We start from the raw sequence: 54226 nt of genomic DNA on the forward strand, positions 1-54226 counted from the left end.
CGCGCGCGGCGCCCGACGGCTACACGCTGCTGATGCAGTACTCGGGCTACCACGTCGGCAACCCGTCGCTGTACCCGAACCTCAAGTGGAGCCCGACCAAGGACTTCGTGCCCGTGGCGATGGTGATGCGCGCCCCGCACGTCGTCGCGGTGAGCGGCAAGCTGCCCGTGAACTCGATGAAGGAGCTCATCGAATACGGCAAGAAGAAGGAGGGCGGCCTGTTCTTCGCCTCGTCGGGCAACGGCTCGATCCAGCACATCGCGGGCGAGCTGCTGGCGCGCCAGGCGAAGGAGCCGATGACGCACGTGCCCTACAAGGGTTCGGGTCCGGCCATCAACGACCTGATCTCGGGCAATGTCGACATGTTCATCACCACGCCGCCCTCGGTCATCGGCCACTTCGCGAGCGGGCGCATCAAGGCGCTGGCGTACACCGGCAGCAAGCGGCATGCGTCGATGCCCAATGTGCCCACCTCGGCCGAGGCGGGGCTGCCGGGCTACGAGGTGGAGTCGTGGTTCGCGGTGTTCGCGCCGGCGAAGACGCCACCCGAGGTGGTGGCGAAGCTCAGCGCGGAGATCAGGAAGATCGTCGAGAGCGAGTCGTTCCGCAAGAAGGTGGACGACCAGGGCGCCTTCGCGACCTACATGGACCCGCCCACGCTGGCGAAATTCGTCGACCAGGAACTGGCGGCCTGGTCGAAGGTGATCAAGTCGGCGGACATCAAGCCCGACTGAGCACGCCCGCATGCAAGCACGCGTGCATGCGAACGAGCGAGGCGGCGCTACAGCCTGACGTTGATGATCGACAGGATGATGGCCGAGAGCGTGAGCGCCACCGGCAGCTTCTGCACCGCGAGCGCATGGGCCTTTGCGACAGAGGCTTGCGTTTGCAGCAACAGGCTCTTTTCGGAATGAAGGGGTGTGGACATTTTCGGACTCCTGGGTGATTGCGGGCTTCGTGCCCTGCATGGCTTCAACGATAGACCTCCCAGTGCGCGCCGGCGGCTCCGGTTCGACGACACGGCGTTTCCGTTTCTGCAACGATCGGCGGGCGATCAGCTGGAACTTCTGGCGGCCTGCGCTGTCGCGCCCGACCGTTGCGCGCCCAGTGCGCAGCGCCTTGCGCGCCGCGCTGCAAATGACGCGGCGCAGATTGCAGGCTTCAGCCCGCGATCAGCTTCTGCACCAGCTCCGCGGTGGTGGCCGCCGCGTACTTGCGCATCAGCCGCGCCCGGTGCAGCTCGACCGTGCGGTGGCTGATGCCGAGCGCCTTGCCGATCTCCTTCGAGGTGAGCCCGCGCATCACCTGCGCGGCCACCTCGCGCTCGCGCGGCGTGAGCTCGGCCTTGACGGCTCGGCGCGAGCCCAGATCCTCGAAGGTCCAGATGCCGGCCTCGTGCGGCGCCGCGCGGTTCAGCGCGTGGCCGGTGACGTGGCACCAGAAGGTCTCGCCCGCAATGGCGCCGTGCAGGCCGCCCAGGCGTCTCATCATGCGGTTGTCGGCGTAGTTGCCGCTGGCGTTCAGGAAGGGCTCCATGCGCTTGCCGATGCGCTCGAACTCGGCCACGCTGGGGTAGAGGATGCTGAATGAATGCCCCACCAGCGCCGGGGGCGTTGCGCCGAAAATTTCGCACACCCGCAGGTTGCAGGCGACGATGGTGCGGTTGCTCGAAACCACCATGCCGACGGGCGCGTGCTCAAAAGCCAGCCGGTAATCGATCTCGGGCATCGGGGGTCACCATTACGAAATACTACGTATGCGGGTACGTAGTATCGTTCAGGGCTTTCCCACCCACTCTCCATTCATCCATCAAGGAGCCCGAGTGAACAAGATCTATCCCTCCGCCGACGCGGCACTCAAGGGAGTCGTGGCCGACGGGCAGATGCTCGCGGTCGGCGGCTTCGGCCTTTGCGGCATTCCCGAAGCGCTGATCGACGCGCTGAAGGACTCCGGCGTGCAGAACCTGACCGTCGTGTCGAACAACGCGGGCGTCGACGGTTTCGGCCTCGGCAAGCTGCTGGAAACGCGCCAGATCAAGAAGATGGTCGCGTCCTACGTCGGCGAGAACAAGGAGTTCGAGCGCCAGTACCTGGCGGGCGAACTGGCGCTGGAGTTCACGCCCCAGGGCACGCTGGCCGAGAAGCTGCGCGCCGGCGGCGCGGGCATTCCGGCCTTCTTCACCAAGACCGGCGTGGGCACGCAAGTGGCCGAAGGCAAGGAACTGCGCGAGTTCAACGGCGAAACCTACGTGATGGAGCATTCGCTGGTGCCCGACGTGGCGCTGGTGAAGGCCGACGTGGCCGACAAGTCGGGCAACCTGCGCTTCCGCCTGACGGCGCGCAACTTCAACCCGGCCGCCGCCATGGCCGGCAAGGTCTGCATCGTCGAGGTCGAGAAGATCGTCGAAGTGGGCGAACTGGCCCCCGACGACATCCACCTGCCGGGCATCTACGTGCACCGCATCGTGCTCAACGCCAGCCCCGAGAAGCGCATCGAGAAGCGCACCGTGAGCGCCGCCGCGCCGGTGGACGCCGCTGCCGCCAAGGTCGAGGCCCAGGCCGTGATCGCGCAGGCCGCCGCCGGCACCGAGGTGCCCGTGCCCACCGTGCCCGCCAACAAGAAAGAAGGAGCCTGAGATGCCCTGGACCCAAGACCAGATGGCGGCCCGTGCCGCCCAAGAACTCGAAGACGGCTTCTACGTGAACCTGGGCATCGGCATTCCGACGCTGGTGGCCAACCACACCGGCACCAAGGAAGTGTGGCTGCAGAGCGAGAACGGCATGCTGGGCATCGGCCCGTTCCCGACCGAAGACAACGTCGACGCCGACCTGATCAACGCCGGCAAGCAGACCGTCACCACGCTGCCCGGCTCGGCCATCTTCGGCAGCCATGACAGCTTCGCGATGATCCGCGGCGGCAAGATCAACCTGTCGATCCTGGGCGCCATGCAGGTGAGCGCCAAGGGCGACCTCGCCAACTGGATGATCCCCGGCAAGATGGTCAAGGGCATGGGCGGCGCCATGGACCTGGTGGCCGGCGTGAAGCGCGTGATCGTGCTCATGGAACACGTGGCCAAGAAGAAAGACGGCACCGAAGACCTGAAGATCCTCGAGGCCTGCACCCTGCCGCTGACCGGCGTGGGCGTGGTCGACCGCATCATCACCGACCTGGCCGTGATGGACGTCGTGCCCGAAGGCCTGAAGGTCGTCGAGCTGGCGCCGGGCGTGAGCTTCGACACGCTGCAGGGCAAGACGGGTGCCAAGCTGATCCCCTAAGGCGCGCGAGCGCAGCCGCGATCGAAGCAGGGCCGCGAAAGCGGGCCCTGCTTTTTTTGCTTCTGGCGGCGCTTGAGAACCGAGATGAATGCAGGCGAAAGCGCGCGTCGAATTGCATCGACTTGCGTAACGGAACGTTAGGATATGGGGCGGAAATTCTTCCAATCGGCCTGCAAGTGCCGAAAGAACCATGGAGAGAGGTAAATGAAAAGATCGATCATCGGTGCGCTGGCTGCGGCGGCACTTCTTGCGGGCTGTGCGATGCCTCCGAAGGAAGTGCCCATCCAAGCGGAGTTCGACCTGAAGGAGCACGCCCCTTATGCGGCGACGGGGCCGAACATGGTCACGGGACAGGCGTTCCTGCGGCAGCAGGGCGGCGGAACCGTCACCTGCGCCGGTTCGCGTGCCGTGCTGTTCCCGGCCACATCGTTCTTCAAGGAGATAGCTTCCATCACCGCGCGGGGACAAGTGCCGAAGTACGCGGGGGACAACAAGGTTTTGCGCGAGTACGCCGCCCTTGCTCGCAACACGCGCTGCGATGCCCAGGGGAACTTCGATTTCCCCAAGGTGCCGGCAGGCAAGTACCTGCTGATCTCCGAGGTTGTCTGGACCATCCGCTATGAGCGCCAAGGCGGGACGCTGTCCAGAGAAGTCGAAGTGGTCGATGGCGGCCAGAACCGCTTCCTGCTGTCCGACGCCGATCGGTAAGTGCATGGCTGTTGTCAAGCTGGCCGACGGCACCTACCGTGTCGACGATCGCATCTTTCCTGACGCCGACGAGGCCATCGCTTACGACGGCCTGCGTAACGCCGGCACCGAATCTCCCGTCGAGGTGCCCGAGGACTCGCCGCAGCCGGTGGTTGTCGCCGCGCGCTCCGGTTTTTCGCTGTGGTGGCTGGTCCTCATCATTCCCGCGGGGCTCTTCTTGCTGGTGTTCGCGATCGGCGCCTTGTCGGGGCCACCCTCCGAGCGGCAGATAGAGCGCCTCGCGATCGAGCTTTGCTGGAAGGAACATTCCAGCAAAGCGCAGGACCCGGGGACTCAGCAATTCATCGCAGGCTCCTGCAAGATGATGGAGAGCGAGTTCCGGGCCAAGTACGGCGTCGATCCCTGAACTTCACGGGGTCGGCGGCGTTGCGTGCAAGGGTGCATTGCAGAGCAGGGAAGGCACGCCGTCAGGCACAAGCTGATTCCCGTAAGGCATGCCGCGCAACGACGACCAAGGCAGGGCTGCGCGAGCGGGCCCTGCCTTTTTGCTTCTGGACGTTCTGGAGATGTGAAATGAATGCGAGCGAAGTCCTGGGCGGTATCTGGCGGCAGGCGGGCCTGCCCGAAGAAGCCCTGCCGTTTGCGCGGCTCACGGGCGCCGACCCCGTGCTGCCCTCGTCCTTCGCGGTCGGCGCCGCAGCGCAGAGCACCATCGCGGCTGCCGCGCTCGCGGCCTGCGAGCTGGCGCACGCGCGCGGCGTGCCGAGGCAGGACGTGTCGGTCGACATGCTGCACGCGGCGCTCGAATGCACGGGCTGGTTCAGCCTCGACGGGCACGTGGCCGACATCTGGGACAAGTTCTCGGGCCTCTACCCATGCGCCGACGGCTGGGTGCGCGTGCACGCGAACTTCGCGCATCACCGCGACGGCGCGCTGCGGCTGATGAAGCTCGACCCCGCGACCGCCACGCGCGCCGATGCCGAAGCGGCCATGGCCACGTGGAAGGCGCGCGATTTCGAAGACGCCGCTGCCGCACAAGGCCTCGTCGTCACCGCATTGCGCAGTTTCGACGAATGGGATGCCACGCCCCAGGCGCAGGCCCTGGCCACGCAGCCACTGTTCACCATCGAGCGCATCGGCGACGCGGCGCCGTTGCCGCTGCCGGCGCTGAATGAAGACCAGCGCCCCTTGAGCGGCGTGCGCGTGCTCGACCTCACGCGCATCCTGGCCGGCCCGGTCGGCGGCAAGGCGCTCGCGGCCTACGGGGCCGACGTGATGCTCATCAACTCGCCGAAGCTGCCCAACATCGAAGCCATCGCGGACACCAGCCGCGGCAAGCTCAGCGCGCACGCCGATCTGCGCACCGACGAAGGCCGCGCCACGCTGCACGAGCTCATCGCCGATGCGCATGTGTTCGTGCAGGGCTACCGGCCCGGCGGCATGGCCGCGCTGGGCTTCGGGCCGCGCGAGGTCAGCGCGCTGCGCCCGGGCATCGTCTGCGTGTCGCTCACGGCCTATGGCACGCAGGGGCCCTGGGCGCAACGCCGCGGCTTCGACTCGCTCGTGCAGACCGCCACGGGCTTCAACGACGCGGAAGGCAAGGCGGCCGGCGACGGCAAGCCGCGCGCCTTGCCGATGCAGATCCTCGACGAGGCCACGGGCTACCTCATGGCCTTCGGCGCGGCCGCCGCCCTGTGGCGTCAGCAGCGCGAGGGCGGCAGCTGGCATGTTCAGGTATCGCTTGCGCAGACGGGGCGCTGGCTGCGCTCGCTGGGCCGCGTGGCCGATGGGCTGGCCATTGCGAAGCCATCGTCCACACGGTATGTCGAGACTTCGAAGTCGGGCTTTGGCGAGCTGGCCGCGCTGCGCCACAGCGCGCAGCTGTCCCGTACGCCGGCCGCCTATGCGCGCCCCTCCGTGCCGCCGGGCACCGATGCGCCCGTTTGGCCTGTTTGACGCACTGTGGCCAGGCAATGAGAAACTGGGCCCCATGGCCTACCTCGACAACGACAACCTGCAAGCCCTTTTTCTCGATGACGCCGCGCTGGCCGCGCGTCACCTGCAACGCAATCGCTGCGGCGCGCTGAACATCACGAGCGGGCGCGTCGTCGCCTGCGACGCGCTGGTGCAGCCCGAGCGCGCGCCGTTCGCCGTGAACGTGCAGGTGCGCGGGCGCTTCGACGTGGAGCTGCTGCACGACAAGGGCCGCAATGCGCTGGCCGTGCTGTGGCTGCGGGACCGTGCCAGCCTCGCGGCTGGCGATCTGACATGGGCGTTGGCCCTGCGCGAAGGCGAATCCCCCGAAGCGCTGGGCGACGGCGAATTCTTCGGCTACCCGGTCGATGCCGGCGTCGGCTGCTTCATGGACGCTGACACGCCCGCCGCCATGGCCGAGCGCGACGCGAAAGAGTCCGCCGGCCCCGACTACGTGAGCTACTTCGACAACGTGATCGACGCCGAGATGGGCGACGACCGCAGCGTCGACCACTACCCGCTAGGGGCAGGCTCCGCGAACAACGTCGTCATCTTCAGCGCGGGCTGGGGCGACGGCACCTATCCGAGCTTCTGGGCCTTCGACGCGGCCGGCGAGCCTGTCGCGCTGGTCACCGACTTCATGACGATCAAGGGCGGCGACGCGCGCGACGAAGACGACAAGCGCGGCGATGCGTACAAGGCCAGCCTGTCGCCGGAAAAACTCGCGGCGCTCGAAGCCTTGGGCGCGGCAGCCACGGGCGGCGATGCGGCCGCCATCGCGCCCTTGCTCGCCGCGGGGCTCGCGGGCACGAACGAGATCGTGCCTTCGCTCGGCGAGACGGCGATCATGAGCGCGATCCGCACCAACCACCTCGACGCCTTGCGCGCGCTGCTCGCATCGACGCCGGGCCTGCCGATGCCGCCCAGGTTCTACAGCATCGACAAGGACCAGAGCTACTTCGACTACGCGCGGCGACTGAAGAAGCCGCGTGTCGAAGGAATGATCGAATTGCTGGAGCAGGCCGCAGCGCCCGAGCCGCGCAAGGGCTTGCTCAAGCGCTTGTTCTCTTGAGCCGCCAGGCGCCCAGCGCAGCGCGCACCCTGTCGCCCCGGCCGTCCAGGCCGCCCGGGCGCTCCACACGCTCTACAGGCTGGTCGGTGTGGCTACCTGTCGCCGAGCGGTGAGTCACCGCGCAGCCCACTTTTTTGCGCGTCAGAGTCCGTAGATGGCGACCGTGACCCAGAACGCGGCAAAGAGCGCGGTCGCACCCACGAGCAGCATCGCGACCGTGAAGGCCAGGAGCCACAGCCCGCGTTCGAACGCGCGGACCGCATGAGGCACGCGGTGCCGGTAGATCAGCACGGCCCACAGCAGCAGCGCCATTGCAACGGCAGCCACGATATCTCCCGAAACAGGGAGCACGCCGTGCCGCTCCAACGCAGTCAGCAACACGTTCAAGGCCGGGATCGACGCGGCCCACGCCAGTACATGCACGCCCAGGCGTGAGCCGGTGTTCATCGGATTGCCTCGCCCTTGAAGAAGTGACCAGGCATCGGATTTTCCCAGCCTGGTGTCTGAAATCCGGGTGTCGATACGGATGGCACATGACCCATGACGCTGTCCAGGAGGCCGGCGACATAGGAGCTGCTGTTGTATTCGCCGGGCCGCATGCGCGATCCTCCGATGTTTTTGGGTGCCGAGCAGGGTGCAGCGTAGCTTGCGAATTTCTGCGAACGAACAATGATCCGCTGCGCAAACTCGCGTCTGCTCATGCCGGCTGGCGGCTCAAGGGGAATTCGCACGCGCACGCCGCTCGGGGTGGCGTTGTCATACCGATTGGTCTTGATGAGCGCCATGTTGCGCAGGCCTGCTTCCCACATGGTGGGCTGGCCGTCGAGCACGGTGATGCCGCTGTATGCGTCGTCGATGAGGATGGAAAAGTGAAGGTCGGGTGGGTCTGGCCAACTGACGTAGCCGACCGGGCCCGCTGCAATTCGTCCGTACAGAGTGATGGTTGGTTCAGCGTGCTGTGCCTGCGCAACCGTGGTTGACGCGGTACTCACAGGCGATGAGTCGGTGGATTTGGATTGGCCTGACGCGGCGTCGAATTCTCGAACTTTCATTTCCTCTCCCTTTACGGACCGTTGTGGTATCCGAGAGATGGTGTGCCGAACAGCGTCACCGCTCTGTCGGCGCCCTGTTACGCCGGAAACAAATGCGCGCACAAGCGCACGGTGACTGGAAAAAACTACGGGGCAATTCCACCGCCGCCAACCAGTGCGAAACTTGGGCGCATGCCGACAACGAACAGATACGAAGGAAGGCCGCTGCTGCGGCTGGTGGATTGCCTGGTGCTCGACGCCATCGACCAGCTCGACGACCAGAAACGGGCCACGCTCGAGGCGCTGGAGCCCCGGCTCGCGCAGACTTTCAGCGCCAGCGGCACCTGGCAGGAAATCGTCAGCAGCCAGATGGGTTTTGCCGACGACGTGCCCGACAAGATCCGGCACTTCTGGCGCCGCTACCTCGACCATGCGGACACGGAGAACCATCGCGTGGACCCGCAGGCCTTCGTGGTCGACTTCGTGGCGCAGAACTTTCCGGACATCGCGCCGCCGCGGCGTTGAGGCGCGACCTCAGGCCGGGGGCAACAGCAACAGTTGCTGCTGCGCCTGCGCCGTGTTGCGCAAAAACTCCCACACCGCCTGCATCCGCACCAGGTGCTTGGTCTCCGCCGGCATCGACATCCAGAAGGTGCGCGTGAAGTTCGCCTGCCCCGGCAGCACCGGCTTCAGCGCGCCGTCGTTCTCCGCCACGAAGGCCGGCAGCACCGCGATGCCCGCTCCGGCCACCACCGCGCTGTGCTGCGCGAGCACGCTGGTGCTGCGCAGCGCGAAGGCGTCGGGGCGGTGCAGTTCGTCCAGGTACTGCAGCTCCTTGCTGAAGAGCAGGTCGTCCACGTAGCTGATGAAGGTGTGGCCGCGCAGGTCTTCGCGGGTCTTGATGGGCTTGTGCGCGGCCAGGTACTTCTTCGATGCATAGAGGCGCAAGGTGTAGTCGGTGAGCTTGCTGACCACCACCGGCCCGCGCGCGGGGCGCTCGAGCGAGATGACGATGTCGGCCTCGCGCCGCGACAGGTGCACCAGCCGCGGCATGGCGAGCAGGTCGATGGTGAGCTTGGGGTGCTGCACGGCGAACAGCGCCAGCTGCGGCGCCAGCACCACCGTGCCGAAGCCCTCGGTCGCGCCGATGCGCACCAGCCCCGACAGCCCTTCCTGCGAAGCCGGCGCCGTGCTCTCCACGGCCTGGAACGCGCTTTCCATCGCCTCGACCTGCGGCTGCAGCCGCCGGCCCGCCTCGGTGAGCCGGTGGCCGCCCGATTCGCGCGAGAAGAGCGGGGCGCCGACTTCTTTTTCAAGCGCCTGGATGCGCCGCGCCACCGTGGTGTGGTCGACCTCGAGCCGGCGCGCCGCGCTCATCAGCGTGCCCGAGCGGGCCAGTTCCAGAAAGTACCGCAGGTTGTCCCAGTCCATGTGTGCCCTTGTGTGGCCGGATCGCCGCGCCATCGAGGAGGGGGCTTTGCATTTTTGCAAAGCGGCCGCGCATATTTGTCTATTGTCATGGCAAATCTGCAAAGCTAGGATGCGTGGCCGAACCGGTTCAACCGGCACCCGTATTCACTGGAGACAAACCCTCATGGACGCCACCACCACCCCCTCGACGCAAGTCGCCACCGTCAAGCTGCTGATCGGCGGCAAGCTGGTCGAATCCAAGACCACCGAATGGCGCGACGTCGTCAACCCGGCCACGCAGCAGGTGCTGGCCCGCGTGCCCTTCGCCACCCCGGCCGAACTGGACGCCGCCGTCGCCTCCGCCAAGGAAGCCTTCAAGACCTGGCGCAAGACGCCCATCGGTGCGCGCGCGCGCATCTTCCTGAAGCTGCAGCAGCTCATTCGCGAGAACATGGGCGAGCTCGCCGCGATCCTCACGGCCGAGCAGGGCAAGACGCTGCCGGATGCGGAGGGCGACGTGTTCCGCGGCCTCGAAGTGGTCGAGCACGCCTCGAACATCGGCAACCTGCAGCTCGGCGAGCTGGCCAACAACGTGGCCAACGGCGTGGACACCTACACGCTGCTGCAGCCGCTGGGCGTGTGCGCCGGCATCACGCCGTTCAACTTCCCCGCGATGATCCCGCTGTGGATGTTCCCGATGGCCATCGTCACCGGCAACACCTTCGTGCTGAAGCCCTCCGAGCAAGACCCGATGGTCACCATGCGCCTGTGCGAACTGGCGCTCGAAGCCGGCATTCCGCCCGGCGTGCTGAACGTGGTGCACGGCGGCGAAGCCATCGTCAACGGCATCTGCGACCACAAGGACATCAAGGCGATCAGCTTCGTCGGCTCCACCAAGGTCGGCACGCACGTCTACAACCGCGCCACGCTGGCCGGCAAGCGCGCGCAATGCATGATGGGCGCGAAGAACCACGCCATCGTGATGCCCGACGCGAACAAGGAGCAGACGCTCAACGCACTGGCCGGCGCGAGCTTCGGCGCAGCCGGCCAACGCTGCATGGCGGTGTCGGTGGCGGTGCTGGTGGGCGATGCGCGCAACTGGGTGCCCGAGCTCATCGAGAAGGCCAGGACGCTGAAGATAGGCGCCGGCACCGAGAAGGGCGTGGACGTGGGCCCGCTGGTGTCGTGCGCAGCGTACGACCGCGTGAACAGCCTCATCGAACGCGGCGAGGCCGACGGTGCCAAGCTGGTGCTCGACGGCCGCAAGCCCACCGTGCCCGGCTTCGAGAAAGGCAACTTCGTCGGCCCGACGATCTTCACCGGCGTGAAGCCCGGCATGACGATCTATGACCAGGAAGTGTTCGGCCCGGTGCTGTGCGTGGCCGATGCCGAGACCATCGACGAAGCCATCGAGCTGATCAACAGCAACCCGAACGGCAACGGCACGGCCATCTTCACGCAGTCGGGCGCCGCGGCGCGCCGCTTCCAGGAAGACATCGACGTCGGCCAGGTCGGCATCAACGTGCCGATTCCGGTGCCGGTTCCGATGTTCTCGTTCACCGGTTCGCGCGCGTCGAAACTCGGCGACCTGGGCCCGTACGGCAAGCAGGTCATCATGTTCTACACGCAGACCAAGACCGTCACGGCGCGCTGGTTCGACGACAGCACCGTCTCGCACGGCGTGAACACCACCATCAGCCTCAAATGAGGCGAGGGCTTCGCATCGCGGCCTGGGGCGCGGTGGCGACGGTCGCGTTGCTCGCCGGCAGGGCGCAGGCCGCTGCCGACGCCGGCGCGACCGACTGCAACCCCAACGGGAACCAGCAGGAAATGAACGAGTGCGCGGCGCGCGATTTTCGTGCGGCCGACGCCACGCTCAACATCCGGTACGGCGAGGTGATGAAGACGCTCTCGCCGCAGATGCGCGTCGCGCTGCGCAACGAACAGCGGGCCTGGCTCAAGGGCCGGGACCCCGCCTGCAAGCGTGCGGCGAAGGCGAACGAGGGTGGCTCCATCTGGCCGCTGGTGTTCAGCTCCTGCCTGGAAAAATCAACCCGCAAACGAAGCGCTGAACTGGATCGCTGGAAGGGTCGCGAGCAATGAATTTCGAACTTTCCGAAGAGCAGAACGCCTTCGCGCAGAGTGCGCGCAGCTTTGCGCAGGCCGAGTTCGCGCCGCACGCGGCGCAGTGGGACGCCGAGGCCATCTTCCCGAAAGAGGCCATCGCCAAGGCCGGCGAGCTGGGCTTCTGCGGCCTGTACGCGCCCGAGCGCATCGGCGGCCTCGGCCTGCCGCGGCTCGACGCGGCGCTGGTGTTCGAGGAGATGGCCGCGGTCGACCCCTCGACCACGGCCTTCATCACCATCCACAACATGGCGACGTGGATGCTCGGCACCTGGGCGAGCGACGCGGTGGCCGCGCAGTGGGGCGAAGACCTGACGAGCGGACGCAAGCTGGCGTCGTACTGCCTCACGGAGCCGGGCGCAGGGTCTGACGCCGGCTCGCTGAAGACGCGCGCCGAACTGCAGGGCGCCGAGTACGTCATCAACGGCGGCAAGGCCTTCATCTCGGGCGCGGGCGCGACCGACGTGCTGGTGCTGATGGCGCGCACGGGCGGCGCGGGCGCGAGCGGCATCTCTGCCTTCGCGGTGCCGGCCGACGCGCCAGGCGTCAGCTACGGCAAGAAGGAACACAAGATGGGCTGGAACAGCCAGCCCACGCGCACCATCAACTTCGACAACGTGCGCGTGCCCGCGCAGAACCTGCTGGGCAAGGAAGGCGAGGGCTTTCGCATTGCCATGAAGGGGCTCGACGGCGGGCGCATCAACATCGCGACATGCTCGGTGGGCGCTGCTCAGGGCGCGCTCGACGCGGCACGCCGCTACCTGCACGAGCGCCAGCAGTTCGGCAAGCCGCTCGCGAGCTTCCAGGCGCTGCAGTTCAAGCTGGCCGACATGGCGACCGAGCTGGTCGCGGCGCGGCAGATGGTGCGCCTCGCGGCCTCCAAGCTCGACGCGGGCCATGCCGACGCCAGCACCTACTGCGCGATGGCCAAGCGCTTTGCGACCGATGCGGGCTTCAACGTCTGCAACGACGCACTGCAGCTGCACGGCGGCTACGGCTACCTGAGCGAGTTCCCGCTGGAGCGCCTGGTGCGCGACGCGCGCGTGCACCAGATCCTCGAAGGCACGAACGAAATCATGCGCGTCATCGTTGCGCGAAAATTGCTCGAAGGCGACAGCGACATCCGCTGAGCGTCGTGCACATGGAATCTTTCAAACAATGACCGACAACGTAGTTCTCTTCGACGAAATCAAGACCGCCGGCGGCCAGCGCTTCGCGGTGGCCACGCTCAACGCCCCGGCGTCGCTCAACGCGCTGTCCGTGGACATGGTGCGCCTGCTCACGCCCAAGCTGCGCGAGTGGGCACGGGACGACGGCGTCGTCGGCGTGCTGCTGCAGGCCGCGGGCGAGAAGGCCTTCTGCGCCGGCGGCGACCTGCGCCAGCTCTACCAGACGCTGCTGGACTGCGGCCCCGAGCGCAACACCTACGCCGAAGACTTCTTCCGCGAAGAGTACGAGCTCGACCACCTGATCCACACCTTTCCCAAGCCCTTCCTGTGCTGGGGCCACGGCATCGTGATGGGCGGCGGCGTGGGCCTGCTGGCCGGCGCCTCGCACCGCGTGATGACGCTGCAAAGCCGCATCGCCATGCCCGAGATCAACATCGGCCTGTACCCCGACGTGGGCGGCAGCTGGTTCCTGCGCCGCACGCCGGGCCGCACGGGCCTGTTCCTGGCGCTCACGGCCGCCAACGTCAACGCGCACGACACCATCTTCTGCGGCCTGGCCGACGTGCTGGTGCCGCAGGAGCGCAAGGCCGACGTGCTCGCGGCCATCGCGTCCACGCAATGGGCCGGCGGCGACGCCAGGGCCGACCGCGCCACGCTGTCGCGCATCCTGGCCAAGGCCGGCGAGGGCGCTGAAATGCCGCCCTCGAAGGTGCGCGAGCACTACGACGCCATCAACGCGCTGATGGCCGGCGACGACCTGCTCGACATCGCCAGGCGCATGCGCGAACTGCAAAGCGACGACGCCTGGCTGCAGGGCGCCGCCAAGACCTTCGCCAAGGGCGCGCCGAGCTCTGCGGCGCTGAGCTTCGAACTGTGGCAGCGCGTGCCGCGCATGTCGCTGGCCGAAGTGTTCCGCCTCGAGTACTGGGCCTCGCTGGGCTTCTGCGCGCACAAGGACTTTGCCGAAGGCATCCGCGCGGTGCTGGTCGACAAGGACCGCAACCCGCGCTGGAACCCGGCCACGCTCGAGGAGATCACGCCCGCCTTCATCGAAGACCACCTGCGCCCGCGCGGCGAGATGCCGCCGGAGCTGGCCTCGCTGGTCTGACTCTCACCATTTCCTGCACAGAACAACGGAGACAAGACACATGAAGATCGCTTTCATCGGCCTGGGCAACATGGGCGGCCCGATGGCCATGAACCTGCACAAGGCCGGCCACACGCTCAGCGCCTTCGACCTCTCGGCCGAAGCCTGCAAGAAGTTCGGCGGCGAGGGCCTGCCCATCGCCAATTCGGCCGGCGAGACCGTGGCCGACGCCGACGTGGTCGTCAGCATGCTGCCGGCCAGCGCGCACGTCGAGGGCCTGTTCCTCGGCGGCGGCGGCAAGCCCGGCCTGCTCGACAGCATCCGCGCCGGCACGCTGGTGATCGACAGCAGCACCATCGCCGCGGCCACGTCGCGCAAGGTGGCCGAGGCGGCCAACGCCAAGGGCATCGCGATGATCGACGCGCCCGTGTCGGGCGGCACCGGCGGCGCCATTGCCGGCACGCTGACCTTCATGGTCGGCGGCGACACCAAGGACCTGGAGCGCGCGCGCCCGGTGCTCGAGAAGATGGGCGCGAACATCTTCCACGCCGGCGCGGCCGGTGCGGGGCAGACCGCGAAGATCTGCAACAACATGCTGCTCGGCATCCTGATGATCGGCACGTCGGAAGCGCTGGCGCTGGGCGTGGCCAACGGGCTCGATCCGAAGGTGCTGTCTGAAATCATGCGCCGCAGCTCGGGCGGCAACTGGGCGCTCGAGAAGTACAACCCGATGCCGGGCGTGATGGAGACCTCCCCCGCCTCCAAGAACTACGCGGGCGGCTTCGGCACCGACCTGATGCTGAAAGACCTGGGCCTGGCGCAGGAGAACGCCACCGCCGTGCGCGCGGCCACCCCGCTGGGCGGCCTGGCGCGCAGCCTGTATGCGGCGCACAGCCTCGCGGGCCACGGCGCGCTCGATTTCTCCAGCGTGCTGAAGCTGGTCCAGAAGTCCTGAGGCAGCGACGGCGGCGGGAACTGTCGGTCGCGGCCCGGCGCGGCGCTTGCCGCGCGGGGCCTGCATTTCAGCTGGACGTCGACGACTTCGGCATCGCCATCAACAGGCCCATGGCCGCGAAGTTCGCCGCCGCGCTCGCGAGGATCGGCAGCAGGTAGCTGCGGCTGACGTCGAAGGCGAAGCCCGCGGCCGACGGGCCGACCAGCGTGCCCACCGCCACGCTGGTGTACAGCACGCCGATGATCGCGCCGATGTGGCGCCCGCCGAAGTAGTCCATCACCAGCGCCGGCAGCAGCGCGACGAAGCCGCCGTAGAACACGCCGTAGGCAAAGGCGAACACGGCCAGCCCTGCGAACCCGCCGGACATCGCCCACACGAGCAGTGACAGCGCCATGCCCGCGAACATCAGCATCAGCGCGAGCGCGCGGCCCATGCGGTCCGCCAGGCCGCCCAGGACGAAGCGCCCCGCGGTGCTCCCGATGCCGATCATGGCCAGCAGCAGCACGGCCGAGCCGGGCGCCACGCCATGGTCGAGCGCATACGGCACCAGGTGCACGAAGGGCACGAACAGCCCGAACGAGCAGACCAGGCAGGCCGCATACAGGCCGATGAAGCGGCGCGTGCGCAACGCCTCGCGCACCGTGAAGCCTGCGGGCGCCGACGACAGCGACTGCGGTTGCGGCGGGTCGCCGTCGGGGCCCAGGCCGCGGCCGCGCGGATCGTTCTCCACCAGCAGCGCGAGCCCCGTGCCGACCACCGCCGCCAGCACGCCCAGCACCAGGTAGGCGTGGCGCCAGCCCTGCGTGTCGATCAGCCAGGAGGCCAGCGGCGGCATGGCGAGCGTGCCCACGCCGATGCCGCTGACCGCCAGCCCCGACGCGAAGCCGCGCCGCCGCAGGAACCAGCGCTGCACCGCGCCGACCACCGGCACGTACGACGCACCCACGCCCAGCCCCACGCCGAGGCCGTACGCCAGGTAGACCTGCACCAGGCTCTGCGCCCGGCTGGCCGCGGCCAGCCCGAGCCCGACCAGCAGCATGCCCGCCACCGCGAGCCGGCGCGACCCCCAGCGGTCGGCCAGCGGGCCGCTGAGCACGCCCAGCCCGAAGTAGAGAAAGCCCGCGAGCGAGAACACCAGCGAGACCGAGCCGCGCGAGGCGTTGAAGTCCTTCTGCAGCGATTCGACGAAGGCGCTGAAGGTGTAGGCGCTGCCGAAGCCGACGAAGGTCACGGCGAAGGCGCCCGCGACCACGAGCCAGCCGCGAAAGAGGCGCGGGCTGCCCGAGGTGGTTGCGGTGGCGGCGGGGGTAGCGGTGGTGGGAAGGGTGTCCATGCGGTGTCTCCCTGTCATGTTGGCGCGGGTGTGCGTTTCAGTCCAGCGGGCGGCGGCGGTGCCAGCCGGTGATGCGCTGGAAGGCCGCGCCCGCGCGCAGCAGCGTCGCCTCGTCCATCCGCGCCGCGACCAGCTGGAAGCCCAGCGGCAGTCCGCCGGGGGTGAAGCCACCGGGCAGGGTGAGCGTGGGGTGGCCGGTCATGTCGAACGGGCAGGTGTAGCGCAGCAGCGCGCTCACGCGCCCGGGCTGCTCGCCGAGCGCCTGCATCTCGGCCACGGTGGGCGCTGCGAAGGGCTGCACCGGCGCCAGCAGCAGGTCGACGCTGTCGAACAGCGCATCGACCCGGCCGCGCAGCGCCATGCGGCGAAGGCGGATTCTCTGCAACTCGATGCCATGCACGGCGTGGCCCGCCTCGAGCACCGAGGCGAGCACCGCTCCGTAGGCATCGCGGTGCGCGGGGTAGGTGGCCTCGTGCGCCACCGCGGCCTCGACGGCGCACAGCGGGAACCAGTCGGCGACTGCCTGCGCCATGTCGGGCACGCGCAGTTCGACGGTGCGGACGCCGAGCGAGCGAAAGGCCTCCACCGCGCCGGCCAGCATTGCGCGCGTGACGGCATCGACGCCGTCGCCGTTCCACGCGGGATCGAAGCCGATGCACAGGCCTTGCGCGCCTTGGCCGGTGGCCGCGGCACAGTCGGGCACCGGGTCGGCGGCGGTGGTCGGGTCGTTCGCATCGCGGCCCGCGATGGCCGCGAACAGCAGCCCCGCGTCGACCGCGCTGCGCGCCATCGGCCCGACGTGGTCGAGCGAGGCCGCGAGTTCGAACACGCCGTGGCGGCTCACGCGGCCCCAGGTCGGCTTGAGGCCCGTGAGCCCGTTGGCCGCGCAGGGAAAGCGGATCGACCCTCCCGTGTCGGAGCCCAGCGCGCCGTGGCACAGGCCCGCCGCAACGGCCACGCCCGGGCCGCTGGACGACATGCCGGGCCAGTGCGCGGCGTTCCATGGGTTGACCGGCGGCGTGACGCTCGGGTGATGGTCGGCGTAGGCGCCCTCGGTCATCTGCAGCTTGCCCAGCAGCACGGCGCCCGCGTCCTTCAGGCGCTTCACCACGGTCGCGTCTTCGGTGGGAACGCGGTGCTCGTGGAGCGCCATGCCCGCGGCCGTGGGAATGCCTGCGGTTGCGCAGAGGTCCTTGACGGCGAGGGGCACGCCGTGCAGCGGACCGCGGTACCGGCCGGCCGCGATTTCGGCCTGCGCCGCTTCGGCCTGGGCCATCGCGGCGTCGGCGGTCAGGTGGGCGTAGCTGCGCAGGCGGCCGTCGAGCGCGGCGATGCGGTCGAGCTGTGCGCGCGTGGCCTGCACCGGCGAGACCTCGCGCTGCCGGATGGCCGCGGCCAGCGTGGCGATGTCGAGGCAGGGCAGATTCTGAAGATCAGAATATCTAAGCTCATCGGCTTCGGTGGGGTGACGCAAGGTGGTTCTCTTTCAGCTTTCGACGTGCCAATATTCCGGCCCCTGCGCGTTTGCCGCAAACCAGGATTTCTGCCTGATTCAATTCAGATTTACTGAACCATGGAACATCAACTGCCCCCGCTCAACGCCTTGCGCGCCTTCGAGGCCACCGCGCGCCATCTCTCGGTGAAGAACGCGGCCGACGAACTCTGCGTGACCCCGGGGGCCGTGAGCCAGCTCGTCAAGACGCTCGAGCTGCACCTTGGCGTGCAGCTGTTTCGCCGCGTCAACCGCGGCGTCTTCCTGACCGACGCGGGCCAGGCCTACCTGCCGCCGGTGCGCCATGCGTTCCGACAGATCAGCGATGCCACGCAGAAGGTGGCGGTGCCCGCGGAAACCGGCCTGCTCACCGTGAGCACCACGCCGTTCTTCGCCTCCGCGTGGCTGGTGCCGCGCCTCAAGTCCTTCCAGGACGCGCACCCCGACATCGACCTGCAGCTGCTCACCAGCCACGCGCTGGCCGACTTCGCGCGCGACGGCGTGGACGTCGCCATCCGCCACGGCATGGGCCACTACCCCGGGCTCGCGAGCCAGCGCGTGCTCACGGTCGAGATGGTGGCGGTCGCGTCGCCCGCGCTGGTGGCCCAGCTCGGCATGCCGGGCCAACCCGCCGACCTGCTTCGCTGGCCGCGCGTGAACGACGCGCAGCGCAAGGGCTGGCGTGCGTGGTTCGAGGCGCAGGGCGTACAAGACGCCGGGCCGGTGCGCGGCCCGTCCTTCGACGACGCGGGCCTGCTGTTGAAGGCCGTGCTCGCGGGGCAGGGCGCGGCCCTGCTGCCGGCTGCGATGATGGCGCCCGAGATCGCAGAAGGCCGGCTGGTTGCCCTTTGCGGCGCCAGCTGGATCGAAGACTTCGCGTACCACCTCGTGTGCCCGCAGAGCAGCTCGCAACGGCCCAAGGTGGCGGCGTTTCGTGACTGGCTGCTCGAAGCGGTCCGAAAGAAGCCCGTTTCGTCAGGTCGCCGCAAGACTGCATCGCCGACAGTCGAAGGCCCGGCCCCCGTGCCGCCGCGGCGCGCCGGTCTGCGGCGCGCCGCTTCCAGGACCCCATGAAGATTCCAAGACACCCGTTCCTGCGCCAGATGGCCGTCCGGCCGCGCCTGTTCATTGCCACGGCCATCGCCATCGCGGTCGGCGTGCTGTTGCCCTCGGCGGTGGAGGCGCACCTGGTCACGCGCCTGCTGATCGCCTGGAACACGGGCGCCTGCCTGTACGTGCTGCTGGCGGCCGTCATGATGACCCGCTCGTCGCAGCAGCACATGCGCTACCGCGCGAAGATGCAGGACGAGGGGCAGATCGTCATCCTCGTGCTGGTGGTCGTGTCGGCCATTGCGAGCCTGGCGGCCATCGGCGGCGAGCTCGCGGTGGTGAAGGACATGCACGGGCTCGAGAAGATCGCGCATGTCGCGCTGGCCGGGCTCACGGTGGTGTCTTCGTGGGCCTTCACGCAGGTCATGTTCACGCTGCACTACGCACACGGCTACTACGCCGCCGACCCGGCAGGCCCGGCCAGCGCAGCGGGTGGCCAGCGGCGCAAGCCCGGCATCCAGTTTCCGGACGACGACGCGCCGACCTACGGCGACTTCTTCTACTTCTCGGCGGTGATCGGCACCTCGGGGCAGACGGCGGACGTGTCTTTCGTGTCCAAGCCCATGCGGCGCATCGGCTCGGTGCATTGCATCCTGGCCTACCTGTTCAACACCACGGTGCTGGCGTTGCTCATCAACATCGGCGCGAGCCTGTTCTGAACACGATGGCACGCACATACGCACGCCCAAACCCACGCCCAAACCCACGCACGCACCCCAGCGCATACCCGCGCATTGCCGCCGCGGCCCTGCTGTGCCTCGCCCCCGTCGCGTGGGCGGACGACGATGCGGCCGAGCTGCCCTTCAAGCTCACCGTGGGCGCCTACCGCGTCTCGGGCGGCGGCCTTCCTTCCGGGCCGGGGCTGGACCTGAACCTTCGCTACACCTACGGCGACGGCAACGTGTGGGTCGGCTGGTTCCGCTCGCCGGTGCTCGACTTCGCGCAGCCGCGCGTGGGCTGGGACCACACCTTCACCTGGGGGCCGGTGCGGGTGCTGCCGTCGCTGCAGGCGGCGTCCGGCGGGTTCGTGGGCGGCAGCCTGGCCGTGGAGACGGGCGACAGCTGGTTCGTGGGCGCGGGGCTGGGCCGCACCAACCTGCGCAACTACGCGAACCTCAACTTCGACCCGAACGACTCGTACACCGTGTACGGCGGCTACAAATGGACGGACGGCACCGCGCTGTCGCTCTCGCTGATCCGGGACAACCGCCTGAACCCCGACCAGCAGGACGTGCACCTCGTCTACCGCCTGCCGCTGCCCGAGCGTCAACGCCTGACGGTCGACCTGCTGGCCAAGCAGGGCACGGTCGAAGGGCAGTTCATTCGCCGCGCCGGACTCACCGTCACCTACGACTGGCCGCGCTGGTTCGTCCGTGTGGCGTACGACCCGAAGGTGAATTTCACGCCGCAGAACATGGTGCGGTTGTCGGTGGGGACGCGGTTCTAGTTTTTCCTTTGCCCGAAGGGGAAGGGCGCGATGCGGGCTACAGCAGCTCGATTCCCGGCAGGCTCTTGAAGCAGCTCTCGCGCGTGACGCGCACGAAGTCCGCGAGCCATGGCTGCGCCGACGCGCCCTGCGTGCACGACATCCACTCGCCGCGGGTGCCCTCGGTTGACGAGATCGTGCGCCTCATGGGCAAGGCCGCCGGCGTGGTGCCGCACGAGAGCCTGTGGATCAACCCCGACTGCGGCCTGAAGACCCGCGGCTGGCCCGAGACCGAGGCGGCGCTGTCGAACATGGTCACGGCGGCCAAGCTGTTGCGCAGGGAATTGGCGGCCGCCTGAGCGCAGGCGCCAAAATGGCGCCATGCTTTTCCTGAACCGCCTTCATCTTCTCGCTTCCCCTCGCATCTTCCTGTCGCTGCTGTTGCCCCTGGCGCCCCTGGTGTTCGCCGTCCCATTGACGGGCTGGGCCCAGGGCCGCGCCGAGGCCCTGCTTCAGTTCGAAGGGGTGCAGGCGCGCTACCAGGCGTCCTACGCACCGGGCGCCGTCGCGCGCGGCGCGAAGGAACTGCTCGAGCCCGACGACCAGGCCATCGCGGGCAAGGCGCTCAAGGCGCTCGACACGGCCGCCGGGCGCGCATTCAACGTCAAGGCGTCGGTGGCGGCCATCCAGCAGGAAGTGGCCTCGGCCGGCCATGGCGGCGCCGCGCCCAGCCCTGAATTGCGGGCCGCCGTGGCCCGCTTCGCCAAGCTGCGTGCCGACTACAACGCCATGAGCGAGGCCGGCCGGGCCGAGTTCTTCAACCGCGAGCGCGCCCGCCCCGCCGATGCGGCGCGCACCGAGCTGCTCGAACGCATGAGCGTGGCCGACGTGCGAGAGGTCGACTTCTCCAGCCAGTTGCTCATGAGCGCGGTCGTCAAGCAGCTTGCGCGCGGCAACGGCGGCCAGCTCAGCGGCCTGCCCGACAGCACGCTGGACATGGCGCTCGACACGCTGTGGTCGCGCGGCGTGACCTCCACGCGCCCGCGCAACCTGCTGATCGTGGCGCGCGAGTTCGAGAAGCAGGTCACGCAGGCGCTGATCGCGGCCACGCCCGACGCCGACGTGGCGGCCCTGCTGGCATGGCGCAACGACCCGCAGGCCGCGGCCGAGCGCGAGGCGCTGGTGGGCACCTACCGCGCCGAGGTCAAGGGCAGCGGCGGGGTGGCGCTGCGCACGCTGGTGCGGTCCTGGCCGCGGTCCTGAGACCCGAGGCTTCCCGCAACGGTGCACGGCGGCTGGCATGCAACCTGCTTGACCTTGGTGCCGCCAAGCAGTCGCTTGACGAATTAGAGAAAAAGTACGCAAACTAAAAAGCGGATTCCGGATCCGCCTTTGGCGGTGCGTGTCAGTGCGTTTGCGCACAGAAAGGGCAGTTGAGTTAGCGACGCCAGAAAGTTCCTCGTCATTGTTTCAGTTTCATGAACACTGCGATTCGATTCGAATAGGGTTTTCCCTAGGAGTCGCGGTGCACACTTGCGGCACCCAAAAGCCGAACAAAGAAAGAACTGAAATGAAGACCTCGAACATCCTCGCCGCCGCCGCTCTGTCCCTGCTCGCCGCCGCCGGCGCCCACGCAGAAACCTACGAAGGCGTGCAAGCCGTGACCTCCGGCTACAGCCGTGCCGATGTGGCACCCCAAGCCGTTGCAGCCGCTCGCGCCGGCAACGTGTACGGCGACGGCGTCTCGTCGGCCGTGGCTCCCGCCCTGACCGCATCGGCCGACCGCGCCACCATCCGCACCGAAGCCGTGGCTGCCGCTCACGCTCCCGGCCAGAACCTGCGCCGCGAATCGTTCGCCGACAGCGTGGTGCCCGCCCAAGCCAAGGCCCGCACCTTCACGCGCCAAGCCGGCCTGTAATTGAAAGCGGCGCAAGCCGCTTCGATTCCCGTGCCCAAAACCGGACCCTGCGAAAGCAGCGTCCGGTTTTTTCATTGGGCTTCGGGCTTGTGTTTGTGCTTCGCCCCGTGCCGGTGGCAGTCGTGCGCGTGGTCGTCCACGATGCCCGTGGCCTGCATCCACGCATAGACGATCACCGGCCCGACGAACTTGAAGCCGCGCTTTTTCAGCGCCGCCGAGATCTCTTCCGACAGCGGCGTCTTCACCGGCACGCTGCCGGTGCGGTTCACGATGGGCTTGCCGCCGGCCATGCCCCAGATGAATGCCGAGAAGTCTTCGCCCGCCGCCTGCATCGCGAGATAGGCGCGCGCGTTGCCGATGGTCGCCTCGATCTTCGAGCGCGAGCGCACGATGCCGGCGTCCTGCAGCAGCCGCTCGATGTCGGCCTCCGTGAACTTGACGATCTTCTCGGGCACGAAGCCCTTGAACGCCTTGCGGAAGGCGTCGCGCTTGCGCAGGATGGTGAGCCACGACAACCCGGCCTGGAAGCCGTCGAGCATGAGCTTCTCCCACAGCGCGCGGCTGTCGTGCTCGGGCACGCCCCATTCGGCGTCGTGGTAGGCCGCCAGCAGCGGGTCGGTCTGCGCCCAGGCGCAGCGGATCTTGTCGGTGGTGTTACTCATTGTTCGGGTCTTCGCTCGGCTATGGTCGGGAGGTTGTTCTGGAACGAGGGGTCACGCGGATGCAGCATTTTCGATTTTCATTGTCTGCCCTGTCGGCGGTTGTCCTCGGCCTCGGTTTTCTGGGTGCAGGCGCGCATGCCGACGTGCTCAGGAAGCCCCAGCTCGACCGGCTCGCCGCCGCGTGGCAAGCGGGCAAGCCCCCCGCGAACTTCAACGCCTTTCTCGCGCAGGCCGCCAAGGCCGAGCCCACGCTGAAGCCGGGCGTGGCCGCGTACCGTGCCAGGAAGCCGCTGGCCGGCGACGACCTCGTGAACATCGCGCGCCTGCTCGGCCTGTACAACCGCCTGCAGAACCAGCAGGCCGTGATCGCGAGCATCGGCACCATGGTGGCGATTCCCACGGTGCGCAACGTGCAGGTGCCGCCCCATGAAAGCCCGCAGATCCTCGAGTTCGGCAAGCTGGTCGAGAAGATGGCGGGCGACTTCGGCCTTGCGTACCGCAACGTCGACAACCGCATCTTCGAAGTCAGCCTGAAGGGCAAGGGCAGCGAGGAGTTCGGCATCCTCACGCATGCCGACGTGGTGCCCGCGGTGCTGTCCGAATGGGTGCTCGACGACGGCACGCGGCTCGATCCGTTCAAGATGCAGCGCGTGGGCGACTTTCTCTACGGCCGCGGCACCATCGACGACAAGGGCTCCATCGCCGCGGTGCTCTACGCCATGAAGGCCGTGAAAGACAGCGGCCTGCCCATCGATCGCAGCATCCGCCTGATGATCGAGACCACCGAGGAAACCGGCGGTGACGCGATGCAGTACTACCGCACCAAAACGCAGCTGCCGGCCTACAACATCGTGCTCGACAGCAAGTACCCGGCGGTGGTGGCCGAGAAGGGCTCGGGCGCGCTGAAGGTGCTGTTTGCGGCCGAGCCGGCCGATGACGCATCGACGGCCATCACGGCGATGAGCGGGGCCGCATCGGCCAATGCGATCTCGCAGACCGCAACGGCCACGCTCAAGGGCGGCGACCTCGCGGGCGTCGCGGCAAAGCTGGAAGCCGCCAAGCCGGGCTTCCTGCAGAAGTACGAAGGGCAGGGCGGCAAGTTTTCGATCGACATCGCGCGCGGGGCCGACAGCATCGAGCTCAGGGTCACGGGCATTTCGGCGCACGGCTCGCGCCCCGAGGAAGGCGTGAACCCGCTGCCGCGCCTCGCGCTGTTCCTGCAGGAAAGCGGCGCGCCGCTGGCCGCCAACCACTACCTGAAGGCCGTGAAGTACATCGACGCGCTCTATGGCACCGGCTACCTCGGCGAGAAGATGGGCCTGGGCTACGCCGACGACTTCATGGGCCCGCTGACCTTCTCGCCCAACCTCGTGCGCATGGGCAAGGACGACAGGCAGCTCGAGGTCACGGTCAACGTGCGCATGCCGCGCGGCCGCACGCCCGACGAACTGAAGGCGCAGGTCACGTCGAAGATCGACGCCTGGGCGAGCGCCAACGGCGTGAAGCTCGAGGTGGCCTACGACCAGGGCAACTGGATGGCGCGCGACCCCAAGGGCGCGTGGCTGTCCACGCTGCTGAACATCTACGGCGACACCACCGGCCTGGAGGCCAAGCCCGTGCCCACGGCCGGCAGCACCACCGCCAAGCTGATGCCCAACGCCATCAACTTCGGCCCCGCGATGCCGGGCAAGAAGTACACGGCGCACAACGCCAAGGAATACAAGGAAGTGCCCGACCTCGACGCCGACATGCAGATGTTCACCGAGATGCTGGTGCGCATCGGCAACCTGCAGCAGATGCAGTAGGCACGGGCCGGGCCGTCTGCGCGGGCTGCTGCAGGGCGAACCCTTTTAGCTCGAGCAGTTCGTCCAGGATGGGGCAGGCGGGCTGGTGATCGCCCAGGCACAGGCTGGCCAGGCGCTCGAGCACCTGCTTCGTGTCCCGCAGTTCCTCGATGCGCGATTCGAGTGCCTCGGTGCGCGTCAGGGCGATGCGCTTCACGTCGGCGCTCGTGCGGTGCGTGTCCTGGCGAAGCGCGAGCAGCCTGGCGATGTCGCTCATGCCGAAGCCCAGCGCGTACGCCCTGCGGGTGAAGCGCAGCACGCCGATGTGTTCCTGCGTGTACCGGGCTTCGGAAGTGCCGATGCGACCGTTGCCGCGCAACAGGCCGCGGGCCTCGCACTGGTGCAACAACCGCTGCGAGACACCCGCGCGGGCCATGAGTTCGTCGAGGCCGAAGCGGCGGCCATCGTCCGCGGCGTGGTCGGGCGTGCCTGCTTCGGGGCGCGCCTGCGGTGCGTTGGCGGTGGCGCTGGTGTCGTGGGTGCGAGGGTTCATGCGACCTCCTGTTGAAGAGGGTCGAAGTCTTCCGTTTCGCACGGTGTCAAGGTCAAGCGGCCGGGCCGTTTTCCCCTGGCGCCGAAAGGGCGATGCGCCTCGCGTGGCGCATCGGCGGCCTACCCCAGCCTGTGCGCGTGCAGCACGGCCTTGAGCCGCCGCACCTCGTGCTGCAGATCGAGGATCAGCGCCGCGGCATCGAGCCCCACGCCGAAGTCGCGCTCCAGCCGCCGCGCTTCCAGCGCGTGCTGCAGGTCGGCGCTGGAGAACTGCCAGCGCTCGGGCTGCGTCTCGGTGGTTTCGATGTGCAGGATGCCGACCTCGACCAGCTGCACGACCCACGCGGTGTCGGCGCCGACGGCGTGCGCCAGTTCGTTGGCCGCCAGCGGCTGCGAGGCGCTGATGGCGGTGGTGGTTGTCAGTGTGAAATTCACCATGCTCAGACTCCCAGATGCTGGCGTGGGTGGAACGATGCCGTGGCTTGCGCCAGCTGTTCGTAGGCCTTGCGGGCCTCGTCGCTGTCGGCGGGCGGCAGGGCGATGTCGATCAGCAGGTACAGGTCGCCCGGTGTCTTGCCCGCGAGCCCGCGGCCTTTCAGCCGCAGCTTCAGGCCGTTGCGCGCGTTGCGCGGCACCGTGACCTCGACCACGCCGCCGGTGGGCGTGGGCACCTGCACCTGCGCGCCCAGCGCCGCCTCGGCGGGCGTGACGGGCAGCGTCATGTACAGGTCGCGCTCTTCCACGCGGTAGAGCGTGTGCGGCGCGATGCGCACCTCGAGGTACAGGTCGCCCGCGCCTTCGCCGCCGTGGCCCGGCATGCCTTGCCCCGCGAGGCGGATGAACTGGCCCGGGTGCACGCCCGGCGGGATCTTCACGCTGAGCGTGCGGTTCTCCCACTGCGGGTGGCCCTGCGCGTCGACGGTCTGCGCGCGCAGCGTGATCTCGCGCTCGACGCCGTTGAGCGCGTCTTCCAGCGCGATCTCGATGGCCGCATGGTGGTCTTCGCCGCGCGCGCGAAAGTTCTGCCGCGTGGCGCCGCGGCGCTCGGCCTCGCCGAACAGCGACGAGAAGAACTCGCTGAAGTCGGCATGGTCGGCCGGGCCCTGGCGTGGGCCGCGGTGGAACTCAAAGCCTTCGTCCCAGCCCGGCGGCGGCTGGAAGCCGCCCTCGGGGTGGCCGCCGCGCGCGACACGGTCGGCCAGCGCGTCGTAGGCGGCGCGCTTTTCCTTGTCGCCGAGAACGTCCTTGGCCTCGTTGATGTCGCGCATGCGCTGCTCGGCGTCGGGCTCCTTGCTGACGTCGGGGTGGTACTTGCGGGCGAGCTTGCGGTAGGCCTTGCGCACTTCGTCGTCGGACGCGGTGCGCTCGATGCCCAGGGCGCTGTAGTAGTCCTTGAAATCCATGGTGTGTGGCGGTTCGTTGGGTGGACAGCTTGGCGGGTCTGGGCTCGGGCGCCGGGTCGGCGCTAGGCCAGCGACGCCTCGCCGTCGGCATGCCGCAACAGCGGCGTTACGCCCCATGTGGGGCCTGTGCGTTCGAATCGCAATGGCTGCGCATTGCCCATCAGCTGGAAATCGACCGGCACGCCCAAGAGCGCCGCCAGCACGTACAGCGTGCCGCCGTGCGCCACCACCAGCACCGGGCCGGGCTGCTGCAGCGCGGCGTCGAGCGCGGCGCGCTTGCGCGTCACGAACTGCGCGAGCGTTTCGCCGCCCTCGGGCTCGCAGGCCCAGTCGATGTTGGCCGACGAGGTGCCGATGAGCGCGCCGAAGTTGCGCTCGCGCAGCGTCTCGTGCGCGGTGGGCGTCAGGCGCAGCGAGGCGGCCACGGTGTGGGCCGTGTCGAAGGCGCGCCGCGCGTCGCTGCACACGATGGTGCGGATCGGCTCGCCCGCCAGCAGCTCTGCCGCCCGCGCGGCCTGCTGCAGGCCCAGTTCGCTCAGCGGCTCGTCGGGCGCCTGGAACACGCGCTGCGCGTTGCGGCCGGTCTGGCCGTGGCGCAGGAAGTAGAAATGGTCGCAGGCCGGCGCAAGCGGCTGCGCCTGGGCGATGCGGATCAGCTCGTCGAGCCCGCCGGCGGCGGTGTGGGTGGGTGGGTTCTGTGATGACATGGTTTGCAGTATCGGTGGGCTCATGCCTGCGGGCTCATGGCTGTGAGCTCAATAGGCCAGCTGCAGCGGCTTGCCTTCGCGCTGCGCCTGCACGTCGGCCGGGTGGAACGGCAGCGCGTGCCACTGCTTGGCCGCGAACAGCGGCAGCTGGTCGTACGCGCGCGGCGAAGCCAGGTCGCTGCTCTGCCCGTAGGTGAGCAGGCCCTGCGCAACCGGGCCGCGCTCGTCGAAGGTCACGACCTGCATGTAGCTGCTGCCGTAGTTGACGTTGTAGCCCTTCGGGTCGATCAGCGACTGCCCCTGCGACTCCAGCTTGTTGAGCACGCCCTCGAACTCGTCGCCGCCGTGCAGCGCGATCTGCTGGCCGCGCACCTGGCGCGACTGCGGCACGCCCAGCGCCACGTCGGCCGCGAAGCCGGCGGTGCGCAGCGTGGTGACGGCGTCGCCCACCGCCTTGAACACCGCTTCGCGCGTGGCGGGCGTGGCCATGTCCAGGCCGGCCGGCGTGGTCACGGGCTGTGCCGGGTCGAAGGGCTGGCGCCACACCTTCGGAATGTCCTTGGCCTTGCGCCAGAACTCGCGGAACAGCGCGGCGCCCTTCGAGTCGGCGTTGCTGGTGCGGTCCCATGCGCCCAGCACGCGGCAGCCCTGCGACTGCTCCACCGTGAGCGACGCGCCCGCGCCGGCACAGGCCGCGCGCAGGTCGTCCATCACCAGCATGCCGGCCAGGTTCCTGTCGCGGAAGATCACGCTGCGCAGCTCGGCCGCGCCCATGCGGTTGCCCGGCAGGCCGTCGCTGCCGGCCAGGCGGCCTTCGATTTCCATGACGGCGCTGCGCGTGCGCAGCCGCTGCGGCACGCCGATGGGGCCGACCAGCGGGGACACGCCGGCCATCGGCGCCACGCGCGGGTTGGCGAGCCAGAAGCTGTCGTTGCTGTTCTGCACGTAGTCGGGCGTCACCAGCACCGGCATGCGTGCCGGCGCGATGATGCCGGGCGCGGCCGCCGCGGCGTCGCGGTTCCAGGCGCAGGCGCTGCGCGAACCGTCGAGCACCGGCAGGCCCGCTGCGTTGAGCAGCGCGGCGGCGGCGGGCGAGGGGGCGCAGGCGCGCAGCATGTCGGCCGACACGTCGGGCACCACCGACAGGTCGGCGTACATCGCGTTGCCGTCGCGGTCGGCCGCGATGGTGTTGATCCACGGCATGCCCTGGTTGCCCATGGCGGCGCGGAGTTCGGCCACGTTGCGGGCCTGTGCCATCTTCATCCAGCTCTCGGCGGAGCGCACGTTGAGCGTGTTGGCGTCGCGGATGGCGTAGGCCTTCTGCGCGGTCCAGCCCAGGCCGGCGCGCGGCAGCGAGATCACCGGGCCCCAGTCGGTCGCATAGAAGGTGTGCTGAACGGCGGGGCCGTTGCCACCCGTGGCGGCGGCCGGCAGCACCACGGTGCGCGCCACCATCTTCTTCGGCTGGCCGTCGACCCAGTACACGGTCGGGTCGTTGGGGTCGAGCTTGAGCTCGTACAGCGTGAAGCGCTTGCCGGTCGACACGGTGTGCGTCCAGGCCACGTCCTTGTTGAAGCCGATCGACACCACCGGGCTCAGGCCGCCGGTGGCGCCCATCACGTCGAGCTGGCCGGGAATGGTCAGGTGCATCTGCCAGAAGCGGTTGGTGCCGTTCCACGGAAAGTGCGGGTTGCCCAGCAGCAGGCCGCGGCCGTCCGGCGTGGCGTTGCGCCCGAAGGCCCAGCCGTTGGAGCCCAGTTCGCCGCCTTCGGGGTTGGCGTTGAAGCTGTGGCGGCCGATTTCTGCGACGGCTTCCTTCAGGCCGACCGGCGCGGCGCCGGCCTTGGTGCCGGGCGCCGGCGGCACGGCGGCCAGCACCGCGCCGGCCAGCGCGCCCAGGCCGCCCTGGATCATCGATTGCTCGGTGGCGCGCGCCAGGTCGTTGGGGGTCATCGGGCGTACCCAGGGCTTGCCGCGGCAGGCGGAGGGCAGGCCCCGGCCGCCGTTCGCGCCTGCGTCCTGCAGGTAGCGGTTGTAGCCCGCCACATAGCCGCGCAAGGCGGCCTGCACCTCGGGGCTGGTGGTGGCGCCCGCGCGGGCCAGCGCCGCGTCGTCCATGTGGTAGCGGATGAACAGGTCGATCTGCGCGTTGGGCACGCGGCCCAGGCCCAGGTCGCCCGTGTTCTGCGCGCCCAGGAACTGCGAGCGCTCGCCGCGCAGCGTGAGCAGGTGCTCGGCGGTCTGGCAGACGTTGTCCTGCGCGTGCGCGTAGGCGCTGCCGTAGGCCAGGCCTTCGTAGTCGGGCGCCGTGATGTGCGCGATGCCGAAGGTGGTGCGCTCGATGGTCACGCTGCGCGCGCCGGGCGGCGGCGCGCTGGCGCAGGCGGCCAGCAGGGCGGCTGAGCCCAGGGCGAGCGCCGTCAGCGAAAAGCGCGAGAAAGGGGAGAGCGAGAGCGGGGCGGTTGTCTTCTTGGGTGTCATGGTGCGGGCGTGTTGTTCTCGAATAAGACCGGGATCCGATTAAAAGACGTGCCCGCCGCCGCGCGTTGTCACCAGCGCGCCACGCCGCGCCGCGCCATGGTCAGCCGAACTTCATGCCCTTGGGGCGGGCCTGCAGCCGGTGGATGTAGGCATCGATCTTCGGCCGGTTCGAGCGCCCGCCAAAAGCGCGGTGCCAGATGAACATCGAGCCGATCATCACGTCCGCCGCCGTGAACTGCGCGCCGAACAGGTAGGGCCCGTCGCCCAGTTCGCGCTCGACCGCGTCCTTGGCTTCCTCGAAATCGGTCCAGCCGCGCGCGCTGTTGTTGCTGCGAATCTTCAGCAGGCTGTCGCCCATCGAGGGTTCCAGCTGCGAGGTGGAATAGACCATCAGCGACAGGTAGCGGCCCCGCTCGGGCGAGCCCACGGGCGGTGCCAGCCGCTTGCCGGGAAACTTCTCGGCCACGTACATGCAGATGGCCGCGTTCTCGAACACGCGCGTGCGCCCGTCCACCAGCGCGGGCAGCTTGCCGGCGGGGTTGATCTTCAGGAACTCGGGCTTCTTGTGCGCCTTTTCCTTGAGCAGCGTGGTGACGATCTCGTAGTCGACACCGGCTTCGTCGAGCATCCACCTGGCCACCTGCGAGCGGCTGTGCGGATCGAAGTACAGCTTCATGGTCATCGGTGTGTCTCCTGGGCCTTGCCTGGTCTCGAGGGCTTCAGAACTTGGGAATGCGCAGCGTCTTGCTGATCATGAGCGTGCCCGACAGCGCGAACATCAGCGTGAGCGGGTGCAGCTGCCACGGGCCGACGACCCAGGCGCCGCCCCACAGCGCATTGCCGATGTGGCCCTGCCAGGCCGCGTACGCGAGCACGCCCACCAGCACCACGCTGGTGGGAATGGGCGTGCCCTCGAAGTACTTCACCTTGTTGGCGCCTTCGGAGAGCGCCTCGGCCGTCACGTTGTAGCGCGCGAGCCGGCTCACGCCGCAGCACACGAAATAGATCAGGAGCATGCAGTCCCAGCCGCCGTTCAGGCCGGCCGCGAAGCCCAGCGCGGCCGGGGCCACGCCGAAGGAGATGATGTCGGCCAGCGAATCGAGCTCGCGCCCGAGCGCCGACTGCGTCTGGCGCCAGCGCGCGATGCGGCCGTCGAACACGTCGAAGATGAAGGCCGCCGGCGCCAGCGCCGCCGCCCACAGGAACTGCGCGAGCGACTGGCTCGCCATGAAGGCCATTGCCAGGAACACGCCGCCCACCCCGCATGCCGCGTTGCCGAGCGTGAAGACGTCGGCAAGGTGGAACTCCCGGATCATCGAAAAATGCTTGCGGGGGGGCGTGGGGGAAGCGGTGGTCATGAAGTGGTCGGAATGTTTCGGAAACGGCGAATGGACCGCACCTTAACCGAAGCGCGGGGGGCTTTTTGTAGTCGCGATCCGACGAAAAGGCGGCGCCAGGCCGAACCGGCCGCCCCGGCTTCAAACGCCTTCGTGCGCTTCGACGATGCGCGCGAAGCGCCCGAGCAGCCCGGCCGCCGCATCGGTCGCGGTCACGCGCTCGCGCAGCGCGGCGGGGTCGGCGCCTTCGGTGCGCAGGCCGTCGGCCAGCATGTCGATGTAGCCGCGCATGGTGTCGGCGTCGAACTCGGGGTGGAACTGCACGCCCCAGGCGTTCTCGCCCACGCGAAAGGCCTGCACGGGCTCGTGGTCGTTGCCGGCCAGGCGCACCGCGCCTTCGGGCAGGCGCAAAGCGCTCTGCCAGTGCACCACGTTCGCCGCAAACTCCGCGGGCAGGCCGCGCAGCAGCGCGTCGGTGGCGGCGGCCTCGTCGAGCGTGACCGTGACGGTGCCGACTTCCGCGCCTTGCGGGTGGTTGCCCGCCTCGCCGCCCAGCGCATGCGCCAGCAGCTGGTGGCCGTAGCAGATGCCCAGCACCGGCGTGCGGCGCGCCACCAGCTGCGCGAGCCACGCGGCGGTGGTTTCGCTCCAGGGCTCGCGATGCGACACCATCGCGTGCGAGCCCGTCACCACCGCGCCCGACACCGCCTGCGCGTCGGGCAGCGTGTCGCCGCGGCGCGGGTCGATCACCAGGATCGGCAGCGCCTGCGTGTCCAGCCCGTCGGCAATCCAGTGCTCGAAGTCGCCGCGCTCTGCGCGAAGGGCTTCGAAAGTGCTTCCAACCTTGACGATGACGAGCGGATGCGGGGGCGTTTTTTCCATGCCCGCGATCATGCCGCAGCCCGAAAGCACAGGTTCAGCGGGCGGCTTCCCGGCGATGCAGCAGGTCCATGAAGGCCCGGCCCACGGGCGAGGGTGACCGGCCCGCGCGGGTGATGAGCCCGATGGGCCGCGACATGGCCGGGCGCTGCAGCGGCACCGTCACCAGGTCGTCGTTGCGCGTGAGCTGCAGCGCCAGCCGCGGCAGCGCCGTGATGCCCAGGCCCGCGGCCACCAGCGCGCCGGCCGCGGCCACGCTCGGGTACTCCAGCGCCGGCACCACCTGCAGCCCGCGCTGGAGAAAGGCCGCATCGGTGATCGGGCGGATGCTGCTGCGAAAGCCGCTGGCAATGAAGGGCCGCGTCGCGAACACCGACCACGCCACCGTGGCCCGCGCCGCCAGCGGGTCGTCGCGCCGGCACAGCAGCATGAACGGGTCGTCGATCAGGTGGCGGTACAGCATCGGCTCCTGCGGGCCGGGGCGCACGCTGATGCCGAAGTCGGCCCGGCCTTCGTCCACGGCCGAGCGCACCAGCTCGGCGGGGCCTTCCATCAGCGAGAACGCCACCTGCGGGTGGCTGCGGCGGAACTCCGCGATCGCATGGGGCAGCACGGCCACGCCGATGGAGGGCAGCGCCGCAATGGTCAGGTGCCCGCTTCGGCCCTCGAGAAACTGCGACAGCTCGCTGAACGAGCTGTGAAAGTTCTCCAGGATGCGCAGCGCAATCGGCAGCAGCTCGCGCCCGGCGGGCGTGAGCTCCACGTGGCGCGTGTCGCGGTCGAACAGCCGCGCGCCGGCCAGGTCTTCGACGATGCGGATGGTGCGGCTCAGCGCGGGCTGCGACACATGCAGCGCGAGCGCGGCGGCGCGGAAGTTCGAGGTCTTCGCCACTTCGGCGAAGGCCTCCAGCTGCTGCAGCGTGATGTCGATTCGCACGGGCGCATCCCTTGTGGATTGATCCACTCAAGTTATCACAGATATAGAAATATTCGTCTTCCCAGATCAATGCGGGAAGCCCAGACTGGCGCCACCGAAACGAGACAACGGGCCTGAGACAGGGGCCTGAAAGCAGGCAGCAGACATGCAGAAAATACTGGAAGGCATCCGGGTGCTCGAACTCGGACAGGTGCTGGCCGGGCCGTTCGCGGGGGCGATCCTCGCGGACCTGGGCGCCGACGTGGTCAAGCTCGAACGCACCGAAGGCGGCGACGACGCGCGCCACATGGGCCCGGCCTTCCGGCACGGCGACGCGCTCAACTTTCATGTGTTCAACCGCGGCAAGAAGTCGGTGGCCATCGACCTCAAGAGCGCCGACGGCATGGCGGTGTTCGAGCGGCTGGCGGGCGAGTCCGACATCCTCATCCACAACCTGCGCCCGGGCGTCACGCAATCGATGGGCATCGACGGCCCGGCGCTGTGCGCGCGCCATCCGCGCCTCGTCTATTGCGAGATATCCGCCTTCGGCCACGCCGGGCCGCTGGCCATGCAGCCGGGCTACGAGCCGCTGATACAGGCCTTCAGCGGGTTGTCGAGCATCAACGGCGGGCCCGAAGACCCGCCCCTGCGCACCGGCGCCTCGGTGTGCGACCAGGGCACCGGCATGTGGGCCGTGATCGGCGCGCTCGCGCTGCTGCAGCGGCGCCACGCCACCGGCAAGGGCGGCGTGGTGAGCGCCTCGCTGCTCGAAACGGCGCTGGTCTGGACCGGCCAGAAGGCCGACGCCTATGCCAACGAAGGCCGCCTGCCCGATCGCCACCGCTCGGGCCACCCGGGCTTCGTGCCCTACGAATCCTTCGACACCGCCGATGCGCCGCTGCTCGTGTGCTGCGGCAACGACCGGCTGTTCGCCAAGTTCGCCAACGAGCTCGGCCGCGGCGACTGGACCGCCGACGAGCGCTTTGCCACCAACCGCCAGCGGCTGCGCCACAAGGCGGCGCTGTTCGAGCAGATCGTGCCGCTGCTGCGCGCACGCACCCGCGACGACTGGGCCGCGCGCTTCGCCGCGGCCGGCGTGCCCTGCGCGCCGGTGCACACCGTGCCCGAGGCCATCGCGCACCCGCAGGTCGAGGCGCTGGGCATGCTGCAGGCCGTGCCGGGCGAAGACTTCAGGCTGACCGCGCTGCCGCTGTCGATCGACGGTGCGCGTCCATCGCACCGCGCGGTGGCGCCGCGGCTGGGCCAGCACAACGCGGAGTTCGGCGCGCCCGCCATGCCGCCACAGAAAGACCAGGGAGCCGCACATGTCTGACTTGCCACGCCGCGTTCACTTGCATGAGGAAGGCCCGCGCGAGGGCTTCCAGATCGAGGCCGGCCCCATTGCGTCGGCCGACAAGGTGCGCCTGATCGAGGCGCTGGCCGAGACGGGGCTCGAAGAGGTGCAATGCGTGTCCTTCGTCAACCCCGAGCGCGTGCCCGGCATGGCCGACGCCGAGCTGGTGGCCCGCTCGATCCGCAAGCGCGAAGGCGTGCGCTACTCGGGCCTGTGGCTCAACCTGCGCGGCATGCAGCGCGCCATGCGCACGCAGCTCGACATCGAAGGCATCATCGGCACCAGCGCGTCGGAGGCCTTCTCGGTGCGCAACAACGGCAAGGGCCTGGCCGCGCTGCGCGAGGCCCAGCGCGAAACGCTGGCGTTCTGCGTGGACCACGGCATTGCGGTCACGCGCGGCATCGTCACCACGGCCTTCGGTTGCAACCTCGAAGGCGCGATCGCCCCGGCCACCGTGGTCGAGCGCGTGGCGCAGATGCTCGACACCCTGGCCGAGTTCGGCCTGCGCCTGCCCATCCTGCGACTGGCCGACACCGTGGGCTGGGCCCAGCCTAACGCCATTGCCGCGGTGGTCGGCGCCGTGCGCGAGCGCTGGCCCGAGCTGCGGCTGGGCCTGCACCTGCACGACACGCGCGGCACGGCCATGGCCAACGCGCTCATGGGCCTGCAGATGGGCATCGACACCTTCGACAGCGCCTGCGCCGGCCTGGGCGGCTGCCCGTTCGCGGGCCACACCGGCGCGGCCGGCAACATCTGCACCGAAGACCTGGCCTTCATGTGCCAAGAGATGGGCATCGAGACCGGCGTGGACCTCGAGGCGCTCATCGGCTGCGCGCAGCTGGCCGAGGACATCGTCGGCCATCCGCTGCCGGGCAAGCTCATGCGGGCCGGCACGCTGGGCCGGTTCCGGCACTGAGCGCATCACGTCGCCGCGCAAGCCGAATAAAAAACATTCCACAGGAGACAACGACATGCAGACCTTCTTCTCCCGGCTCTGTGCCGCCTCGGCGCTCTGCGCGGCCGTGCTGGCCGCCGCCCCGGTGCACGCGCAGCCGTACCCGAGTAAGCCCATCACCATCGTCGTGCCCTTCGGCGCCGGCAGCGGCACCGACCAGCAGGCGCGCAGCATGGCGCAGGCGCTGGGCGCCGAGTACAAGGTGCCCGTCATCGTGGACAACCGGGCCGGCGCCAGCGGCTTCATTGCCGCGCAGTACGTGGCCAAGGCCGCGCCCGACGGCTACACCCTGCTCATGACCACCAACACCACGCACGCGGCCAACGAGCACCTGTTCAAGAAGCTGCCCTACGACCCGGTGAAAGACTTCACCCCGGTCACGCTGCTGTCCAAGGGCCACATGCTGCTGCTGGTGAATGCCGAGTCGCCCATCAAGTCGGTGGCCGACCTCGTGGCCGCGGCGAAGAAGTCGCCCGGCAAGCTCAACTTCGGCAGCGGCAGTTCGTCGAGCCGCGTGGCCAGCGAACTGCTCAAGCAGATGGCCGGCATCGACATGGTGAACGTGCCCTACAAGAGCAACCCGCTGGCCATCACCGACCTGCTGGGCGGGCAGGTCGACTTCATGTTCGCCGACGCGCCCACCGCGCTGCCGCAGGCCAAGGGCGGCAAGCTGCGCGCGCTGGCTGTCAGCGGCAACAAGCGGCTTGCCGCCGTGCCGGCGCTGCCCACCGTGGAAGAGGCCGGCGTGAAGGGCTACGACATGTCGTACTGGACGGCCGTGTACCTGCCGCCGGGCGCGCCCGCGGCCGTGACGCACAAGCTCAACGAGATGATGATCAAGGTCTCAGCCGCGCCCGCCGTGGTCGCCTACCAGACCACCACCAGCGGCGAAGCCGTGACCAGCACGCCCGAGGGGCTTGCGCAGTTCCAGGCGGCCGAGTCGCAGAAGTGGGGGCAGGTGATTCGCGCGGCCGGCATCCAGCCGGAATGACGATGCGGTGAGTGGCGGTGAGTGGGGACGGGTGCCGGGGGCTCGCAAGGCGGGCAGGGTGCGGCTACAGTTGGCGCATCTTTCGCCGCCGACCTGCAACCCGACCTGGTCCATTCACCGATGCGTTCCCTGGCACTGTTCCTGTCGATCTTCGCCGCCGCGGCGGGCGCGCACGCGGAAGTGGTGCGCTGCACCGATGCCAAGGGGGCCATCTCGTACACCAACGTCGAGTGCCCGGCGGGCAGCAAGCAGTCGCGCCAGGTGCAGATCCTGGAAGCGCCGGCGCCCGACCCCAACCGCCGGCCCGACTACGCTGCGCCATCCGCGTCACCGGCACCGCCACCCGCCCAGGTGGCCGCCAACCCGCCGTCGGGCCCCGCCATCATTCCGCGCTACCCCGCCGGCACGCAGGAGCTGCAGCAACAGCAGCCGGCCGCCGACCCGCCCGTCGTCATCCTGAGCCCCGACCCGTACTACGACGGCGCGCGCCCCATCCGCAGGCCGCCGCCGCACCTGCGCGACCCGGGCCCACCGCCCGGCCAGCGGCCTTGCCAGAACCTGGCGGGCATCAAGCGCAGCAACTGCTGAAGGCCGGATGAGCGCGAGCGACAGCGGCGGGCCGGCAGGCTCTGCCTGGACCGTGTATTGCGACGGCAGCGCCATGCCCAACCCCGGGCGCATGGGCATCGGCGCCGTCATCACCGCGCCGGACGGCACGCGCCACACGCTCTCACAGGCCACGCACGCCATCGGCTGCAACAACGAGGCCGAGTTGCGCGCGCTCACGCTCGCGCTGCAGGACCTGCGCGCACGCGGTGTCACCGCCGTGCGGGCCTACAGCGACAACAGCATCCTGGTGGAACAGCTCGGCGCGGCCGAAACCAAGCCGATCGCGCGCATGGCCGAGCTCTTCGACGATGCCCGCGCCTTGCTCGGCAGCTTCGAGCACGCGCAGGTGCGGTGGATTCCGCGCCACCGCAACGGCGAGGCCGACGCGCTGGCCCGCGCCGCACTGGGCTTTGCGCCCAAACCGCCGGCCCGTCCCGGAAAGAAGCGCCGATAGGCCCCGGCGCGGCAACAGGTGCGGGAACCCCTATCATCACGCGCCATGACAGAAGCTACTCCCCGCCCACCCCTTCCCGACCACCTCTCCATCGACGCGCGCAGCCCGCACCACGTGGCCGCCGTCTTCGAGCACGACATCGGCATCCGTTTCAACGGCAAGGACCGCCTCGACGTCGAGGAATACTGCATCAGCGAAGGCTGGGTCAAGGTGCCCGCCGGCAAGACCCTCGACCGCAAGGGCAAGCCGCTGCTGATCAAGCTCAAGGGCACCGTCGAGGCTTACTACAAGTAAGCCGACGCGCCCGTCACAGCCGCCGTCACCGCCACTGCAGCAGCAGCGACCAGGGCTGGCGGCTCATGTGGCGGTCGATGCACCCGGCAACGCCCGGCGTGCATCCCTCGGGCAGGTAGCTCCGGTCCAGCCAGCGCGTGCCCGGCGCAAAGTCGAGCCGCCGCCGCGTGACCGACTGCAGCACATTGCCTCCCACCGCTTCGAACCCCGTCGCGTCCACGGCCACCACCACGTCGCAATGCATCGGCAGCGCTTCGCCGCCGGTGTCGCGCGTGGCCAGCACCTCGCCGATCTTGTCGAAGGTGTCCAGCTCGGCGCCCGCGCCGCGCGCCTGGCACACCAGGTCGCCCACGCGTGGCGGCGTGCGTGTCAGGTCGCAGGCGCGCATCGCATAGCGCGTGGGGCGGCCCGCCGATTCCTCGGCGCCGGCCTGCCAGGCGGCGCCCGCGTAGTCGACGTGCGCCTCCGAGAACACGAACTCGTCTTCCGCCAGCCCCGCCTGCCGCGCCAGCCAGCTGACGAAGGCGGCCGACCACGGCGTGTCGATCACCGAGGCCCGCGCCAGCGCCACCTGCACCGCGCGCAGCTCGTTCGACTCCAGCCCCTCGTCGGGCCCGACCCCCAGGCCTTGCAGCCGCCCGGCCGTTGCCTCGTTCAGTGCCTGCATCAGCAGGTGCCGGTTGGCCGGGCGCAGCGCGCCGTAGCGCACCTGCGTGGGCAGCCGCGGGTCGACCGCCTGCCAGTAGCCCAGCACCCGCTGCCAGGGCGCGAGGCTGGGCACCGTGTGGCGCGTGTCCTCGGCCTCGGAGTCGCCGGCCTGGGTCATGCGGCCTTCGGCGTCCATCGCCTGGCCGCCGAAGGCTTCGTGCTCCTGCACGGCGAAGGTGGCCATGGCGAGCGCGCGTGACGGGGCGGGGGATTGCATGGCGGTGTCCAGGCAGCCCGGCGCGGCGACGGCCAGCGCGGGGGCGCCCGCGAGCCAAAGGGCCGCGAGCACAGTGCCCGTGCAGCGTGAAGAAGAGGAAAAAGCGTGGCGTGGCGGCATGTGCCGGCGAGCATAGCCCGGCGCCGCCGCGCTTCGTATTCACCATGGAGCGCGTCGTGCCGGCGAGAACGAAGGCAGCACTGGCGCGCGTTCCGCAATCCATCATTCATGGGAGCCGGCGGCGTCCAACGGCGCGCGCGCTTCGATCAGAATCAGGGCGATGTTTGTTCCTTCGCCCCATGTGACAGATCGAGTCCAGCGACTTGCAAGCCAGGTCGGCTGCGCTGTCGGGGACTTCGCCGAGCCGTATGGCGCCCCCAAGCCCGCGCTTCTCGGGAGTCTTTCCAGCGTCGCCATGACCTTGCGCGAGTTCGGCGCTCGCTGGGACCGCACGGACAAGGTGTACTTCTTTGCGAACTGGGCGTTGCTCGAAGCCGCACTCCAGCATCTGGTCGACAAGCGCGTCTGAGGCCGATGCTGCCTGGCCCCGGCGGGCTCAGCAAGGTTCAGCGAGGTTCAGCAAGGCCACTCGCATCGCGTTGCATGCTCATGGCCCGGCGCTCACAGCTTGCCCTGGGCGAGCAGCTCACGCGTGCGCTTCAGCGTCGACAGCAGGGCGCTTTTGTAGCCCTTGTCCGCACTGTCGAACTGCGCCTGCTCGGCCTGTTCCTCGGGGCCGCCAGGTTCCTTGCCGCGCAGGCCGATGTAGCAATAGAACCGAAGCTGCAGCTCGCCGGCCGCATCCTCGAACAGCTCGTTGACGATCGCGCCTTCGCGCGGACCGGTCGCCTGGAAGAAGGTGACCTTGCGCTGAGGCTCGAGCGTGATGATCTCGCGCAGCTCGGCGCCGGCGATCGTGGCTTCGCGCACGAAGTGGGTGGCGCTTTCCTCCACGACGTCGCAGCGCGTGCACAGGCCGGGCGGCAGGAAAAGCCGCGCATCGCGCGCCTTCGACTCGAGGCCCTTCCAGGCCTGTTCGCGGGTCATCGGGGTCTCTCCGTCCGGGTTCACGGCAACGGTGGCGGTTGAATGGATCATGGTGAAATCCTCTTGGTTGTGTTGATCGGACCGGCCGCTCACGCCGAGGCGGAAAGCTCGAAAGCGAAGTCGCGGTACGAGCGCAGCGGGCGCCCCAGCAGCTTCGTCAGGCGCTCCACGTCACCGGCCTCCGGCGTCATTCCGTCCGACAGGAAGCGTTCGGTCATGAGGCGCATGTCGTAGGCCATCCAGCTCGGCATGAAGTTCAGCAGGTTCTTCTCGAAGCCCGCGGTGTCGTCGCCGCTGTAGACGACGGGGCGGCCCAGCACGGCCGACCAGGTCTCGGCCATGCCGGTGCCCGTCAGCGTGTCGGGACCGACCAGGTTGATGCGCTTGAGCGGGAGCGGCCCGGACGCGTCGCGGTCCAGCAGTTCGATGGCGGCGATCTCCGCGATGTCGCGCGTGTCGATCATGGCGAGCCCCTTGCTGCCGATCGGCATCGGGTAGACGCCATGCCCGAGCACCACATCCTTGATCGTGAGGTCGTTCTGCATGAAGTAGGCCGGCCGCAGGATGGTGGCCCCGAAGCCCATCTGCTCGAGCATCCGCTCCACCCCGAACTTGCCCGCGAAGTGGGGAACGTTCAGGTACTTGTCGCTGTGAATCACCGACAGGTAGACGACGCGCCCAATCCCCGCATCGCGCGCCAGGTTGAGCGTGACAAGGGCCTGGGTGAACTCGTCCGGGACGACCCCGTTGAGCAGGAACAGCGTGGAAACCCCCGCCAAGGCGCGGCGCAGCGCCGCCACGTCCAGCAGGTCGCCCTGCACGACTTCGACGCCATCAGGGAAGGTGGCTTTGGACGGATCGCGCACGAGTGCGCGCACTGCGGCACCGCGGTCGACGAGTTGCTGGACGACCTGGCGGCCCACGTTGCCGCTGGCGCCGGTGATGAGGATGGTCATGGAATTGCTCCGGTTCGTTGAAGGAGCCTCGATCTTCAAAGTTCCACCGACGGACCGATATCCCTTATATTTGGACACCTCGTCTCACCGAGGGAACGTATGGACCTCCTTGCCCTCACCGACTTCAACCTCGTGGCGCGTCACGGCGGCTTCGGGCGCGCTGCCCGCGAGTCCGGGCGGCCCAAGGCGACCCTGTCGCGCCGGGTCGCCGACCTGGAAAGCGGGCTCAACCTGCGCCTGTTCGAGCGGGGCGCACGCACCCTGAAGCTCACCGAGGAAGGCCGCGCGCTCTATGAGAGAACCTCGGGGCTGCTGACGGAACTCGACGAGACCGCGGCCGCCATCGCGTCCGGCGCTGAGGCGCCGCGCGGCAGGTTGAAGGTGAGTGCACCGCTGCTCTTCTCGCAAGCCGCCATGGGCAAGCTGGCCGCTCGGTTCGCTCTGAAGTACCCAGACGTCCGGCTCGAGGTCACCACGGAGGACCGCGCAGTCGACATGGTGGAAGAGGGCTATGACCTGGTGATCCGCGTGAACCCGGACCCTGATGCGCGGCTGGTGGGGCGGATCTTCCTGAGGGATCGGCTCGTCGTGGTCGCGAGCCCGACGCTCGCGCTGCCGGCAGGCACCGCGCCTGCGCCTGCCGTGGTGCGTGAAAGCGGCGCAGCGGACCCGAATTCGACATGGGAGATGACCGGTCCGTCCGGCACGAAGCGCATCGCCGTGAAGCCTGTGCTGCGCCTGTCCTCCTTGTTCATGGTGCGTGACGCGGTCAGGGCGGGCGTCGGGGCCGCGCGCCTGCCCTTGTCGCTGGTCACGCAGGACCTGCGTGCGGGGAGACTCGCGCACTGGGGCGATGTCGAAGGGCCCGAGATCGCGCTCTGGGCGCTGTATCCGTCTCGCAGGTTGCTGAGCAGCCGCGTTTCAGCGTTCCTGGACTTCCTGAAAGAGGCATTTCCCATCGGATCGCCCGATGAGCTGGCGTCCTTCATCGATTGAAAGTCGCGGGCAGCTACAGTTTTCCCGCACGAACCGTCATTCACCGCGCGCGGCCCACCCGCGCAGCCCCAGGCATGCAAAAGAAACTCATCAAACTCGCGGAAGAATCCGCCGACAAGGGCCGTTGGGCCCTGGCCGCCGCGGCCACACGCGCTTCGGTCAGCGACACGGTCGACGACCACATCAACGTGCTCGGCGCCATGCACGAAGCCGGGCTGCTGAAAAACAGCCTGGCCCCGTTCGCCAAGGTCTGGCGCGCCGACGCACCAACTTTTGCCGCCGCCTGCGCGACGCGCCTCGACAAGGGCGATGCGGACTACTGGGCGCTTGCAGCCCTGCTCGGCATGGGCGTTGCCGACGTTGCGCCGGTGTTCATCGGGATGGGCTTCGAGCTGCTGGCCATCGCGCGCATCCCGGCATTCAAGGACCCGGAGCTGCACGTCGCAACGCTCGCTCGCTGCCAGGCGGCCAGCCCCGAAGTGCTGACGGCACCCGTCGACTTGGGCTGGAACGCCAAGACGGGCGAGCTGCTGGACGTGAGCCGCTGGCGAGCCATCGTCCTGGAGGAACACACGGGGGCGCCGCCGCAATTGAGCGGCAGCGGCTTCGGCAGTTACTACATGCGTGCCAAGCTGCCGTTCGGTTGCTGGCGTTTGCTTCACGACAAGTTCTCGCTCGATGCGAACGCGGCAGTGCTGCCCGAGGCAACGCTTTGGAAAGAAGAAGGGCGATAGGCCGTGGCGCGTGTCGCCGAGTGACGGTCGTCGCATGAGGGCCGGCTCGGGTTGCCGCTGACAAGACGGTGCGGTAGCCTCCCGGCTCCAACAGTCCACAGGAGTCTTCCGATGACCCGTCGCTTCGTTCTCTACACCGGCGCCGCCGTCGCAGCTGCCGCCCTGATCGTCGGTTGCGGTGCCATGGGCTCGTCGGGCGGCAACCCCATGAGCTTCTTCATCACCAGTGCCAACCCCGGCAAGGGCGGTGACCTTGGTGGCGTGGCTGGCGCCGACCGCTTCTGCCAGTCGCTGGCGACCAGCGCCGGGGCGGGAAACAAGACCTGGCACGCCTACTTGAGCACCGCTGCCATGAACGGGCAGCCGGCCGCCAACGCGCGCGACCGCATCGGCACCGGGCCGTGGACCAACGCCAAGGGCGTCGTCGTCGCGACCAGCGTGGCCGACCTGCACAGCGCCAACGCCAAGGTCGGCAAGGACACCTCGCTGAACGAGAAGGGCGAGGTTGTCTCCGGCTTCGGCGATGCGGTCAACCGCCACGACATCCTCACCGGCTCGCGCCCCGACGGCACCGTGGCCGTGCCCGATCCCGGCAAGGACACCACCTGCGGCAACTGGACCAGGAGTGACGGCGGCTCCGCCATCGTGGGTCACCACGACCACAAGGGCACCAACCCCGACCCGGTGGCCAACGCGTCGTGGAACTCCTCGCACGGCACGCGCGGCTGCAGCGTCGACCAGCTCAAGATGAGCGGCAGCGCGGGCCTGATGTACTGCTTCGCGGTGAACTGACCTGGGCAGAAGGGCGGGCTTCGGCCTGGGCATCGTTGCCCCGTTCGCACATGGCCATGAAGTGCGCCCCGTCAGCCTGCGGAAAGGGGGGGCGCGGGGGCCGCGGGGGCCGCGTTGATCGCCAGTTGCGCGGCAAACGCCCGCTGGTAGGCCGGCCGCGCTTCGCCGCGAGCGACATAGGCAGCCAGGCTGGGAAACTCGTCCAGCAGGCCTGACGGCCTCAACCGCAGCAGCACCGACACCATCAGCAGGTCGCCTGCGCTGAAGCCGCCGTCCAGCCAGTCGGCGTCGCCCAGGCGGGCGGCCAATGAGGTCAGCCTGGCGCGCACCCGGTCCTCGACGAGCGACAGGCGCTCGGCCTTCCAGGGCTTGTCGCCTTCCACGAACTTGACGGTGACTATTTCGAGGATGGGCGGCTCAACCGTGTTGAGCGCCGCGAACATCCACATGACGGCGCGTGCCCTTGCGTTGGCATCGGCGGGGAACAGGCCCGGGTGGCGCTCGGCGATGTGCAGCACGATGGCGCCCGTCTCGAACAACGCGAGCTCGCCTTCCTCGTAAGTGGGGATCTGGCCGAAGGGATGCAGCGCCAGGTGCGCGGCCTCCTTCATCGCGCGGAAGGACACCAGGCGCACCTCGTAGGGCAGGCCGGCTTCCTCCAGCGCCCAGCGCACGCGCGTGTCGCGCGCCAGACCCTTGCCGCCGTCGGGCGAGCGTTCGAAAGCGGTGATGGTGACGGTCATCGTGGGTGCTTTTTTCGAAGAGTGCTGTGTGAGGGCATCAGGCAAATCCAGATCGTCAGTCGCCGGGCCTGCGTCTCGTGGGGTTGGTGAATTAGGCGCGGGGCGAAGGCACCTTGGCAATGCCTCTGCCGAAGCCCACAGCCCTTTGCACACGTTGCACGCATTGGAGGCCGTCTGCAAACGCGTGCCTGTCTGCGGCCTCCTGCGCGGGCTCGGCACCGACCCCACTGGCGAGCGCACGCCGGGTGCTTAGGATGCACGCAGGAGCACCCCGCATGAACGTCACCCTTCGCCAGCTCAGGTACTTCGTCGAGATTGCGCGCAGCCGCAGCTTTTCGCGCGCCTCGGAGCACCTGAACATCGCGCAACCCGCGCTGAGCCAGAACATTTCTTCGCTCGAGCAAGACCTGGGCAGCCCTCTTTTCGAGCGCCGCCCGCGCGGCGTCGAGCTCACGGCCGCCGGCCATCGCCTGCTGGCCAGTGCCACCGAGCTGCTTGCGCGCGCCGACGCACTCAAGGAAGACATCGTCGACGGCGGCGAGGCCCGGCCCACCGGCGCGGTGCGGCTGTGGGTGGCCGGCTCGCTGGCGGGCACGCTGGTGGCGCCGCTGTTCAAGGCGGTGGCCGCGCAGTGCCCGGGCGTGGAGCTCACGGTGCGCGAGGGGCTGTCGTTCGAGGCGTCCGCGCTGGTCGAGTCGGGGCAGGCGCACCTGGCCGTGATGCCCAGCCCCTCAGAGCTGCTGGGCATGGAGTCGCTGCCCATCTTCGAAGAACGCTTCATGCTCTTCGGCGCGTACGCGGCCATGCGCCGCAAGCCGCGAGAGATCGCTTTTTCCGATGTCTGCGGCCTGCCGCTGGCGCAGCCCGACCGCGCGCACGACCTGCGCAAGATCATCGAGCGCGCGGCCAACGCCATCGACCGCCGCCTCGACGTGCGCTACGAACTCAACAGCCCGGCCATGCTCGTGGGCGTGGTGAAGGAGGGCCTGGCCTTTTCGATCATGCCGCCCAGCCCCTGCCACGAGGCCGTGACGGCCAAGGCCATTGCGGGCCGGCCCGTGGTGGGGCCCGAGCTCTCGCGCGTGCAGGCCGTGGTGTGGCCGCGCGACCGCCCGCTGAGCACGGCGGCAGCGGCGGTGCGCGACATGCTGGTGAAGCTGATCCGCGAGATGGTGCGCGACGGCCGCCTCGAAGGGCGGTTGATCGGCGCGAGCCATAAGAAAAAATGATCCCGCGCCATGCCGAGACAGTATTGGATTTGTCCGGCCCGCGCGATCACAGTCTCTTCGAAAGGGCGCAAGCACACGCCCTTGCAGGAGACAAACACATGGCACAAAAAAACGTCGTGGTCATCATGTCCGATGAACACGATCCACGAATGATGGGCTGCTCCGGACATCCCTTTGTCCAGACGCCGAACCTCGATGCGCTCGCCGCGCGCGGCGTGCGCTTCACCAGCGCCTACACCCCCAGCCCCATCTGCGTACCGGCCCGCGCCGCCTTCGCCACGGGCCAGCGCGTGCACACGTTGCGCCTGTGGGACAACGCCATGCCCTACACCGGCGAGCAGCGCGGCTGGGGCCACGTGCTGCAGCAGCACGGCGTGCGCGTGGAAAGCATCGGCAAGCTGCACTACCGCAACGAGGAAGACCCGGCCGGCTTCGACGCCGAGCACCTGCCCATGCACGTGGTGGGCGGCCACGGCATGGTGTGGGCCTCCATTCGCAACCCCTACTGGCCGCGCGCCGACGGCCCGCGCATGCTGGGCGAGCGCATCGGCCCCGGCGAATCGTCGTACACGCAGTACGACCGGGCCGTGACGCAGCGCGCGGTCGAGTGGCTGCAGGATGCCGGCACGCGAAAAAGCGAAGGCGAAGGCGAGGGCGAGGGCGAGGGCGATGGTGCAGGCTTCGTGCTCTACGTCGGCCTCGTCGCGCCGCACTTTCCGCTCGTCGTGCCCGAGGAGTTCTACAAGCTCTACCCGCCCGGCCAGATGCCCGAGCCCAAGCTCACGGCGGCCAGCGGCTACCAGCGCCACCCGTGGGTGCAGGAGTACTGCGACTTCATGGGCTCCGACGAAGAGTTCGTCGACGAGGCCGAGCGCCTGCGCGCCTTCTCGGCCTACTACGGCCTGTGCACCTGGCTCGACCACAACGTGGGGCAGATCCTCGGTGCGCTGCGCGCCGCGGGGCTCGAAGACAGCACGCAGGTCGTCTACACCTCCGACCACGGCGACAACCTGGGCGCGCGCGGCGTGTGGGGCAAGTCCACGCTGTACGAAGAGAGCGCGAAGGTGCCGATGCTCATTGCAGGCCCCGGCATTGCGCCAGCAGTGTGCGAGACGCCGGTCGACCTGCTCGACCTGTTCCCGACCATCCTGCAAGGCGCGGGCATCGACCCCGCGCCCGAAATGGGCGACCGGCCCGGCCGCGCGCTCACCGACCTGGCCACCTCGGCGCCCGACCTGGAGCGCCCCATCCTCAGCGAATACCACGCGGCGGGCAGCAACTCCGGCGGCTTCATGCTGCGCAAGGGCCGCTGGAAGTACCACTTCTACGTGGGCTTCGCGCCCGAGCTGTTCGACCTGCACGACGACCCCGAGGAACTGCACGACCTGGCCGCCAGCCCCGCGCATGCGGAGGTGCTCGCGAACATGCACGCGGCCCTGCTCGCCATCTGCGACCCTGTTGCCGTCGACGCCCAGGCGCAGGCCGACCAGGCCGCGCTCATCGAGCACTACGGCGGCCTCGAGGCGGCGCACAAGCTGGGCTCGTCCACCTCGACGCCCGTCAAGCTGCCGGCCGCGGCCTGAGCCCATGGACCCGCGATTTCTCAACGACTGGAGCGGCGTTGCCGGCGGCACGCCGAGCGAAGTCCATCGCCCGGCGAGCACCGAAGAGGTGGCCACCATCGTGCGCCGCTGCCAGTCGCAGAACCAACGCATCACCGTGCAGGGCGGCATGACCGGTCTTGCAGGCGGCGCGGTGCCCGGCGACGGCGACGTGGTGATCAACCTCGAGCGCATGAACCGCATCGAGGACATCGACGAACTCGAAGGCGTGATGCTGGTGGAGGCCGGCGCCACGCTGCAACAGGTGCAGGAAGCTGCTGCGCAGCGCGGCTGGATGTTCGCGCTCGACCTTGGCGCGCGCGGCAGTTGCCAGGTGGGCGGCAACGCGGCGACCAATGCGGGCGGCATCCGCGTGATCCGCTACGGCACCATGCGCGACGCGGTGCTGGGCGTGGAGGCCGTGCTGGCCGACGGCACCGTGGTGTCGTCGCTGTCGCGGCTGGTGAAGAACAGCACGGGCTTCGATCCGCGCTTTCTGTTCATCGGCACCGAGGGCACGCTGGGCATCATCACGCGGCTCACGCTGCGCCTGCATCCGCCAATGGGCGAGCTGTCGGCGGCGTGGGTCTCGGCCTCGCGCTTCGAGGCGCTGCCCGAACTGCTGCGCACGCTCAAGGCGCGGCTCGGCGCGTCGCTGTGCGCCTTCGAGTTCATGTCGGGTGCGTTCGTGCGGCTGGCCTCCAGGCTTTGCGACCAGGAGGCGCCGCTGAATGCATCGGCCGACTGGCATGTGCTCATCGAGGCGGCGGGTGCATCGGGTGCATCGGCCGAGTCGGGTGCATCGGCTGAAGACGCACTGCAGGCCGCGCTGGCCGACGCGCTGGACGCCGGCGTCATCGACGACTGCGCGCTGGCTTCCAGCATTGCGCACCGCCACGCGTTCTGGCGCCTGCGCGAGTCGATTCCCGAGGTGCTCACGCACCTGAAGCCGGCCGCGGCGCTCGACATCGGCATGCCGTGGTCGCAGACCGCCGGCTACATGCAGGAAGTGGAGGCCGCGCTGAAGCAGGCGCGCCCCGATGCGCAGCACCTGTTCCTGGGCCACCTGGGCGACAACAACGTGCACCTCATCAGCGGCCCGGTCGACGCGCAGGGCCTGCATGAGGTGGACGACATCGCCTACCGCGCCCTGCAGGGCCGCCACGGCACCATCAGCGCCGAGCACGGCGTGGGCCGGCTGAAGAAGCCTTACCTGCACATGACCCGCTCGCCCGGCGAGATCGGCCTCATGCGCCGCCTGAAGCAGGCCATGGACCCGGCGCACCTGCTGAACCCGGGCCGGATATTCGACGACGATAAAAACGGAGACACACGATGCAACGCAGAACCGCACTCACCGCACTAGGCGCGTCCATGCTCGGCGCGATGGCGCCCGCATGGGCGCAGGGCTTTCCCAGCGCGCCCATCAAGCTCATCGTGCCGTACTCGGCGGGCGGCGGCGCCGACGCCGTGGCACGGCTGCTGGCGCTCGGCATGGGCGAAGAGCTGAAGCAGGGCGTGATCGTCGACAACCGCGCGGGCGCCGGCGGCATGGTCGGTGCCGAGGCCACGGCCAAGGCCGCGCCCGACGGCTACACCGTGCTCTTCGGAGGCAACCCCGAGCTCACCATCGTGCCGTGGCTGCACCCCAAGCTGCCCTATGCGCCGCTCACCGACTTCACGCCCGTGGTGCTCGTGTCGCAATCGCCGAACGTGCTGGTGGCCAACGCGTCGCTGTCGGCCAAGACATTGCGCGCCGCGCTCGACGCCGCGCGCAAGGCGCCCGGCGGCATCACCATCGGCACGCCGGGCAACGGCACGCCGCAGCACATCGCGGTGGAACTGCTCAAGCAGCAGACCGGCATGGACATCGTGCACGTGCCGTACAAGGGCGCGAGCCCGGCCACCGTGGCGGCGCTGGGCGGCGAGGTGTCGTTTGCGCTGGTGGGTGCGCCGCCGCTGTTGCCGCACCTGGCCTCCGGCAAGCTGGTGCCGCTGGCCGTGACCCAACCCAAGCGCTCGCCGCTGCTGCCCGAGGTGCCCACCGTGGGCGAAGCCATCGGCCTGATGCGCGACGACGACTTTGTGGCGTGGTACGGCGTGCTGGTGCCCTCGCGCACGCCGCCCGAGGTGGTGAAGCAACTCGAGAAGGCCGCCTTTGCCGTGCTCAAGCGGCCCGACACCAGGGCCAAGTTCGCGGCGCTGGGCACCGACCTTGCGGCGATGCCGGGCGACCAGTTTGCGCAGCGCATGCGCAACGAGACCAAGCTCTACGGCGACATCATCAAGCGCTTCGGCATCAAGGCGGCCTGACGGCCCGATGGTCTGACGGCCGGCGGGTTCAAGGGCAGGCCGAGCGGCACACCTCGAGCACCTCGTTGCGCAACCAGCGGTGGGCCGGGTCCTGGTCCAGGCGCGGATGCCAGATGGCCGCCACGTTGAAGGGTGTCGTGCGTACGGGCAAATCGAAGTGCTGCAGGCCGGGCACGGACTGCACGCCGTGCACGCCGTGCACGGCGTGCGCGGAAATCAGGTCCGGCGCCAACGGGTTGCCCAGGCAGGAGTGCGGAACGACGGCGAGCAGCTCCGAGCGCCGCGCGACCTGCATGGCGTTGGTGCCCGGCTCACACCTCGCCCCGATCGGCGCGCGCCCTTGCCGCGGGCGCATCACTGCCGGCCGCCTGCTTGAACGCCCTGGCGCGCGGAACCAGCATGCCGACCTCTCTGCGATAGGCGCGGTACCGCTCGCCGAACTGCAGCAGCAGGTCGCGCTCCTCGAACGCAATGCCGATGAGGGTGTACGCACTCAGCCCGAGCGCGAACAGCAGTCGCCCGGCCGTCATGACCGGCACGCACCAGAAGCCCAGCAGCAGGCCCACGTAGAGCGGGTGCCGCACGTAGCGGTAGAACAGCGGCGTCTTGAAGTCGCTCTGCGGCGCGCTGCGTCTGGTCAACGCGGCAAAGGCCTGCTGGAGCCCGAACAGCTCGAAATGGTTGATCAGGTACGTGCTCACCACGACGATCACGCAACCGAGCCCGAACAGGCCCCACAGCAGCGCCACGGCCGCCTTGTTCTCGACCCGCCACACGACCGGCGCCGTAATCGGCACCCACAGCCAGAACATCAGCGCCAGCACGACGCAGGTGGCCACCACGAAGGTGCTGCGCTCGACCACCTCGGGAACAACCCGCGTCCACCAGCGCTTGAAGCCGCGGCGGGCCATCACGCTGTGCTGCACGCCGAACAGAACCAGCAGCAGCACGTCGGTGCCGACGGCTTCGATCCACCCGGTGGTGGCGCCCACGTCGACCGACTTGGGCACGTACAGGTTGCCGCTGAAGCCGATGAAATAGGTCAAGGTGGCCATGCACGCCACGTAGGCGGCCAGGGCGTAGAGAAACGAGAGCAGTGCGCGCACGGTGATCTCCTTGTGCAGCTGAAAGCGCAAAGATAGGAGCGGGGCGTCCCTTCATCGTCCCTCGGCGTCCCTTCGCATCCCTCTGCGTCGCTCCGCGTCCCTCCGCTTCCCTTCCGCAATCCCTTGAAAGTCCCTAGGCAACACCACCCCGCGCGGTTATAAAACGCGCAATGCCTCGCTCCTCCAGATCAGCCCCCAGTGAGCGGCCTCGCCTGGAACTACAGCTATTCGGCGTGCCCACGGTCGTGGCGCAGGGGCATGCAACCGCGCTGTCGCTCAAGCGCGCCTTCGCGCTGCTGGCCTACCTCGCGTACCACTCGGGGCCGGTACCCCGGGCGCACCTGGCCCCGCTGCTTTGGCCGGACGCCAGCGAAGCGACGGGCCGCACGCGCCTGCGCCGGCTGGTCTACACGCTGGAGGCCGCGGTCGCCTGCAAGGTGCTCTCGACTGAAAACGACTGCCTCGCACTCGTGCCTGGCATGGTCGAGACCGATGCCCTGCGCTTCGCACAGTTCGCGCGCCGCGCCGTTACCGCGCAGGCGCTGGACGACGCCGCGCTGGCCGAGGCGCGCCAATGGATTGCCAGTGCACGCCGCACGCTGCTGGAGGGCATCGCCTTCGGGTCCGAGTCTTTCGACGACTGGCTGAAGGCGCTTGCCATCGAGCACGAGCACCTTCTGGCGCGCCTGCTCGAGCGGGTCGTCGATGCGCTGGCGCGGCGCGGCGAGTTCGCATCGGCGCTCGAGCTGGTCGAGGCTCTCCTGGCGCTGGATGCCTACCGCGAACCCAGCTACGTTCTGCTGATGCAGCTGCATGCGCAGCAGGGCCACAGCGCCGGTGTCGAGGCCGCGTACACGCGCTGCGCGCAGGTGCTGCGCGCGGAGTTCGGCATCAGGCCCGGTCCGCAGACCGAGGCGGCGTACCTGCGCATGACCGAAGACCTGCAGCGGCTGCTGTCCCACCGTGTCGAGCGGCCGGCCGTGCGCTTCGCCGAAAGCGCGGCCGGGGCCATTGCCTACACGGTGCTCGGCGCAGGCGAGCAGACCATGGTCATCTGCCCCGGGTTCGTGTGCCACATCGAACTGGCCATGGAGCACCCGCCGCTGCGCGCCTGCGTGCAGGCACTGGCCGAGCGCTTTCGCGTCGTCTTGTTCGACCGGCGCGGCATCGGCCTGTCGGAGCGCCTGCGCGCCGCGAGCACGCCTGACGCGCTGGCGCACGACATTGCGGCCATCCTCGACGACGCGGGCGTGCCGCGCGCCTGGCTCTTCGGGTCGTCCGAGGGCGGCCTGGGCGCGATGCGCCTGGCCGTGGACCGCCCGGAGCGCGTGAGCGGGCTGTGCCTTTTCGGTGCACTGGCGCGGGGCTGCGCCGCGCCCGACTATCCGTGGGCCTTGCCCGCGGCCGCATACGACGTCTGGCTGAAGCGGCTCGTTGCCGGTTGGGGCGGGCCCGTGGGCATCGAGACCTTCGCGCCCAGCGAGCAGGGCGACCCCGCGCTGCGCGCGTGGTGGGCGCGCCTGGTGCGCCACGCCGCGTCGCCCGGCGGGCTGGAGGCCATTCTGGCCGGCCTGCGCGATGCCGACATGCGGGCCGAGCTGGCGCGCATCGGCGTGCCGACCCTCGTGATGCACCGGCGCGGCGACCGCGCCGTGCGGTTCGAAGCGGGCGAGCATCTGGCGCGGAGCATTCCCGGTGCGGTGTGGCAACCGCTGGAAGGCACGGATCACTTCTGGTGGAGCGGGGACAGCCAGCCGGTTGTTCAGGCGGTGTTGAAGTTTGCGGGGGCTTCGCACTGAAAACCATCTCGGCGCAAGCGCGTCAATAGAGAAAAGGAGCAAGGGCACACGGCCGTTCAGCCCGCAAACTCCGGCTTGCCTTCAACTCCCGGTCGTCAGGCCCGAGACCTCAGATGCAACGTCGAACCTTCGTGGCCGCCATGGGCGCAACCCCCGCCTTGCATCCGTTGCTGGCCGTGGCGCAAGACGACCCCTGGGGCGCCGAGGCCGGCTACCCGACGGGCTGGGGCACGCCGCGAGGGCTGTCGCGCGAGAAGCGTTTGTACGTGGGCAACTTCTCGGGTGGCTTCGAGTCGATGCTGCCGAACAACACCATCCAGTGCGGTGCCGAAGACCCCGTGCGCGACAAGCCCCGCACCGACCTGCGCTACCGCCTGAACGGCGTTGCCAGGAGCCCGGACGACTACATGGCCGCCTGGCCCGTGACCGGCCTGCTCATCGCGCGGCGCGGCGAGGTGTGGTTCGAGAAGTACCAGTTCGGCCGCAGCGCCGACATGCGCATGACGGGCTGGTCGATGTCCAAGAGCGTGACGTCGCTGTTGCTGGGCATCACGGTCGACCGCGGCAAGATCACCTCGCTCGAGGACACGGCCGCCAAGTACGTGCCGTCGCTGGCCGGCACCCTGCACGGCGAAACCAGCCTGCGCAACCTCATGAACATGTCGAGCGGCGCCGACATCGTTCACGAGCAAGGCAACAACACCCTCTACCCCGCGGCACTGACCGGCCCGCGCGCAAACATCGAGCAGACCGTGCACAACTGGAACACGCGGCGCGAACCCGCGGGCACGCGCTTCAACTACAACGAGCTGTGCCCGCTCACCATTGGCATGGTGCTGCGCGCGGTGAACGGCATGAGCATGTCGGAGTTTGCCGAGCAGGCCTTGTGGAAGCCGCTGGGCGCCGAAGCCAACGCCACGTGGCTCACGGACGCTCATCACAACGAGTTCAACTGCATCGGCTTTGCAGCGCGCCTGCGCGACTGGAGCCGGCTGGGCCGCCTGGTGGCGCAGCGCGGGTATGCCAACGGCCGGCAGATCGTGAGCCGTGAATGGATGGAGAGCTACAGCCGATGGGAAGCCAACGAGGCGCAGGTGCGCTACGGGGCGCTGGGCAAGCCGGCAGGCGCGGCCTACAAGGCCTTCATGTGGCATGCGAAGGCGAACGGCACACGGCCGCTGTTCAGCGGTGTGTATGGGCAGCGCGTGCTGGTGGACCTTGAGACCGAGACGGTGATGGTGCAGACGGCGGTGGATGAGGTGGGGGATTGGGCGCGGGAGATGTTTATGTTGTTTCAGGGAGCGGTGGGGGTGGAGTGAATGGTTGGTGCAGGGCTGCTTTGCAGCGATTGCCGCCAATGGCGCGCGCTCCGTCAATTCACGGTGACGGCCGCATTGCAATCGTTGAAAGCCCTCGACACATGTCGAGTGCAATGACCGGTTGCCGGCAATGGCATGGCAAAGTCGACTGTGACGGTGACGGTGGCCATGACTGGCCCAGAAAGCTGCTGGGAGGATATCTTGGGCGTCTGCCCATGCCTCTGCAGACTGACAAGAAGGAGGAGGTCAACGCGGCATGCATGCCGATCAGGTATTGGAATCGGCGGCGCAAGCAACTTGCATCAGCGCGGTCAATCCCGTACGCTGGCTTGGCGTCCGCGCGCAACACTCGAGCCCTTGCGGGCTGCCGGGCCGGCCTTGCGGACGCGCAAAGGAGTTCAGCCATGCCAAGCCGATCGAACAGCCTCGCGGCCGAAATGGAAGCAGTGCGAACGCTGGCGTTCGTTGGCGCCGCAGCCACCGGCAAGAGCTCCCTCGCCGAGGCCTTGTTGTACAAGGCGGGTGCCATCGGAGCGTGCGGCAGCATCGAGCGCGGCAGCACCGTCAGCGACCACGACCCGCTGGAGCGCCGCATGCAGCACTCGCTCAACGCATCGGTGATGCACCTCACGCATGCCGGCACGCGCATCCACTTCATCGACACGCCCGGGGGCTCCGACTTCCTCGGTCAGAGCCTGCCGGCGCTGGAGGCGGTCGATACGGCGGCAGTGGTCATCAATGCCGTCACCGGCATCGAGCCGATGACGGTGCGCATGATGGCGTACGCGGCCTCGCGCCACCTCGCCCGCATGATCATCGTTAACAAGATCGACTCGCAGGGCGTCTCGCTGGCGGGCCTGCTGGCCGACATCCAAGCGACCTTCGGCCGCCAATGCCTGCCGCTGAACCTGCCCGACCGGGTCGGCAAGCGAGTGGTGGACTGCTTCTTCAACCGCTTCGGGCAGTCCGACTTCGGCCCCGTCGAAGCAGCGCATCGCGCGCTGGTGGAGCAGGTGGTCGAGGTCGACGCGGCCTTCGTCGACCGTTACCTCGAGGAGGGCGACGTGGATCCGGTCGAGCTGCACGCGCCGCTCGAGCAGGCGTTGCGCGAAGGTCACCTGATCCCGGTATGCTTCGTCTCGTCGCGCAGCGGTGCCGGCGTGGCCGAGCTGCTGGACGTGATCGTCAAGCTCCTGCCCGACCC

The 54226-nt window shown here is 69.0% G+C and carries 58 protein-coding genes and 2 pseudogenes (2 of these 60 cut by a window edge); 37 read left to right on the forward strand and 23 right to left on the reverse strand.

All coding sequences use genetic code 11. The annotated features are described in order from the left end of the window. A protein-coding gene (locus BM013_RS35800; protein ID WP_093134340.1) for a Bug family tripartite tricarboxylate transporter substrate binding protein crosses the window boundary here: on the forward strand, positions 1-734 show its 3' portion. It extends 244 nt beyond the left edge of the window; only the last 734 of its 978 coding nucleotides appear in the window; its start codon lies beyond the left edge, outside the window; it ends in the stop codon at positions 732-734. A gap of 47 nt (positions 735-781) precedes the next feature. Here BM013_RS35800 and BM013_RS41500 read toward each other — a convergent pair whose 3' ends face one another. Together BM013_RS41500 and BM013_RS35805 are read right to left on the reverse strand one after the other, a co-directional pair. Continuing rightward, positions 782-928, reverse strand: a complete 147-nt coding sequence (locus BM013_RS41500; RefSeq protein WP_177206695.1) for a hypothetical protein — start codon at positions 926-928, stop codon at positions 782-784. A gap of 233 nt (positions 929-1161) precedes the next feature. Beyond that, positions 1162-1728 (reverse strand): LuxR C-terminal-related transcriptional regulator, encoded by a 567-nt coding sequence (locus tag BM013_RS35805; protein WP_093134342.1) that lies wholly within the window; start codon positions 1726-1728, stop codon positions 1162-1164. 94 nt (positions 1729-1822) lie between these two features. Here BM013_RS35805 and BM013_RS35810 point away from each other — a divergent pair, with 94 nt between their 5' ends. The 6 genes from BM013_RS35810 to BM013_RS35835 all read left to right on the forward strand — a co-directional run bounded on the left by BM013_RS35810 (position 1823) and on the right by BM013_RS35835 (position 7029). Beyond that, on the forward strand, positions 1823-2635 hold the full coding sequence (locus BM013_RS35810; protein ID WP_093134345.1) for a CoA transferase subunit A: 813 nt from the start codon (positions 1823-1825) through the stop codon (positions 2633-2635). A gap of 1 nt (position 2636) precedes the next feature. Continuing rightward, entirely contained in the window at positions 2637-3275 is a 639-nt protein-coding gene (locus BM013_RS35815; RefSeq protein ID WP_093134347.1) for a 3-oxoacid CoA-transferase subunit B, read from the forward strand. 204 nt (positions 3276-3479) lie between these two features. After that, complete coding sequence (locus tag BM013_RS35820) at positions 3480-3983, forward strand: hypothetical protein (protein WP_093134350.1); 504 nt, start codon at positions 3480-3482, stop codon at positions 3981-3983. A 4-nt stretch (positions 3984-3987) separates the two neighbouring features. Then, positions 3988-4389 carry a hypothetical protein gene (locus tag BM013_RS35825; protein WP_093134353.1) on the forward strand — a complete coding sequence of 134 codons (402 nt, stop codon included), beginning with the start codon at positions 3988-3990 and terminating at the stop codon, positions 4387-4389. Positions 4390-4556: 167 nt separating this feature from the next. Further along, positions 4557-5939 (forward strand): CoA transferase, encoded by a 1383-nt coding sequence (locus tag BM013_RS35830; protein ID WP_093134355.1) that lies wholly within the window; start codon positions 4557-4559, stop codon positions 5937-5939. A 34-nt stretch (positions 5940-5973) separates the two neighbouring features. Further along, positions 5974-7029, forward strand: a complete 1056-nt coding sequence (locus BM013_RS35835; RefSeq protein WP_177225662.1) for a DUF4241 domain-containing protein — start codon at positions 5974-5976, stop codon at positions 7027-7029. A 141-nt stretch (positions 7030-7170) separates the two neighbouring features. Here the strand turns inward: BM013_RS35835 and BM013_RS40920 are convergent, their stop codons facing one another. Then, positions 7171-7476: a hypothetical protein gene (locus BM013_RS40920; protein WP_143098454.1), complete on the reverse strand. Its 306-nt coding sequence runs from the start codon at positions 7474-7476 to the stop codon at positions 7171-7173. Next, positions 7473-8081 carry a hypothetical protein gene (locus BM013_RS40925; RefSeq protein WP_143098455.1) on the reverse strand — a complete coding sequence of 203 codons (609 nt, stop codon included), beginning with the start codon at positions 8079-8081 and terminating at the stop codon, positions 7473-7475. The genes BM013_RS40920 and BM013_RS40925 overlap by 4 nt, the downstream gene beginning before the upstream one ends. Before the next feature lie 171 nt (positions 8082-8252). Between BM013_RS40925 and BM013_RS35840 the strand changes: the two genes are divergently transcribed. Then, complete coding sequence (locus BM013_RS35840; protein WP_093134360.1) at positions 8253-8585, forward strand: hypothetical protein; 333 nt, start codon at positions 8253-8255, stop codon at positions 8583-8585. Positions 8586-8594: 9 nt separating this feature from the next. Here BM013_RS35840 and BM013_RS35845 read toward each other — a convergent pair whose 3' ends face one another. Next, positions 8595-9491 (reverse strand): LysR family transcriptional regulator, encoded by an 897-nt coding sequence (locus tag BM013_RS35845; protein WP_093134364.1) that lies wholly within the window; start codon positions 9489-9491, stop codon positions 8595-8597. Positions 9492-9654: 163 nt separating this feature from the next. On the opposite strand from BM013_RS35845, the gene BM013_RS35850 reads away from it, so the two are divergent. From BM013_RS35850 to mmsB, 5 genes are read left to right on the forward strand one after another with little or no spacing between them, the layout of a single operon-like run. Next, the gene (locus BM013_RS35850; protein ID WP_093134366.1) at positions 9655-11178 is read left to right on the forward strand and encodes a CoA-acylating methylmalonate-semialdehyde dehydrogenase; all 1524 of its coding nucleotides are present in this window, start codon (positions 9655-9657) and stop codon (positions 11176-11178) included. After that, positions 11175-11573 carry a lysozyme inhibitor LprI family protein gene (locus tag BM013_RS35855; protein WP_093134369.1) on the forward strand — a complete coding sequence of 133 codons (399 nt, stop codon included), beginning with the start codon at positions 11175-11177 and terminating at the stop codon, positions 11571-11573. Before BM013_RS35850 ends, BM013_RS35855 begins: the two co-directional genes overlap by 4 nt. Then, a complete protein-coding gene (locus BM013_RS35860) occupies positions 11570-12724 on the forward strand; it encodes an acyl-CoA dehydrogenase family protein (protein WP_093134371.1) in 1155 nt (384 codons plus the stop codon). Before BM013_RS35855 ends, BM013_RS35860 begins: the two co-directional genes overlap by 4 nt. A 28-nt stretch (positions 12725-12752) precedes the next feature. Continuing rightward, positions 12753-13871, forward strand: coding sequence for an enoyl-CoA hydratase/isomerase family protein (locus BM013_RS35865; protein ID WP_093134374.1), 1119 nt, complete (start codon positions 12753-12755; stop codon positions 13869-13871). Between the two features lie 40 nt (positions 13872-13911). After that, positions 13912-14805, forward strand: coding sequence for a 3-hydroxyisobutyrate dehydrogenase (mmsB, locus tag BM013_RS35870; RefSeq protein ID WP_093134376.1), 894 nt, complete (start codon positions 13912-13914; stop codon positions 14803-14805). 67 nt (positions 14806-14872) lie between these two features. Here mmsB and BM013_RS35875 read toward each other — a convergent pair whose 3' ends face one another. Together BM013_RS35875 and BM013_RS35880 are read right to left on the reverse strand one after the other, a co-directional pair. Beyond that, complete coding sequence (locus BM013_RS35875; RefSeq protein ID WP_093134379.1) at positions 14873-16138, reverse strand: MFS transporter; 1266 nt, start codon at positions 16136-16138, stop codon at positions 14873-14875. A gap of 37 nt (positions 16139-16175) precedes the next feature. Continuing rightward, the gene (locus BM013_RS35880) at positions 16176-17612 is read right to left on the reverse strand and encodes an amidase (RefSeq protein WP_093134381.1); all 1437 of its coding nucleotides are present in this window, start codon (positions 17610-17612) and stop codon (positions 16176-16178) included. A 99-nt stretch (positions 17613-17711) separates the two neighbouring features. On the opposite strand from BM013_RS35880, the gene gcvA reads away from it, so the two are divergent. The 6 genes and pseudogenes from gcvA (at position 17712) to BM013_RS35910 (ending at position 22084) form a co-directional block, all read left to right on the forward strand. Beyond that, entirely contained in the window at positions 17712-18704 is a 993-nt protein-coding gene (gcvA, locus tag BM013_RS35885) for a transcriptional regulator GcvA (RefSeq protein ID WP_093134384.1), read from the forward strand. Next, a complete protein-coding gene (locus tag BM013_RS35890) occupies positions 18701-19399 on the forward strand; it encodes a DUF1345 domain-containing protein (RefSeq protein WP_256221847.1) in 699 nt (232 codons plus the stop codon). The genes gcvA and BM013_RS35890 overlap by 4 nt, the downstream gene beginning before the upstream one ends. 5 nt (positions 19400-19404) lie before the next feature. Continuing rightward, complete coding sequence (locus tag BM013_RS35895) at positions 19405-20187, forward strand: hypothetical protein (RefSeq protein ID WP_256221848.1); 783 nt, start codon at positions 19405-19407, stop codon at positions 20185-20187. Between the two features lie 125 nt (positions 20188-20312). Continuing rightward, positions 20313-20525: pseudogene (locus tag BM013_RS35900) on the forward strand (hypothetical protein); the annotation flags it as partial. Between the two features lie 22 nt (positions 20526-20547). Then, the gene (locus BM013_RS35905) at positions 20548-21429 is read left to right on the forward strand and encodes a hypothetical protein (protein ID WP_256221849.1); all 882 of its coding nucleotides are present in this window, start codon (positions 20548-20550) and stop codon (positions 21427-21429) included. Between the two features lie 307 nt (positions 21430-21736). After that, positions 21737-22084, forward strand: coding sequence for an alpha/beta hydrolase (locus BM013_RS35910; protein ID WP_093134389.1), 348 nt, complete (start codon positions 21737-21739; stop codon positions 22082-22084). A 71-nt stretch (positions 22085-22155) separates the two neighbouring features. Here the strand turns inward: BM013_RS35910 and BM013_RS35915 are convergent, their stop codons facing one another. Further along, on the reverse strand, positions 22156-22746 hold the full coding sequence (locus tag BM013_RS35915) for a DNA-3-methyladenine glycosylase I (RefSeq protein ID WP_093134391.1): 591 nt from the start codon (positions 22744-22746) through the stop codon (positions 22156-22158). A gap of 59 nt (positions 22747-22805) precedes the next feature. On the opposite strand from BM013_RS35915, the gene BM013_RS35920 reads away from it, so the two are divergent. Continuing rightward, positions 22806-24551 (forward strand): dipeptidase, encoded by a 1746-nt coding sequence (locus BM013_RS35920; RefSeq protein WP_093134394.1) that lies wholly within the window; start codon positions 22806-22808, stop codon positions 24549-24551. Here BM013_RS35920 and BM013_RS35925 read toward each other — a convergent pair. From BM013_RS35925 to BM013_RS35965, 9 genes are all read right to left on the reverse strand, one after another. Then, on the reverse strand, positions 24505-25083 hold the full coding sequence (locus tag BM013_RS35925; protein WP_093134396.1) for a MerR family DNA-binding protein: 579 nt from the start codon (positions 25081-25083) through the stop codon (positions 24505-24507). The two genes, BM013_RS35920 and BM013_RS35925, sit on opposite strands and share 47 nt — an antisense overlap. Positions 25084-25202: 119 nt before the next feature. Then, on the reverse strand, positions 25203-25520 hold the full coding sequence (locus BM013_RS35930) for a chaperone modulator CbpM (protein ID WP_093134398.1): 318 nt from the start codon (positions 25518-25520) through the stop codon (positions 25203-25205). A 2-nt stretch (positions 25521-25522) separates the two neighbouring features. Continuing rightward, a complete protein-coding gene (locus BM013_RS35935; protein ID WP_093134400.1) occupies positions 25523-26485 on the reverse strand; it encodes a DnaJ C-terminal domain-containing protein in 963 nt (320 codons plus the stop codon). A 62-nt stretch (positions 26486-26547) separates the two neighbouring features. Continuing rightward, entirely contained in the window at positions 26548-27192 is a 645-nt protein-coding gene (locus tag BM013_RS35940) for a histidine phosphatase family protein (protein ID WP_093134403.1), read from the reverse strand. A 48-nt stretch (positions 27193-27240) separates the two neighbouring features. Beyond that, the gene (locus tag BM013_RS35945; RefSeq protein WP_093134406.1) at positions 27241-29673 is read right to left on the reverse strand and encodes a penicillin acylase family protein; all 2433 of its coding nucleotides are present in this window, start codon (positions 29671-29673) and stop codon (positions 27241-27243) included. 100 nt (positions 29674-29773) lie between these two features. Beyond that, on the reverse strand, positions 29774-30355 hold the full coding sequence (locus BM013_RS35950) for a glutathione S-transferase family protein (RefSeq protein WP_093134408.1): 582 nt from the start codon (positions 30353-30355) through the stop codon (positions 29774-29776). A gap of 37 nt (positions 30356-30392) precedes the next feature. Further along, complete coding sequence (locus tag BM013_RS35955) at positions 30393-31031, reverse strand: CDP-alcohol phosphatidyltransferase family protein (RefSeq protein ID WP_093134411.1); 639 nt, start codon at positions 31029-31031, stop codon at positions 30393-30395. 120 nt (positions 31032-31151) lie between these two features. Next, a complete protein-coding gene (locus BM013_RS35960) occupies positions 31152-31892 on the reverse strand; it encodes a glutamine amidotransferase (protein WP_093134479.1) in 741 nt (246 codons plus the stop codon). A 34-nt stretch (positions 31893-31926) separates the two neighbouring features. Next, positions 31927-32826: a LysR family transcriptional regulator gene (locus BM013_RS35965; protein WP_177206693.1), complete on the reverse strand. Its 900-nt coding sequence runs from the start codon at positions 32824-32826 to the stop codon at positions 31927-31929. A 145-nt stretch (positions 32827-32971) separates the two neighbouring features. Between BM013_RS35965 and BM013_RS35970 the strand changes: the two genes are divergently transcribed. The 6 genes from BM013_RS35970 (at position 32972) to BM013_RS35995 (ending at position 37462) form a co-directional block, all read left to right on the forward strand. Continuing rightward, positions 32972-34138: a CaiB/BaiF CoA transferase family protein gene (locus BM013_RS35970; protein ID WP_093134416.1), complete on the forward strand. Its 1167-nt coding sequence runs from the start codon at positions 32972-32974 to the stop codon at positions 34136-34138. Beyond that, positions 34131-35075: a hydroxymethylglutaryl-CoA lyase gene (locus tag BM013_RS35975; protein WP_093134419.1), complete on the forward strand. Its 945-nt coding sequence runs from the start codon at positions 34131-34133 to the stop codon at positions 35073-35075. Before BM013_RS35970 ends, BM013_RS35975 begins: the two co-directional genes overlap by 8 nt. A 55-nt stretch (positions 35076-35130) precedes the next feature. After that, complete coding sequence (locus BM013_RS35980; protein ID WP_093134421.1) at positions 35131-36105, forward strand: Bug family tripartite tricarboxylate transporter substrate binding protein; 975 nt, start codon at positions 35131-35133, stop codon at positions 36103-36105. 120 nt (positions 36106-36225) lie between these two features. After that, positions 36226-36693, forward strand: a complete 468-nt coding sequence (locus tag BM013_RS35985; protein WP_093134424.1) for a hypothetical protein — start codon at positions 36226-36228, stop codon at positions 36691-36693. Positions 36694-36700: 7 nt separating this feature from the next. Further along, positions 36701-37168: a ribonuclease HI family protein gene (locus BM013_RS35990; protein ID WP_093134427.1), complete on the forward strand. Its 468-nt coding sequence runs from the start codon at positions 36701-36703 to the stop codon at positions 37166-37168. Positions 37169-37213: 45 nt separating this feature from the next. Beyond that, positions 37214-37462, forward strand: coding sequence for a DUF3297 family protein (locus tag BM013_RS35995; protein WP_093134429.1), 249 nt, complete (start codon positions 37214-37216; stop codon positions 37460-37462). Between the two features lie 25 nt (positions 37463-37487). Here the strand turns inward: BM013_RS35995 and BM013_RS36000 are convergent, their stop codons facing one another. Next, complete coding sequence (locus BM013_RS36000; RefSeq protein WP_256221850.1) at positions 37488-38387, reverse strand: DUF2272 domain-containing protein; 900 nt, start codon at positions 38385-38387, stop codon at positions 37488-37490. Positions 38388-38667: 280 nt separating this feature from the next. Here BM013_RS36000 and BM013_RS40935 point away from each other — a divergent pair, with 280 nt between their 5' ends. Continuing rightward, positions 38668-38916, forward strand: a complete 249-nt coding sequence (locus BM013_RS40935) for a hypothetical protein (RefSeq protein WP_093334571.1) — start codon at positions 38668-38670, stop codon at positions 38914-38916. A gap of 92 nt (positions 38917-39008) precedes the next feature. Here BM013_RS40935 and BM013_RS36005 read toward each other — a convergent pair whose 3' ends face one another. Next, complete coding sequence (locus BM013_RS36005) at positions 39009-39485, reverse strand: AtaL-like protein (RefSeq protein WP_093134433.1); 477 nt, start codon at positions 39483-39485, stop codon at positions 39009-39011. 38 nt (positions 39486-39523) lie between these two features. Continuing rightward, positions 39524-40390 (reverse strand): SDR family oxidoreductase, encoded by an 867-nt coding sequence (locus BM013_RS36010; RefSeq protein ID WP_093134435.1) that lies wholly within the window; start codon positions 40388-40390, stop codon positions 39524-39526. A gap of 99 nt (positions 40391-40489) precedes the next feature. Here BM013_RS36010 and BM013_RS36015 point away from each other — a divergent pair, with 99 nt between their 5' ends. The 3 genes from BM013_RS36015 (at position 40490) to BM013_RS36025 (ending at position 42912) form a co-directional block, all read left to right on the forward strand. After that, the gene (locus BM013_RS36015; RefSeq protein ID WP_093134437.1) at positions 40490-41386 is read left to right on the forward strand and encodes a LysR family transcriptional regulator; all 897 of its coding nucleotides are present in this window, start codon (positions 40490-40492) and stop codon (positions 41384-41386) included. A 74-nt stretch (positions 41387-41460) separates the two neighbouring features. After that, on the forward strand, positions 41461-42120 hold the full coding sequence (locus BM013_RS36020; protein ID WP_093134440.1) for a hypothetical protein: 660 nt from the start codon (positions 41461-41463) through the stop codon (positions 42118-42120). Between the two features lie 111 nt (positions 42121-42231). Continuing rightward, on the forward strand, positions 42232-42912 hold the full coding sequence (locus BM013_RS36025) for a hypothetical protein (RefSeq protein ID WP_093134442.1): 681 nt from the start codon (positions 42232-42234) through the stop codon (positions 42910-42912). A 71-nt stretch (positions 42913-42983) separates the two neighbouring features. Here BM013_RS36025 and BM013_RS36030 read toward each other — a convergent pair whose 3' ends face one another. After that, the gene (locus BM013_RS36030) at positions 42984-43655 is read right to left on the reverse strand and encodes a glutathione S-transferase family protein (RefSeq protein ID WP_093134445.1); all 672 of its coding nucleotides are present in this window, start codon (positions 43653-43655) and stop codon (positions 42984-42986) included. Positions 43656-43930: 275 nt separating this feature from the next. On the opposite strand from BM013_RS36030, the gene BM013_RS36035 reads away from it, so the two are divergent. From BM013_RS36035 to BM013_RS36050, 4 genes are all read left to right on the forward strand, one after another. Then, a complete protein-coding gene (locus tag BM013_RS36035; protein ID WP_093134447.1) occupies positions 43931-44884 on the forward strand; it encodes a LysR family transcriptional regulator in 954 nt (317 codons plus the stop codon). Between the two features lie 98 nt (positions 44885-44982). Further along, positions 44983-46467, forward strand: a complete 1485-nt coding sequence (locus BM013_RS36040; protein ID WP_093134450.1) for a sulfatase family protein — start codon at positions 44983-44985, stop codon at positions 46465-46467. A 4-nt stretch (positions 46468-46471) separates the two neighbouring features. Further along, positions 46472-47851, forward strand: coding sequence for an FAD-binding oxidoreductase (locus BM013_RS36045; RefSeq protein ID WP_093134453.1), 1380 nt, complete (start codon positions 46472-46474; stop codon positions 47849-47851). Next, a complete protein-coding gene (locus BM013_RS36050) occupies positions 47821-48798 on the forward strand; it encodes a Bug family tripartite tricarboxylate transporter substrate binding protein (RefSeq protein WP_093134455.1) in 978 nt (325 codons plus the stop codon). The genes BM013_RS36045 and BM013_RS36050 overlap by 31 nt, the downstream gene beginning before the upstream one ends. A gap of 28 nt (positions 48799-48826) precedes the next feature. Here BM013_RS36050 and BM013_RS36055 read toward each other — a convergent pair whose 3' ends face one another. Both BM013_RS36055 and mddA read right to left on the reverse strand, forming a co-directional pair. Then, positions 48827-49093, reverse strand: a complete 267-nt coding sequence (locus BM013_RS36055; RefSeq protein ID WP_093134458.1) for a type 2 periplasmic-binding domain-containing protein — start codon at positions 49091-49093, stop codon at positions 48827-48829. Between the two features lie 16 nt (positions 49094-49109). Then, on the reverse strand, positions 49110-49904 hold the full coding sequence (gene mddA, locus BM013_RS36060; protein WP_218153722.1) for a methanethiol S-methyltransferase: 795 nt from the start codon (positions 49902-49904) through the stop codon (positions 49110-49112). Between the two features lie 233 nt (positions 49905-50137). Between mddA and BM013_RS36065 the strand changes: the two genes are divergently transcribed. The 3 genes and pseudogenes from BM013_RS36065 to fusA all read left to right on the forward strand — a co-directional run. Further along, a complete protein-coding gene (locus tag BM013_RS36065; protein ID WP_177225663.1) occupies positions 50138-51703 on the forward strand; it encodes a bifunctional AfsR/SARP family transcriptional regulator/alpha/beta hydrolase in 1566 nt (521 codons plus the stop codon). Between the two features lie 113 nt (positions 51704-51816). Further along, a complete protein-coding gene (locus BM013_RS36070; protein ID WP_093134463.1) occupies positions 51817-53022 on the forward strand; it encodes a serine hydrolase domain-containing protein in 1206 nt (401 codons plus the stop codon). A 404-nt stretch (positions 53023-53426) separates the two neighbouring features. Then, a pseudogene (fusA, locus tag BM013_RS36075) lies at positions 53427-54226 on the forward strand (elongation factor G) (it continues 1257 nt past the right edge of the window).

The organism is Variovorax sp. OK605, from assembly GCF_900115445.1.
GTDB lineage: Bacteria > Pseudomonadota > Gammaproteobacteria > Burkholderiales > Burkholderiaceae_C > Variovorax.

Excerpts from the sequence above, each read along its gene's own strand:
- BM013_RS35825 (WP_093134353.1), top strand. The coding sequence starts at position 3,988 with ATGGCTGTTGTCAAGCTGGCCGACGGCACCTACCGTGTCGACGATCGC.
- BM013_RS36000 (WP_256221850.1), bottom strand. The coding sequence starts at position 38,387 with ATGCAATCCCCCGCCCCGTCACGCGCGCTCGCCATGGCCACCTTCGCC.
- BM013_RS36035 (WP_093134447.1), top strand. The coding sequence starts at position 43,931 with ATGAACGTCACCCTTCGCCAGCTCAGGTACTTCGTCGAGATTGCGCGC.
- BM013_RS40935 (WP_093334571.1), top strand. The coding sequence starts at position 38,668 with ATGTTTGTTCCTTCGCCCCATGTGACAGATCGAGTCCAGCGACTTGCA.
- BM013_RS35845 (WP_093134364.1), bottom strand. The coding sequence starts at position 9,491 with ATGGACTGGGACAACCTGCGGTACTTTCTGGAACTGGCCCGCTCGGGC.
- BM013_RS35855 (WP_093134369.1), top strand. The coding sequence starts at position 11,175 with ATGAGGCGAGGGCTTCGCATCGCGGCCTGGGGCGCGGTGGCGACGGTC.
- BM013_RS35830 (WP_093134355.1), top strand. The coding sequence starts at position 4,557 with ATGAATGCGAGCGAAGTCCTGGGCGGTATCTGGCGGCAGGCGGGCCTG.
- BM013_RS35980 (WP_093134421.1), top strand. The coding sequence starts at position 35,131 with ATGCAGACCTTCTTCTCCCGGCTCTGTGCCGCCTCGGCGCTCTGCGCG.
- BM013_RS35970 (WP_093134416.1), top strand. The coding sequence starts at position 32,972 with ATGCAGAAAATACTGGAAGGCATCCGGGTGCTCGAACTCGGACAGGTG.
- BM013_RS35840 (WP_093134360.1), top strand. The coding sequence starts at position 8,253 with ATGCCGACAACGAACAGATACGAAGGAAGGCCGCTGCTGCGGCTGGTG.
- BM013_RS35860 (WP_093134371.1), top strand. The coding sequence starts at position 11,570 with ATGAATTTCGAACTTTCCGAAGAGCAGAACGCCTTCGCGCAGAGTGCG.
- BM013_RS35905 (WP_256221849.1), top strand. The coding sequence starts at position 20,548 with ATGCTTTTCCTGAACCGCCTTCATCTTCTCGCTTCCCCTCGCATCTTC.
- BM013_RS35925 (WP_093134396.1), bottom strand. The coding sequence starts at position 25,083 with ATGAACCCTCGCACCCACGACACCAGCGCCACCGCCAACGCACCGCAG.
- BM013_RS35835 (WP_177225662.1), top strand. The coding sequence starts at position 5,974 with ATGGCCTACCTCGACAACGACAACCTGCAAGCCCTTTTTCTCGATGAC.
- BM013_RS35805 (WP_093134342.1), bottom strand. The coding sequence starts at position 1,728 with ATGCCCGAGATCGATTACCGGCTGGCTTTTGAGCACGCGCCCGTCGGC.
- BM013_RS35915 (WP_093134391.1), bottom strand. The coding sequence starts at position 22,746 with ATGAGTAACACCACCGACAAGATCCGCTGCGCCTGGGCGCAGACCGAC.
- BM013_RS36040 (WP_093134450.1), top strand. The coding sequence starts at position 44,983 with ATGGCACAAAAAAACGTCGTGGTCATCATGTCCGATGAACACGATCCA.
- BM013_RS36050 (WP_093134455.1), top strand. The coding sequence starts at position 47,821 with ATGCAACGCAGAACCGCACTCACCGCACTAGGCGCGTCCATGCTCGGC.
- BM013_RS41500 (WP_177206695.1), bottom strand. The coding sequence starts at position 928 with ATGTCCACACCCCTTCATTCCGAAAAGAGCCTGTTGCTGCAAACGCAA.
- BM013_RS36020 (WP_093134440.1), top strand. The coding sequence starts at position 41,461 with ATGCAAAAGAAACTCATCAAACTCGCGGAAGAATCCGCCGACAAGGGC.
- BM013_RS35960 (WP_093134479.1), bottom strand. The coding sequence starts at position 31,892 with ATGGAAAAAACGCCCCCGCATCCGCTCGTCATCGTCAAGGTTGGAAGC.
- BM013_RS36045 (WP_093134453.1), top strand. The coding sequence starts at position 46,472 with ATGGACCCGCGATTTCTCAACGACTGGAGCGGCGTTGCCGGCGGCACG.
- BM013_RS35815 (WP_093134347.1), top strand. The coding sequence starts at position 2,637 with ATGCCCTGGACCCAAGACCAGATGGCGGCCCGTGCCGCCCAAGAACTC.
- BM013_RS35975 (WP_093134419.1), top strand. The coding sequence starts at position 34,131 with ATGTCTGACTTGCCACGCCGCGTTCACTTGCATGAGGAAGGCCCGCGC.
- gcvA (WP_093134384.1), top strand. The coding sequence starts at position 17,712 with ATGGAACATCAACTGCCCCCGCTCAACGCCTTGCGCGCCTTCGAGGCC.
- BM013_RS35875 (WP_093134379.1), bottom strand. The coding sequence starts at position 16,138 with ATGGACACCCTTCCCACCACCGCTACCCCCGCCGCCACCGCAACCACC.
- BM013_RS35985 (WP_093134424.1), top strand. The coding sequence starts at position 36,226 with ATGCGTTCCCTGGCACTGTTCCTGTCGATCTTCGCCGCCGCGGCGGGC.
- BM013_RS35865 (WP_093134374.1), top strand. The coding sequence starts at position 12,753 with ATGACCGACAACGTAGTTCTCTTCGACGAAATCAAGACCGCCGGCGGC.
- mmsB (WP_093134376.1), top strand. The coding sequence starts at position 13,912 with ATGAAGATCGCTTTCATCGGCCTGGGCAACATGGGCGGCCCGATGGCC.
- BM013_RS35910 (WP_093134389.1), top strand. The coding sequence starts at position 21,737 with ATGAAGACCTCGAACATCCTCGCCGCCGCCGCTCTGTCCCTGCTCGCC.
- BM013_RS35950 (WP_093134408.1), bottom strand. The coding sequence starts at position 30,355 with ATGACCATGAAGCTGTACTTCGATCCGCACAGCCGCTCGCAGGTGGCC.
- BM013_RS35895 (WP_256221848.1), top strand. The coding sequence starts at position 19,405 with ATGGCACGCACATACGCACGCCCAAACCCACGCCCAAACCCACGCACG.
- BM013_RS35990 (WP_093134427.1), top strand. The coding sequence starts at position 36,701 with ATGAGCGCGAGCGACAGCGGCGGGCCGGCAGGCTCTGCCTGGACCGTG.
- BM013_RS35850 (WP_093134366.1), top strand. The coding sequence starts at position 9,655 with ATGGACGCCACCACCACCCCCTCGACGCAAGTCGCCACCGTCAAGCTG.
- BM013_RS35820 (WP_093134350.1), top strand. The coding sequence starts at position 3,480 with ATGAAAAGATCGATCATCGGTGCGCTGGCTGCGGCGGCACTTCTTGCG.
- BM013_RS36010 (WP_093134435.1), bottom strand. The coding sequence starts at position 40,390 with ATGACCATCCTCATCACCGGCGCCAGCGGCAACGTGGGCCGCCAGGTC.
- BM013_RS36055 (WP_093134458.1), bottom strand. The coding sequence starts at position 49,093 with ATGCAGGTCGCGCGGCGCTCGGAGCTGCTCGCCGTCGTTCCGCACTCC.
- BM013_RS36025 (WP_093134442.1), top strand. The coding sequence starts at position 42,232 with ATGACCCGTCGCTTCGTTCTCTACACCGGCGCCGCCGTCGCAGCTGCC.
- BM013_RS35995 (WP_093134429.1), top strand. The coding sequence starts at position 37,214 with ATGACAGAAGCTACTCCCCGCCCACCCCTTCCCGACCACCTCTCCATC.
- BM013_RS36070 (WP_093134463.1), top strand. The coding sequence starts at position 51,817 with ATGCAACGTCGAACCTTCGTGGCCGCCATGGGCGCAACCCCCGCCTTG.
- BM013_RS35930 (WP_093134398.1), bottom strand. The coding sequence starts at position 25,520 with ATGGTGAATTTCACACTGACAACCACCACCGCCATCAGCGCCTCGCAG.
- BM013_RS40920 (WP_143098454.1), bottom strand. The coding sequence starts at position 7,476 with ATGAACACCGGCTCACGCCTGGGCGTGCATGTACTGGCGTGGGCCGCG.
- BM013_RS35945 (WP_093134406.1), bottom strand. The coding sequence starts at position 29,673 with ATGACACCCAAGAAGACAACCGCCCCGCTCTCGCTCTCCCCTTTCTCG.
- BM013_RS36005 (WP_093134433.1), bottom strand. The coding sequence starts at position 39,485 with ATGATCCATTCAACCGCCACCGTTGCCGTGAACCCGGACGGAGAGACC.
- BM013_RS35935 (WP_093134400.1), bottom strand. The coding sequence starts at position 26,485 with ATGGATTTCAAGGACTACTACAGCGCCCTGGGCATCGAGCGCACCGCG.
- BM013_RS35955 (WP_093134411.1), bottom strand. The coding sequence starts at position 31,031 with ATGACCACCGCTTCCCCCACGCCCCCCCGCAAGCATTTTTCGATGATC.
- BM013_RS35890 (WP_256221847.1), top strand. The coding sequence starts at position 18,701 with ATGAAGATTCCAAGACACCCGTTCCTGCGCCAGATGGCCGTCCGGCCG.
- BM013_RS35940 (WP_093134403.1), bottom strand. The coding sequence starts at position 27,192 with ATGTCATCACAGAACCCACCCACCCACACCGCCGCCGGCGGGCTCGAC.
- BM013_RS40925 (WP_143098455.1), bottom strand. The coding sequence starts at position 8,081 with ATGAAAGTTCGAGAATTCGACGCCGCGTCAGGCCAATCCAAATCCACC.
- BM013_RS35920 (WP_093134394.1), top strand. The coding sequence starts at position 22,806 with ATGCAGCATTTTCGATTTTCATTGTCTGCCCTGTCGGCGGTTGTCCTC.
- BM013_RS36030 (WP_093134445.1), bottom strand. The coding sequence starts at position 43,655 with ATGACCGTCACCATCACCGCTTTCGAACGCTCGCCCGACGGCGGCAAG.
- BM013_RS36015 (WP_093134437.1), top strand. The coding sequence starts at position 40,490 with ATGGACCTCCTTGCCCTCACCGACTTCAACCTCGTGGCGCGTCACGGC.